This window comes from Flavobacterium anhuiense (assembly GCF_050990855.1).
GTDB classification, from domain to species: Bacteria; Bacteroidota; Bacteroidia; order Flavobacteriales; family Flavobacteriaceae; genus Flavobacterium; species Flavobacterium anhuiense_C.
The window spans coordinates 288,358-346,028 of sequence record NZ_CP158861.1; the positions used below are offsets into that span (position 1 = coordinate 288,358).

Genomic DNA, 57,671 nt, shown 5'->3' on the forward strand with positions numbered 1-57,671 from the left:
GTTTTGATGCGTAAAACGGTAAAACTTTCTTGCATTGCTCACAACGAAGTGATGAAAGCAGTTGGTCCAGATATGAGCGAAAATGAAGCAGACGGAATTCATGCTTATGTACACAGACATTATGGCGCAGAAGGCGAAGGTTATCCGCCAATTGTTGGCGCTGGGGCAAACGGATGCATCTTGCATTATAACGATAACAATGCTACAAAAATGGACAATCAATTATTGCTAATGGATGTTGGTTCTGAATATCATGGTTATTCTGCAGACGTTACAAGAACAGTTCCTGCAAACGGAAAATTTACAGAAGAACAGAAAGCAATTTATCAAATCGTTTACGATGCGCAGGAAGAAGTTTTTAAAATCTGTAAAGAAGGGACTCCAATTCAGGATTTAAATAAAAAAGCAAAAGAAGTTATTACTGCTGGATTACTTAAATTAGGAATTATTACAGATCCAAAAGATGCTCGCATTTATTATCCACATGGATGTTCGCACTTCCTTGGATTGGATGTTCATGACAAAGGGAACTACATGGGAACTCTTAAAGAAAACATGATTCTTACTGTAGAACCAGGAATTTATATTCCGCCAAATAGTAAATGTGATAAAAAATGGTGGAATATCGGTGTTCGCATTGAAGATGATATTTTAATGCTGAAAGATTCTTATGAAAATCTGTCTGCAGATTCTCCTAGAAAATGGCAAGACATTGAAGCTTTAGCGAAGCAAAAAAGCACTTTCAACGAAATGAAATTCCCTAAAATATAGTTTTTCTTTTGCCACAGATTAAATGGATTAGAAAGGATTTTTTTTTTTTAAAATAATCTGTGTTAATCCTTTTAATCTGTGGCCATAAAAAATATTTCAAAAGCCTCTATTAAAATTTAATAGAGGCTTTTAATTTTTACCGAACTTTACATTCCTAAATTACTTAAAAATGAAAGCACTTACATTTTCTTCTTTTGGAGATTCAGATGTTTTAGAATATATAGAAATCCCTAATCCAGAATTAAAAAGCGACGAAATTCTTATCGAAATGAAAGCCATCGGATTAAATTTTGCCGATGTTTACCGACGCAAAGGCAATTATCACTTAAAAGGAAATCCGCCTTTTATTGCTGGTTATGAAGGCGCAGGAATTGTTGTTGATGCCAATAATCATCCAGAATTTAAAGTGGGCGACCGTGTGGCTTTTGCCGATGCTCCGTTTGCTAATGCAGAATTGGTGGCAGTAAATGTAAATCACATTATTCCATTGTCTGAAAGCATTTCTTTTGAAACTGCAGCTTCTGTTTTATTGCAAGGTTTAACGGCGCATTATTTGGCTACAGACAGTCATAAAACCGCAAAAGGAGAAACTGTTTTAATACACGCAGTTGCTGGCGGGGTTGGGCAAATACTTACTCAGATTAGTAAACTTTTGGGCGCAACCGTTATCGGATTAACCTCATCTCCCGAAAAAGCAAAAATCGGATTTGAACAAGGTGCAGATCATGTTTTTCTTTATAATGACGATTGGAAATCGCAAGTTTTTAAAACTGTTCCAAACGGAGTCGACGTTGTTTACGATAGTATTGGAAGCACTTTAAAAGATAGTTTTGAAGTGACCAAAGAATGCGGTCAAGTAGTTTTCTTCGGAATGGCGGGAGGCGACCCCGAACCTGTAGATCCGAGAATGCTCATGGACGGCTCTAAAACTTTAACTGGCGGTGATTTATGGAGTTATTTAAATTCTAAAGAAGAAAGAATTAAAAGAGCAACCCAATTATTTAGCTGGATTACTGAAGGCAAAATTAAACTTTCTGAACCGACTTCTTTTAAATTATCAGAAGGAAAATTGGCGCATGATTTCTTAGAAAGCAGAAAAAGCACAGGGAAAATTATATTGATTCCGTAAACATCTGAACTTACCAGCGGTCAGTTTTAAGTCTCGGTTTTCACCGTAAAATTGTCATTTCGACGAAGGAGAAATCACCGCAAGTAGCTCCGTTCCAATAAGCCAATCTTTGCCGTGTTACTTACGAAGATTTCTCCTTCGTCGAAATGACAAACTATATCTTAAACTTACAATTGATCGATTTCAATTTTAGTAATTTCAGACAACTCTAAAATCCTTTCAACATCATTTTTATTGGCAACAAAAAACAAATAATTATCGCCATTTGTATTGTAAGTCATTAATTCAAAACCGCGTTTTTCTAATTCTGATTGAATATACGGGAACAAATCATGGCTATAGGTTTCTTCTGGATATTCGAAAGTGAAATCTTCCTCACCAAGCATTTCGCCTATAAAATATTCAGCATCTTCTGGATCGAATTTCCAATCGCTGTTCCAAGCATCAATACTTTCAAAAAAATCAAAATGACCATCGACAATGTCGTGATATTCACTGCTCTCTTTTTTGTAATTTTCAAAAAGCATTGTCGATTGCTTTTTGAGTTCTTGCTCTTCAATATTTCCTCGAGAAACCAGTTTTACAAATTCTTCAAAAGTTTCTTCTGTTACTTCTTCGTTTTCTACTAAATTTTCATTTGAAGGAAGTTCGACAGTTTCAGGAATTTCAATGTTTAAATATTGGCAGATTCCCTGCAAAACCAATTTAAAATCTTTAATTCCGATTTCCTCACTTTCGTTCTTCGGATTATTTATATCTAATAATTCGCTTTCCAACAATCCTTTTGTATAATCAAAGAAATGTCTTCCTGAATATAATATTTTAAAGTCGTTTATTTCTAAACTATTCGTACAGCAGAAAAAGATCACGAAGTTTTTTATAGAACGCTTAAAGAACTTTTTTTCCTCTAAAGTCGGTTCCGAATAAAACTGAATGTGTATAAAATCGTATTCTAAACCTTCTTGAATCTGCTCGTCTGAAAGGGTAGAAATATTCATTTTTTTATAAAGCTCATTCAAAACTTCATAAGCATTATTAAAACCTGCTTTTTTAATTTCTTCATTTCCTTCTTCATGATCAAATGAACCCGGAACGAAAAACAAATTTACCATGACATCTTCCTGAATTCCTTTCACTTTAAATTCAAGACTTGACTGCTCATTATATAAATACGAATAAATAGGATCAATAACATCAAAAGAAATGATCGATTTTGGATCGTTATTGCGCCCAAATAGGTTAGAGAAAAAGCTCATTGCAACTATTTTGTATTAAAACTAATCGTTAGAATATTTAAAACTTTGATTCATTTTATCGAAAGGAATGACTTCGTTTACAATCGACTCCAATTCGAAATCTGTCAACAATCCTCTTGCCGATTCTACAATTTTCGGAGAAACATTAATTTCATAATCAATAAGTTCTCGTTTTAGAATTTCTTCGATAATCGCATTTTGGTGATCGGTTAAGTATTTTTTATGTGATTTAAACACCGATTCTATATCGTCTCTAAATTCTTCATCGCTTAGTTCGTTGTAAGTATCTTGCTTCGACATATCAATCAATAAAACTTTGAAGATAAAATCCTGTAGATTTTTTGCCAGATAACTTACTTCATTCATGTCGTGCCAAACGTACACAATTGGCACATCATCATTATTTTTTTCGTTTAAGAAAAAACAATAATGATCGCCGCCGCCGCTTTTGGCAAACGGAATAAACTTTAATTCTGGATTAATATTTCGGTAATCTTCTGGATTTTGAAGTTCTTCTATTTCTTCGGCTACAGATTTTAAATTCAGCGATTCAAAATCATAAGAATGCAAAAGTAAAGGCGGATTGTCTTTTAAAGTAGGATAAACATCTGTATACCAATTTGGCCCATATTCTCCAACATCCAGCATGCCATCAGCATCTAACTGTTTGTATAAGAATGGGTATTCAAATCCGTATTTTTTTTCGATTTCTTGTATGGTCATCTTTGGGGGAATATTCTATTAAAATCAGAATACTAAGATAACAATCTTTACTGGACCAAAAAACCTGAAGCCAATTATTTCAAGGATTCCGCAATCATTAAGGCACATTTTTCGCCATCGATTGCTGCAGAAATAATTCCACCCGCATAACCTGCACCTTCTCCGCAAGGGTACAAACCTTTGATTTGCAAATGCTCTAAAGTCATTGCATCTCTTGGAATTCTAACTGGCGATGAAGTTCTACTTTCTGGCGCATGTAAAATTGCTTCATTGGTTAAATAACCGCGCATTGATTTTCCAAAATCCTGAAAGCCCTGACGCATAATTTGAGTTAAAAATCCTGGAAAAACCTGTCCCAATTCAACCGAAGTCGTTCCAGGAACATAAGAAGTTTTCGGAATATCTGCTGAAACTTTACTTTTCGTAAAATCAATCATTCTTTGCGCGGGAACTTTCTGCGTTTCTCCAGCCAAATGCCACGCTTTTTGTTCGATGCTTTTTTGAAATTCCATTCCAGCCAAAGCTCCAAATTTTGCAAAAGGTTTAAAATCTTCCAATTTCAATTCGACTACAATTCCAGAATTTGCCGTTGACTGATCACGTTTAGATGGCGACCAACCGTTTGTAACCACTTCTCCTGGACTTGTCGCGCACGGCGCAATTACACCTCCCGGACACATACAGAACGAATACATTCCGCGGCCGTTAACTTGTTTTACAATTGAATATGGCGCTGGTGGCAAATGCTCTCCACGAAAATCACAGCTATATTGAATACTGTCAATTAATTCCTGAGAATGTTCTGCACGAACTCCTAAAGCAAAAGGTTTTGCTTCTATTAAGATTTTCTTTTTGTCTAATAATTCAAAAATATCACGCGCTGAATGTCCTGTCGCTAAGATCAATTTATTGGCGTGAATTTTATCTCCGTTCTGCGTTACGATTCCTTCAACTTCATTATTCTTTACTAGAATATCGTCTACGCGAGTTTCGAATAAAACTTGACCGCCAAATTCTCTGATTTTATTTCGGATATCTTCAATAATTTTAGGCAATTTATTGGTTCCAATGTGAGGATGCGCTTCGACCAAAATATCTTCAGAAGCACCAAAAGCGACTAAAAGCTCTAAAATTCTAGTTACATCGCCACGTTTTTTAGAACGTGTATATAACTTTCCGTCAGAATAAGTTCCTGCTCCACCTTCCCCAAAACAATAATTTGAATCTTCGTTTACAATATGTTCACGATTGATTGCTTTTAAATCACGTCGACGTCCTCGAACATCTTTTCCGCGTTCTAGAACAATTGGCTTTAAACCTAATTCAATTAATTGCAAAGCAGCAAAAAGTCCAGCTGGACCAGCGCCAACTACAATAACTTCTTGCGCGTTTGAAACATCTTTATATATAGGAAGCTCTAATTTAGTTTCCTGAAAAGGTTCGCCTTTTAAATAAATAACAACTTTCAAATTGATTTTAATCGCTTTCTGGCGCGCGTCGATAGAGCGTTTTAAAATCGAAACATGCTGAATTTCTTGAGCAGAAACTTTTATTTGCTTAGACAAATGGTCTTTTAGCAATGATTCGTTTGCAGCAATTTCTGGTGTAACTTGAAGTAAAAGTTCTTTAGGCATTTTTGTGTATTTATTCTATTAGCTTTTCTTTCTATGAAAAGAACATGCAAAAGTACTATTTTGAAATGAGATTTTATATTTACTGTAAAATTTGCACGCAGATTAACACAAAGTATATGGTAGAGACGCACTGCAGTGCGTCTACACAACGAATTTCCACAATACCTTAGACGCACTGCTGTACACCTCTACAGGAAAAAACTTTGTGCCCTAGCGACTTTGCGAGCAAATTGGATTATTCTTTTCTCTCGCAGATATCGCAGATTTTTTTAACACAAATAATATTATAGAGACGCACTGCAGTGCGTCTAACACATTAAGGATATACGTTGCGTAGACGCACTGCGGTGCGTCTCTACATAGAACCTTTAAGAAAGACTTTGTATCTTTGTTCCTAACAACCTTTGCACCTTAAAAAAAATGTCTAGAAAAATAAAATTAATTTGGGATTTCCGCGGACCAGCTTCAGCAAAAACAGCTGAACACCACGAAATTCATTTGAAAGAATATATCGCAATCGAAAAACTACCTTTAAATATTACAGGATTTAAAATCATAGACGAAATGTACGCAATCGCTTTTATGGTAGTAACCGACGAAAATATGATTCAAGTAAGAGATGCTTTAAAACCGCATCGAGGGGAAATTTATGTTGAATAAAATTCCAATATTTTAAATTCCAAATTCCAACCTTTGGAAAACTCAATAAAAAAATCCAAATTCCAAGTGATGAAGCAATTGGAATTTGGATTTTATATTTTAAACTTTTTTGTTTTGGAATTTAACTTTAGTTCGCTACCTCGCTAATAAACTTAATACGCATTAAACGCAATTCGTCAATATCGTAATCGCCATCAAATTCTTTAAGAGCGTCTTCTATTTTATCTGATTCTGATTCCATGAAGTAATCGTGAATTTCTTCCTGCTGATCGTCATCTAAAATATCGTCTAACCAATATTTGATATTTAGTTTTGTGCCAGAATATACAATCTGTTCCATTTCTTTGATCAATGCATCCATAGAAAGTCCTTTCGCGGAAGCGATATCACTTAAAGGCAATTTTCTATCAATATTCTGAATAATGTATAATTTGTTGGCAGAATTTACTCCTGTAGATTTTACAACTAAATCGTCTGGACGAATAATATCGTTATCCTCCACATAACGGCTTATTAAAGCAACAAACTCGCTTCCGTATTTTTTTGCTTTTCCTTCCCCCACACCATGAATATTGTATAATTCTTGTATAGTTATCGGATATTTCAAAGCCATATCTTCGATTGAAGGATCTTGAAAAACTACGAATGGAGGCACTCCTAGTTTTTTAGCTACTTTTTTGCGAAGTTCACGAAGCATACCTGTCAGCACTTCATCTGCAGTTCCAGATGATTTTCCGCCGGTTACAATAGTTTCGTCATCTGCTTCAGTATATTCATGGTCTTCTGACATCATGAATGAAACTGGACTTTTGATATAATCTAAACCTTCTTGCGTAATTTTTATAACGCCGTATGTTTCAATATCTTTCGACAAATATCCTGTAACCAGAACTTGTCTCAATAATGCCATCCAATATTTTTCGTCGTGGTCCGAACCAGCACCAAAATAAGGCTGCGTATCTGTTTTGTGTGCTTTAATTACGGCATTAATACGTCCGATTAAAGTGAAAACAATTTCTTTCGATTTGTAGATATGTTTGGTATCGCGAACAATTTCAAGCAATTTAACCACTTGTTCTTTGGCTTCGACTTTATGCTTCGGATTACGAACGTTATCGTCCATATCTGCGCCTTCTCCTGTTTCGCTGTCAAATTCTTCACCAAAATAATGCAACAAAAATTTTCTGCGCGACATTGACGTTTCGGCATAAGCCACAACTTCTTGCAAAAGCGCAAAACCAATCTCTTGTTCGGCAACCGGTTTTCCAGACATAAATTTCTCTAGCTTTTCTACATCTTTATAAGAGTAGTAAGCCAAGCAATGACCTTCTCCACCGTCACGTCCTGCACGACCCGTTTCTTGGTAATAACTTTCAAGAGATTTTGGAATATCGTGGTGAATTACAAAACGAACGTCTGGTTTGTCAATTCCCATTCCGAATGCGATTGTTGCTACCACCACATCAACGTCTTCCATCAAGAACATATCTTGATGTTTGGCCCGGGTTTTAGCATCCAAACCTGCATGATAAGGAACAGCGCTAATACCGTTTACTTGTAAAACTTCTGCAATAGATTCTACTTTTTTACGGCTTAAGCAATAAATAATTCCAGATTTTCCTTTATGCTGTTTGATAAATCGAATAATATCCGACTCAATATTTTTCGTTTTTGTACGAACTTCATAATACAAGTTCGGTCTGTTGAATGATGCTTTAAAAGTATTTGCATCAGCCATATCAAGGTTTTTCAGAATGTCTTCCTGAACTTTTGGGGTTGCTGTTGCGGTAAGACCAATAATTGGCACTTTACCCAATTGCTTGATTATGTTTCTCAGATTTCTATACTCTGGCCTAAAATCATGTCCCCATTCTGAGATACAGTGCGCTTCATCAATAGCTACAAAAGAGATTGGAACACTTTGTAAAAAAGCCACATATTCTTCTTTTGTTAATGATTCTGGGGCGACATACAAAAGTTTGGTCAATCCAGAAGTAATATCTTTCTTGACCTGAGCAATTTCTGTTTTAGTTAAAGAGGAGTTTAATACATGTGCAATTCCATTTTCAGACGAAAGACTTCGAATTGCATCAACCTGATTTTTCATCAAAGCAATTAAAGGAGAAACAACTATTGCTGTTCCTTCTTGAATTAAAGCCGGTAATTGGTAACACAGAGATTTCCCTCCACCGGTCGGCATAATTACGAATGTATTTTTTCCGTCTAAAATACTCGTAATGACTTGCTCCTGCAAGCCTTTAAATTGGCTAAAGCCGAAATACTTCTTTAATTCTTTATGTATTTCAATTTCATTTGAATTCATTCTCTATATTAACTGTATTTTGTATAAATTTGCAACACATAAAGATACAACTTTCTTTTATACATACAAATTTTAAATATTCTGTTTTGATCACAAAAGAAAATATATTGGCGATCGCCAAGAAAACAATACTCTCTGAAAGTGAAGCAATTACAAAACTAATTGATTTTTTGGACGAAAATTTTTACGAAGCTGTCCAACACATATACAAAACCAAAGGCCGTTTAATCGTGACAGGAATTGGAAAAAGTGCCATCATTGCGCAAAAATTGGTTGCTACTTTTAACTCTACTGGAACTCCATCTATGTTTTTGCATGCTGCAGAAGCAATTCACGGCGATTTAGGAATGATACAAAACGATGATGTCATTATCTGCATTTCTAAAAGCGGCAATAGTCCAGAAATTAAAGTTTTGGTTCCTTTATTAAAAAGATTCGGAAACACGCTAATTGCCATTACAGGAAACACAACTTCTTTTTTAGCAAAAGGCTCAGATTGCGTTTTAAATACAACAGTAAATATCGAAGCGTGCCCGATCAACTTAGCTCCAACAAACAGCACCACAGCACAACTTGTTATGGGAGATGCTCTTGCGGTTTGCTTAATGGAAATGCGTGATTTTAAACCAGAAGATTTTGCAGTTTATCATCCAGGCGGCGCATTAGGAAAAAAACTCTTACTTCGTGTAAAAGACATGATAGAAAACTCATTAAAACCAACTGTAGCTCCAGATACCTCTGTCAAAAAAGTGATTTTTGAAATTTCTGAAAAAAGATTGGGTGTAACTGCAGTTATTGAAGACAATAAAATTATCGGCATTATTACAGATGGAGACATCCGAAGAATGCTAAATGACGTAGATACTATTGCGGACTTAACTGCAAGGGATATTATGTCTAAAAATCCTAAAATGGTTTCTTCGGAAACCATGGCGGTTGATGCATTGAATATTTTGGAAGATTTCTCTATTACGCAACTTATTGTTGCCGACGAAGGAGAATACAAAGGCGTTTTACACTTACATGACATTTTAAAAGAAGGAATCGTATAATGGCAAAGAAAAACCTTGGCGAGATGTCATTTTTGGATCATCTTGAAGAACTAAGATGGTTATTGGTTAGAAGTACAATTGCAACATGCGTAATGGCATTTGTTACTTATTTTATTAGTGATTATTTATTTGATCAAATAATTTTAGGCCCGATTAGACCCACATTCTTTACGTATGTTTGGTTTTGCGACTTATCCCATTCATTAGGATTTGCAGATAGCATCTGCATTACCGAACTGAATTTTATTATTCAGAATACCGAAATGGAGGGTCAAGTCAACATCTTTGTATGGATGTGTCTTTTGGCTGGTTTTATTTTGAGTTTCCCTTATATTTTATGGGAAATCTGGAAATTTATCAGTCCTGCTCTTTATGAAAAAGAAAGAAAAAATGCGAAATTATTCATTTTCGTTTCTTCTTTGCTTTTCTTCTTAGGAGTATTGTTTGGGTACTTTGTAGTAATACCGATGTCTGTAAACTTTGTGGCAACTTTCTCTGTCAGCGACGTGGTAAAAAACCAGTTTACGCTAGAATCGTACATGGGAATGGTAAAAACAAGTATTCTGGGAAGCGCGATCTTTTTTGAACTTCCAATTGCAATTTATTTCTTAACGAAACTTGGCTTAGTAACTCCTGAGTTCTTAAGAAAATACTGGAAATATGCTGTTGTACTTATTTTGGTTATCGCCGCGATTGTGACTCCACCAGACGTTGTGAGTCAAACGATTGTTGCAATTCCAATGTTAATTATATACGAAGTCAGCATTCTTATTTCAAAAATTGTTTATAAAAATAAATTAAAAGAAAATGTCTGATATCATACAAGAATTTAATGACTATCGTTCTAAAATGAACGAAAAATTATTAGCTGACAATAACAAAATTGTAAAGCGAATTTTCAATCTTGACACCAATGCTTATGCAGAAGGTGCTCTTGATGTAAAAACAAAAGAGCTTTTAGGTCTAGTTGCATCCACTGTTTTAAGATGTGACGACTGCGTAAAATACCATTTAGAAACCAGCTATAAAGAAGGCGTTTCTAAAGAAGAGATGATGGAAGCAATGGGAATTGCAACTTTGGTTGGAGGAACAATTGTTATTCCTCATTTAAGAAGAGCTTACGAATTCTGGGAAGCTCTTGAAGAACAGGGAAAATAATTGGAAAATGCGACAATTAGATAATTAGATAATTATCTTCAAAACGTAAATATCTAATTTTGAAAATGCAATAATTTGTTAATTCATTTATCTGATTGATTATTTTACTTTTAATTTGCCTCTTCAAATAAATTTTAAAATTACAAATTGAGGTAGTTTTCAATTATCTCATTTTCAAATTATCTAATTATCTAATTAAAAAATGAAGCTAAGAGCCGATAATTTAATCAAAACTTATAAAGGACGTAGTGTTGTAAAAGGGATTTCTGTAGAAGTAAATCAGGGAGAAATCGTAGGACTTTTGGGACCAAATGGAGCTGGAAAAACAACGTCTTTTTACATGATTGTGGGATTGGTAAAACCAAATCAAGGAAATATTTTCCTAGACGATTTGAATATTACTGATTATCCAATGTACAAACGTGCTCAGCAAGGAATTGGTTATTTGGCACAAGAAGCTTCTGTATTTAGAAAATTAAGCATTGAAGATAATATTCTAAGCGTTTTACAATTGACAAAACTTTCTAAAGAAGCCCAAATTGCCAAGATGGAAAGTTTGATTGAAGAATTCAGTTTAGAGCACATTCGCACCAACAGAGGAGATTTACTTTCTGGAGGTGAGCGTCGTCGTACAGAGATTGCAAGAGCATTAGCAACTGATCCAAAATTTATTTTATTGGATGAGCCTTTTGCGGGAGTCGATCCTGTTGCGGTTGAGGATATTCAGCGAATTGTAGCGCAATTAAAAAACAAAAACATCGGAATTTTAATTACCGACCACAACGTTCAGGAAACATTAGCGATTACCGATAAAACATACTTAATGTTTGAAGGAGGGATTCTAAAAGCAGGAGTTCCAGAAGAATTGGTAGAAGACGAAATGGTTCGCCGCGTTTACCTCGGACAAAACTTCGAGCTTCGTAAAAAGAAATTGGAATTTTAATTAAAGTATATGTGAATGGTAAAAAGTGAAATGCAGAATTAGCTTTTTACCATTTTTTTTAATCAAAAAGATTCGAAATGAAATCAGAAAAACCAACTCAGGAAGATTACGACAATTGGCACAAAGATCCTAAGAACTGGTATTTTTTTAATTCATTTTACTACAATCCGAAAGACAAAAGACTTCTCCCTCCCAAAAAAATCCAATGGATGGGTTATACTATAAATTTTGCCAATCCATATTCTGTAGCACTTTTATTGCCTTTTATAATAATTGTTATTTTAGTTTTATCAAAATAGATCAGAGACTGAACGGTAAAAAACTGAAAACTGATTACTTTATTCTACTGTAATAAAATGCAATTGCTCTAAATCGCCATTGTAAATATTGACATCGACACGATGTTTGATTCCTGGTAAAGAAGCTTTTTCTGTAAACTGCCAAAACAACCAATCATCTTCAATTTTTTCTCTATAGAAATTATAATTGGCAATCCAAAAAAGATATTCGCTAAACTCTTCTTTCAAAAAATCTGAATAATATCTTTCTCCAGAATAAATTATCGGACGTACTTGATAATGTTTTTCTACTTTATTTAACCAACGTTTCAAACCTTTTTTCAAACTGTCTAAAGGCTGATTTTTAGATAATTTTTCGATATCTAAAACTGGCGGAAGATCTCCTTTTTGCAGTTTTACAGTTTTGATAAAAAGATCGGCCTGCTCGATAGAATTTTCATTTGGACGATAATAATGATATGCCCCACGCATGATTTTATTCTCTTTTGCACCTTCCCAGTTTCTTTTAAATTGTCTATCGACACGATCGTTTCCTGCTGTTGCACGAATAAAAACAAATTGAACAGGATATTTTTCATCCAAAATTTCAACTTCTTCCCAATCGACTTTTCCTTGAAATTCAGAAACGTCAATTCCAACTACTTTTCCTTTATGTTTTTCGAGAACACGAATATTCCGAACATCAGAAAGATGTTTGTCAACCTCATCTTCATCTAAAACTTTTTCTGTTTTAAAACCTAAATAATAAGCAAGCCCTTTGCGATAATGATAAATTATACCAATGAATACAAGTCCGAAAAAAATCAATAAAAATGAACGAAAAAGCCTGCTTAGAAACGATCTTCCAGCGGGCTTTCTTGAATATGTTTTACGATAAGTGGTTTTTCTTGCCATTAAACAGAATTACTTTTTCAGGAAAAGATTATTGATAATAGACAACAATACATAAAAAGCAATAATCAGGGGAATTGCGATATACTGAAGCAAAACAATCATTACTACCGAAATAATTAGAAACACGATTTGAAGTGCATTTTCTTTAAAACTGAATTTTTTAATTTTTAAAGCAAACAACGGAATTTCAGCATTCAAAATATAAGCACTGCATAATGTTATTACCAATAAAACCCATTGATTGGTTAAAATTTCTAAAACCATCAAAGAGTCTGAAAAAGAAATAACCAACGGAAGACTTAAAATAAATAATGCATTTGCAGGTGTTGGCAAACCAATGAAAGAATCGGTTTGACGAGTATCAATATTAAAATTAGCCAGACGATAGCAAGATCCTAAAGTGATAATAAAGCCTAAAAATGGAATAGCTGGATGTGTTCCAAACTCGTGTGCACTGTTTGTAAACATACTATACATAACATATCCTGGCGTTACTCCACTAGTTACCATATCTGCCAAAGAATCTAACTGCAATCCAAGCGGACTTGAAACTTTAAATAATCTGGCGAAAAAACCATCAAAGAAATCAAAAAAGATTCCCAAGCAAACCATATAAAAAGCCATTAAATAATTGTTTTCGGAAACAAAGACAATTGCGACACAACCGCAGAAAAGATTAATTAATGTGATTAGGTTTGGGATGTGTTTTTTAATATTCATAGGTTAAAGTTTTGATAATCGCAGAGAACAAATTTAGCATAATAACTCGATGCAAAACGAGTTTTTTAGAGAGTTTTTTATTTCTCAGTTCGTCTTTCACAATATTTATGCCTAGTAACTTATTAGATGAGTAAAATATTATATTTTTGGTAAAAATTTAAAAATAGGCCTCGATCTGCAAAAACATATACGTTGAAGAAATATTTAATGTTTTTATTATTCTGGAGTTGTACTTTTCAGTATGCGCAAACCGTTCGAAAATATTCGAATGAATTTATGAATATTGGGGTCGATGCCGCCGCTCTTGGAATGGCAAGTGCCGTAACTGCCTCTACAAATGATGTAAATGCAGGATATTGGAATCCGGCAGGTTTGACTCATCTTGAAGATCATCAAATAGCCTTAATGCATGCCAGTTATTTTGCCAATATCGCTCAATACGATTACATCGGTTACGCAAGCCCGATTGATGACAGAAGTGCATGGGGAATTTCGATGATTCGTTTTGGTGTGGACGATATTATGGACACCACGCAGTTGATCGATAATCAAGGAAATATAGACTATAATAGAATTAGACTTTTCTCGACCGCAGATTATGGTTTTACATTTTCGTACGCAAGAAAACTGCCGGTTGACGGGTTTCAATATGGAGTAAATGCAAAAGTGATTCGAAGAATAATTGGAAAATTTGCCAACTCTTGGGGATTTGGATTTGATATTGGACTCCAGTTTGAAAGAAACGACTGGAAATTTGGTTTAATGCTCCGCGACATTACCACAACTTACAATGTTTGGAATATTGACGAAGAAGAATATGCTAAAATTGCGAATGCAATTCCGGGAGAAAATAACGAATTGCCAGAAAGCACAGAAATAACATTGCCAAAAGCACAATTAGGAGTTTCAAAAAGATTTGATTTTCATAACGAATGCAGCCTTGTGACTTCAGCTAATTTAAATATGCGATTCGAACAAACAAACGATATTATTTCTTCAAAAGCCATAAGTATAGACCCAGCTCTAGGGTTTGAGTTTGGTTACACCGATTTGGTTTTTGTACGTGCTGGAGCAGGAAATTTTCAGAATGTAATGCAATTGGACAATACCGAAAAAGTAAATTTTCAACCTAACATTGGTTTAGGTTTTAGATATAAAGGCATACAGATTGATTATGCTCTGACCGATTTAGGAAATCAAAGCACCGCATTGTATTCTAATATTTTTTCGTTAAAAGTAGATTTGGGTATCTTTAGATAATAATTAAAACCATAGAACATTTAAAATTTTAAATCATGAAAACTGTCCTATTCAAAAAAGCACTTTTTATTGTATTATTCTTATCCAGTTTTATTGGTTTTAGTCAAAGTCTGGCATTATCAAAAGATGCCAAAATAAGTATTCTAACATGTGGGCTTGGAAACGAAACGTATTCTTATTTTGGACATACGGGAATTCGAGTTTCAGATCCTGGAAACAATTTTGATGTTGTTTATAATTATGGAACTTTTGATTTTAGAACTCCAAATTTTGTTTTAAAGTTTGCAAAAGGAGATTTACAATATTTTGCGACAGTTCATTCTTATCCAGAATTTTTTGAAGAATACACATACGAGAAAAGAAGTATTTACGAACAGGAATTACTGATTTCTCAAGATTTGAAACAAAAACTTTTTGATCAATTAAATGCCGTTTTAGCTTCTGACGAGCGTTATTACACTTATAAATTCATTGATAAAAACTGCACTTCGATGGTTGTTGATGTTGTAAATAAAACTTTAGGAGGAGATGTAATTGTAAAAACAGAAGATACGGACAAAACGTATCGTTCTATCCTATTTCCTTATTTTGATGGCCACTTCTACGATCAATTAGGAACAAGTATTATTTTCGGCACGAAAGTAGATCAAATGGGAACAAGAATTTTTCTTCCTTTCGAACTGAAAAACAGTTTAGACAAAACTAATTTTCAAAACAAACCTCTAGCGGCGAAAAGCAAAACATTACTTGAGTTTACAAAAGAAACTCCATCATCTTGGTGGAATAACATCTTTACGTACCTCTTTATCTTACTTTTTGTAATTTTTGCTAGAGACAAAACAGTAGACAAAATTTACTTTACGATTTTATCTTTAATTGGAATATTCTTCGTTGTAATGGGATTTTATTCTTTTCACCAAGAATTGGCAATGAATTATAATGTTCTATTATTTAGTCCGCTTTTATTGGTTTTAGTTTTGCTTTCAATTTTTAAAAATAAATTGTGGACATACCGATTTTCGCTAATCAACTTTGTCCTTTTAATAATTTACTTTTTATTTTTAATTAATAAAGCGCATTTCTTTATCACTTTACCATTAATTATTACAAGCGGAATAGTTTTAGTGCGAACAGCAATTCGCAATAAAAAACCAATCCCTATTATAATCTAAAAAAATTATTGCCCTCTGTAGAATAAAACCGTTGTAATGGTTTTAAAAGTAATACTCAAATCCAGAAAAACGCTTCTGTGTTTGATATAATACAAATCGTATTGAAGTTTTATCAAACTTTCGTCGATTGATTCTCCATAGGAATAATTTACCTGTGCCCAGCCCGTAAGTCCAGGCTTGATTACGTGACGAGTTTCGTAAAAAGGCATTACTGCAGCAATTTCTTCAACAAAAAAAGGACGCTCCGGTCTTGGACCAATTACGCCCATATCTCCTTTTAAAATATTAATAAATTGAGGCAATTCGTCGATTCTTGACTTTCGCATAAACTTGCCAAATGGCGTAACTCTTTTGTCATTATGAGTGGCAAAAACAGCACCATCGCTTTCTGAATTCTCGGTCATAGTTCTAAACTTATAAATCTCGAAAACTACTCCATTTCTACCTACTCTTTCCTGAGTGTAAAAAAGACTTCCTTTATTAGCGAAGATATTACAAAGAAAAATTATTGGAATGAAAACCAGAGATATTAAAAGACCGAACACGGAAAATATGACTTCTATAAGTCGCACAAAAGACAAATAAAGTTTATTGCTATTGCTTCTGCTGAAAGGGAAAAACCTATAAAAATCTTTTTCTATATGATGAACCGGAATTCGTTGTGTTTTATTTTCGTAAACCTGAGTATATTCTCGAATGATGCTCCCTTTTTCTAATAAATGAAGTAACTGCTGGTACAAATCTGGAGTGATCCCATCTGTTTTTTGTGAAGCAATAACAATTTCTGAAACATAATTTGTTGACACAAAATTTTCCAAATCATCCTTTTTTATTTCTTTTACGTAATGAAAATCTAAATTTTCATCTGCAATAGAATCCGAATTCACGAAACCAATAATTTTGTAATGCGGATCGACATTTTCTAATTCTAAAACCAATTTTTCTACTTCGTTTTGGTCACAAATTAAAACTGCATTTTGCCAAAATCTATGAGAAGCTAAAAAATAACAGTAAAATAATCGCCACAACAACAATGTAAATAAAATCGTAAAATAAAATATTACAATAACAAGCCTCTGTTTGGGCAAAACTGGAGATAGGATTGGTGTAAATAGATAAGCCAAGACAGTGGCAGTTGCAGTAAAAATGACATTCTGTAAAATATGAAGCTGATTGCTTGCCACCTGCAAATTGTAGATTTCGAATATTACACCGAAAATGAAAAGATACGCGATCAATAAAACAATACTCAATGAGTTATGCATATCAAAATCGAAATAATGATAATCGAATATTGCGCTTAATACATATAAAGCGGATAAAATAGAAATCGCATCGAAAGAAAGAAGTAAAATTCTCCTCTCCGAAATTTCGAAATACATTTTAGAGTTTGACAACATTATTTTCAGTTTGTTAGGGGCTTAAACTTGAGGCAAATGTATTATAAAAAATGAATTTAGCTAATTTGCTTCTTCTGTTTTTTCAGGAATTTTGATTTGTACAGAAAGAAGACATAATGCATATACAAAAGCTGGAGCGGCTATTCTCATTGCTGCGTGATTAATGGTTAGGAGCCAAAATGCAAAAAAAGAAAGCGCTAGTATGTTCTGTTTATTATTTATAAACAAAATTAGTGGTGTAAAAAACAAAATCAATAACCCAATAATTCCAAGACTGCCATGTTCTGCCAACATTCTGCTAATTTCGTTATGAGTTACCAGATCAATTCCTGTTTGTTGCTTTCTTATTTCTTTGTTTTTTCCAACCCCTACACCTAAATAGGGATTATTCCAAAACATCTCAAGCTCTGTTTCTATAAGAACCTCCCTGCCACTTAATTGAGTTTGTTTCTTTCTACCTAATGCATCTTCATTTGCATATCGTTTATCAATAAGTCCGTGTGTCTGTACAGAGCTATAGGCCCAAACACCAATACCAGCAACGAAAGACAGTAAAATAATACTAGCTATTTTAGGTTTAGCATTTGAATTTGCCTTATAAAACAAAATCATTAAAAGTATAAATATCATTACAATTCCTGTAATCACTCCTCCTCTAGAAAAAGTGACAAGACCTCTAAAAGCAAAAACCAAAATGAATCCAATACTAATTATCTTCATCCATTTACTTTTGGAATCAAAAAGAAATCGAGTAAAAAATATAAAAATCCCGAAGCCTAATAAAGTCGAAACTTGATTTGGCCCAAATCCTCCAGATGTTGCAAAATTAGATTGTGTTCCTGTAATTACATCTTTTACGCTTGGAGTATACAAAAAAAGATAAACAACCATAGTCGTTAAAGGAAAAGAAAAAGATTCAAGTATTTCTCTCAATCTATTAAATGATATTTTTCGTTCGCAGCAATATATTGAAGAAACTCCCAAACAAATAGGTCCTGAAATATTAAATGCAATTGCTTTTCTAATATCTGTATCAAAATCTAACGTAAAAGTAGAAATAATAAGTCCGGGAACTAGCAATAATAGAAAGAGTACATACCAAAAAGCATTTTTAGAAAAACCTGAATACACAAGACCTAAAAATAAAAAAATTAATACTGAATATTTTCCAAACTCATTTAGGAGACTTCCTTCTGTCATTCTTAAAAGAACCTCCATCCCAACAACATAAGCTGAAGCAATAAGAACCTCATTATTTCTGTTTTTTTCTTTTACAATAGAATAAATACCAACAAGAAAGGCTGAAACAGCATATACCTTTGAAATAAATGGCAATGCATAAATCAATACTCCAAGAAAAACATGAAATAAAAGTATGTAAGCGTATGATAATTCTTCCTTTTTCATGTTAAGTAGTTACGAGCCAATTTAAATATTTTTTTATTACCATGTCTTTAGAAAAATTTTCAGTAATAGTTTCATGCAATTTATTACCTAAAAACAAACGCAATTCTTTACTTTCTATACATTCAACAAGTAATGCATGATATTGTTTCGTTTCAAAGTTTGAAACTATCATTCCATTAACTAAATGCTCCATGAAAAAAGGAATTTCTCCCACATTAGTAACTACTGTTGCTTTTTTACTTTGTCCATATTCTAAAAGTGCAACTGGTAATCCTTCCGATTCCGAAGTTAAAATAGCTATTTCTGCCTGCTCTAATATATTAGAAATATCTTCTCTAGAACCATAGAGGAAGACATTATTTTCTAAATTATAATTTTTAACAATCTCTTTAATCTCTTTGGAATAGCCGTCTTCAAAATCTTTACCTACCAAATGAAAACTCCATTCTGAATGAGATCTTTTTAATTCTTTAGCAACTTCCAACAGCAGAAAATGATTTTTTTGTGGTCTTAAATTAGCTAGACAAATAATTCTTTTACCTTCAGAGCCTTTCAAAATAGTAGTTGCTTTTATTTCAAAACTATTACAAGCAAAATTAGGAAGATAAATTACATTTTTCGAATTTAATATTCTTTCGGACCAGTCTTTAAGGTTTCTATTTACTGCAATAACTCCGTCAAATAAAAAAGAAGTTAATTTCAATATTGCATGAGGTCTTTCTTCTAAAAATTTATTATTACCATAATGATCATGTCTGATAATTTTTAAAGATGGTAAACTTAATTTTAAAAGAAAAGCAAGAAAAAAAGAAGTACTATGAGAATGAATATGAGTTATTTTATTTTTTACAACATAAGAGCGCAATCTTAAAATTGCATTAACATCTATTTTTCTCTTCTTTTTAAGAAAAAAATACGAAACAGATGAATGAATTTGATCTAATAATAACCCCTCTTTGCGCGTAGCAACAAGTCCAGAAAATTCAATTTTTTCCGCTAATGCATTAGCATAATTAACTGACATTCTTTCTGCTCCTCCTGCATCAAGCGAATCTATAATTTGAAGGATTCTCATCTATTTAAAATCCAATTTTTAAGATCTACATAAGTCCATTTTAATGGTCCATAAATATTTAGCTTCTTAGAATCACTATTCAATCTATTACCATCGTAGACATAATAATATTTGTTGTTGTCTATTCTCTGAACATCCAATTGATGCATTCCGGCACTAAATTCTTTAATATCTTTATTTCCTTTTAAGAAAAATGGTGCAATTCTCGCGGTAGAATAAGATCCATCTTTAAAAGAAAAACGATACAATGACAATCCACACCCATATCCATTAGTACAATTTTGCACGGGTAAAATTAATCCCTTTTTATCTGCGAAAAAACGGCCACCTGGTCTCGCTTCAGTTCCTCTTAAAGCAATAGTTTTTTTATGCAATTTCCATTTCCCGAACAAAGAATCTGCTTGATAAATATACAAGTTTAATTTATCGTCTGATGTTGCTAAAATATTTAAAGAATCAGATAAATAAATCGATGGATCTTTCAATCTTACATTCTTTAATAATGTATCGCATACCTTCCAATCAAAAGGAAAATGATGCGCTTTATATAATAAAATAGCATTAGCTTGCTTGCTTTCAGGAATCATATAAAAATTATTTTTATATTTAAATACCTGAGGATATGATAAATGAAATTTCTGAGTTAGTACTGTTCCTCTATATTGATATTTTTTTCCATCGACTGAAGTCATTAGACCAATATCACCATTGTTTTTTGTTTTTTTATGCTCAAAAAACAGATAAAAAGTATCTTTTTCTTTGACAAAAAAAGGATCTGCAAGAAAAACAGTACTATCATTCTGTTTCTTTAAGCTCTCAATACTATAAACTTGATTTTCTTTCACGTTTATGTTTTCAGGATATGTATTTGATTCTCCATATCCAACTGACCAGCCACCGCCGTCTTGCTGAAAGAAAGGTGTTCTGTAATTTATTATCAAAAGGACGATAATCCCAAAAAGTATAATTAAGCTTGCTATGTATTTCTTCATTTTTCTAGTATTCTTTTTATTTCAGATTCGAAAAGATCCAAAGTATATTTTCTTGACCACTCTGACGATTTTTTCCTAAAACTATCAAATCGTTGTTCATGATTTAATATGTTTTCTAATTGCTGAACGTCTTTTTCTAATTCTCTTTGCAACAAAATACCTCTATTTCCGTAATCGAGCATATCTGATACGCAAGAAATATTTGTTGCCACAGGAACACATCCCCAAAACATTCCTTCGGCAATTGCTTTTGGCCAGCCTTCACTTTTAGAAGGTAAAACTATAAAATGACTATTTTCATAAGCATTTGTTATAATTTTTCGGTTTTGATTTCCTTTTAATGTTACATAGTTTGCCAATTTATTGGTAAAAATATATTCTTCTAGAGCATTTCGCTCTTGACCTTCCCCATACAACTGCAAAGACACTTTATAGCCTTTTTTAATTAGGTCTTCAATTAACTTCACAGCATAAAGCGGATTTTTACCCGACGACAAAGTTCCAACAAAAATAAATTTTATTGTTTCATTTAAATCCAATATTTTTAATGGTGACTTCTCTTTTTCGTAATAAGAGGCTGTAAAAAAAGGTTGAATATTATGGCTGATTTCTTTCCAATCTCCATAAACTAAAACCTTCATGTTTCGTGTTAAAAATGTATTATTAAGAATCCATTTTTGCATTCTGTAAGTGATAGGCTGCTTGCTTTTAGGATCCCAATTGCCGGCATATTTCGCTGTTTTTATTTTGTTTGGAAAAAGCATCTGAACTATGCAGCCTATTAGTCCAACATTCCCAGGACATCTTAAATGTATATGATCGGCTTTTTTCATCGCCCAAAAAATCTTCCAAAAAATTATAGGCAGTTTAAATGTTAAGCTTAATACATTTAGCAAACTTGTAATATTAAAAGCTGGAATCTGTTTAAAATCGATGTTTTTATTTTTATAAGAATCATCAATTTCGGTTAATTCTCTTGAAGTTAAAGGAGCGACAACAATTAATTCATCAATATATTTTTCCCAAATATTCATTTCTCGAATGTATGGTGAATAGCCAAAGTATTTACCGTTCTTTTTTACATGAACAACATGGGTTATAATTACGAACTTCATTAATTTTACTTTACCTATTTAGATTATCGTTGACAGAAAAACGACTATTTTTTCTTCATCAACATTGTTAAATGCATACAGCTAAATAAAACTGAATCTGAAGTCTTAGAATTATTCCAATCTTCACTGTTCCATTTTAATCCAATTTTATTTTTCTTATCATTAGAGATAGGTAATATATTTATAAGAGCAATCCATTTAGATTTGCCTAACAAACCTCTTCTTTCTACAATATTAAAAGCATTTTTATATTGATAAAATGTTTTTTTTGTAAAAGGCCATTCCCAAGCGGCATCCGACTGAAATGGTCTATACAATGTTCTCACAACTTTAATTGGGAAACTTGTTTCAAGCGGATCGTAACTAATTATTTCTCCATCTTTTTTAAGTTTTTCATTTAAACGTGCTATTAAAATATTCGTGTCTTGAAAATGATGAAGTACTCCATACGCATAAATTAAATCAAAATCATCCGAAAGAAAATCATCCGAAAGAAAATCAATTGCTTGGGCTTCTGCATTAGGTATATGTTTTATACGCTCGTTCAATTTTGCAATTGCCATATCGCTCAAATCAATACCCAAATATTCTTTTGCATTTTCTGCCAAATATATTGACCAATAATTTCCAGAATAACACCCTAAATCTAATACTTTCTTATTCGACAAATCACCAAACCATTGTTTATGCAAAATATATGTTTGATCTTGAATTCCAATATTTTTTTTAATTCGAGTAAAAATTCCATTTCTTATTTTAGACCAAAGAGCTGTTGCAAAGTTTTTCTTTTTGTTATTGTAAAACTCTTTTTGTTTTTTATTCGTTTCTAAAATTGTTTCTTTTGTTTTCATTTTTTTTCGCAATTAGCCATTTATCGCAATGCCTTTTTATTATTTTTTGCTTTCTAAATCTCTTTAATCTCTAAGATTTATTGAAGTATTTGATTAGAAAAATCAACACAATAACTCATTAACCCAAATTTGTTTAAAAAAGTTTCCCTAGCAAATTTGCTCATCTGTGACTGCTGGATAAAATTGTTTTCAACCCTATGCAAAAGCAAATCTATAGATTCTACGTTTGGTGTAAATTTAAAGCAATCTTTTCCATCTTCTAAATATTCTGATAATCCTGTAGTATTTGAAATCAATAATGGTGTTTTATTCATAAGAGATTCCAGCCCAACCGTTGGTAGATTATCAATTTTTGATGGTATAATTACAAAATGACTTTTTGACAAATATTCATCCACTTTATCATAAGAAATACCGCCTAAAAAATTTATCGTCTCTTCAACGTCTGCCTTTTCTTTTACTTTTTGGTCTAAGCTTCCTCCTCCAGCAATATTCAAGATTATTTTTGATGCCTCATTTTTTTTCTTATAAAGTAAAAATGCTTCCAATAATTCTAATATTCCTTTTGATGGATCAAGTCTTCCTAAATAAGAAATAACAATCTTATTTTCTTCTTGAATATTTTTATTTTCAAATCTGTCTTTTAATGGATTCAACAACACAAAACCTTTATTAGAATTGTAAACATTCTTTAAATCTTCTTTTGCTAATTTTGAAGGACAGATAATTACATTGCAAAAGAATTTATAAAAAATTTTCTTTCTGTAAACAAATATTTTTTGTCTGAAGAAATTTCCTTTACTATCTAAAGCAATCTGTTTCGATAATGTGTGGTAATAACAAAATGTTTTTACTTTATTAAACGAAAGAATTTTCGATATTCCAATCGTTATATTTGCACCTCCAAAATGACCGATAATTGAATCGGGCTGATATTTAAAATATAATTTAGAAAACCATAAAACGTCTTTTAGTGATGTTGGCCTCTGCTGGCCAGGCCACGAACAAATAATTATTTCTCCTTTTTCTTTTTTAATTATTTCAGGCTCGCTAAAAAATGGTTTATGAGAAATAAAAACAATTCTATTGCCCAAATCTGCAAGATAATGAGCTAATTCATAACTCATTATTGAAAATGAGTTTTTTGTATAATTATGAGCTATTAAAATTGTTTTCATCAATGTTTTGGCTTATTCAAAATCAAACTCCACCAGCCTAAGGTTCTTCCTATTGCTTCTTTAAAAGCCCCTTTTTTATCTGTCTCTGTCAAAATATTGCTAAAGCGAATTAAAGTCAATAGAAGAGTAATAGAATGCCATTTGAAAAAATCAATAAAATTAGGTTTTCTATTTTTGATTCTCCAAACATACCATCCATTTCTCACCACCATTTTCCCATATTTAAAATGATTTGGTCTTCCAGCAGCATCATGAAAATGCTTTAATCTCGCATTTGTATTAATTACGTTTTTTCCAAATTGTAAAGCTCTTAAACTAAAATCAGCATCTTCATATAAACCATAGCCTTCAAAGAATTTTGAGAACTGAATTTTCTCAAGAATATCTTTTCTAAAAGCCATTGACATTCCAATTAGCAAATCAACCTCATACGTTTTTCCCGTGAGAGGAAATCCACTAGTTCGCCCATGAGAATATGTAGGCATTTTTCCTGGTTCCAAATTAGAAGCAAGTCCTAAATAATTTCTAACAATATTTCTTAGACCTTCTGGGTAATAATATTCTTCAAAGAGATAATATTTTTTTCTATTGTAGAAAACTCCAGTTTCTTGATGTTTCCATTTATTCTCATTTACAGCTACGCCTCCAACACCAATTACATCGGTTCTATTTTTAAATGTTTTAATTATTTCAGAAAAATATCTCAGTTCCAAAACTGTGTCATCATCCAAAAAACAAACAACATCTGTTTCGCAATTTATTTTAGAAATCCCGAAATTACGTTGCCTTGTTAATCCTCTATCCTGATCAGAAACTTTGAAATATTTTAAATTATCGAATACATTTTCATCTAAAGCTAATTTTGTTTCATCGTTGAGCGATCCATCAATAATTAAAATTTCATTTGGGTACAACTCTTGATTTTTAACAGACTCAAGTAACTTTAATAATGATTCCGAACGCATGTAAGTACATACTATTAATGATAAGTGCATAATATAACTGCTGTACTTTATATAATTTATTAATAATTAATGCTAAAACCTTACTCCTTTAATCTTTCTGCCCACAACAAGCTTGATTTCCATTGAAGTTGAAAATTCAAAAAATATTTTATCGGATTTTTAATAGGCTGCACTTTATAAAACTTAAAAAACAATACTGTTTTATATCCCATTAATTGCTTGAAAGTAGAATTATTTAGTTTAAAAAACATTATCGTTGGAGAAGGTTTTGGCTGAATGAGATCATTATGCCAAGCTAAAGTAGGTTTCGTTCGAAAGCCCCCACTAGGAGCTCTCAAATGATTAATGAGAAGATTTGGAAAATAAACCACATCAAAACCTATATTCCTAAGCTGAATTCCAAATTCAGCATCTTCTCCATAACCAAATTCTAAACTTTTATTAAACTTAACTTTCTTTAATGCTGTTGCCTTTACAAAACTATTTCCAGATCCAAAAATTGGTGCTTGACAAATTTTTCTTTCAATTAATTTTTGCCCTTTAACGGGATAAAATGTTAAAACCGATAAGCAACCATATTGGTAAATAGCATCAAATGTTTTTTCTATCAAATTAGATTCAAATCTATTATCATCGTCATTTAAGAAAACCCACTCACTTGTAACTTCAGCTAAAGCTAGATTTCTTGCATTACATGCACCTGCTTGATGTGTAAAAGTATGTTTTACAGTAAAAGGCCAACTTTCGCTATTTAAATAATCGAGTTCTGAAACACTATCAGGTTCGGGATTTTGTTCAATTATAATAACATTTTCAGGCAAATGAGTCTGCTTAGACAAATCTTTTAGAACATCATACAAATATTTTTTTCTACCAATTGTTGGAATAATAACATCAATTGTCTTATTTTCTATCACTTTTCTACTAGATTGGACAGTAATATCATCCAATAAATCTTTATCCAGACTTCTTTTTCTGAATCCAAAACTTGCGAACAATGGAAGAATAGCAAATTTCTTTTCATACAATAATAAATCTAAAAACAATAAAAAGACCCATCGAGTTCTATAATGCTGCTTTACAAAACGGAATGCTAAAAAGTATCTTTCTCTTGCTCTTTCTCTTGCTTTGATGCTAGAATAAGAATTAACGATTAACAATGGTTCTGAATATCCCAAAAGTCCCGCAACTGATGCTAATTTTGTTATTGAACACAAAAAATAGTCAAAATTTGAGTCTTTAATAACTTGATCGCTTAAAGCATTTAAAACTTCTGCATGAATTCCGCCAACATCACTGCTCATCATCCAAGTTGGGTAGCTAACATCTTTTTTAATATTTAGAAAAAGAGATTCATCGACATATTCTACTACTTCTGGCAAAAATGAATTAGCTGATAAATTATAAGAAGCTACTATTTTTTTATGATGAAAAATTTCTTCAATTTTTTCGATATTCAAATTTGATTTTAAATCTAAATGGCACCAAATTATAAGCTGTTTGGGATACTTTTCGGCAATTTCAAATAAGTTAGATGCTATGCTTTTTTTTGAAAAAAGAATATTTCGCTCTTCAAAACAAGCTTCTATAATTTTATTATTTTGATGATAAACAATTATCATTTTTTTTGATTTAAAATATTTTGATAAAAGTTTATATTTTCCAGCACAAGCTTATCGATATCAAATTTTTCTTCAACATGTTTTCGTGCAGATTTACCAATTTTTTCAGCTAATAGATTATTGGCTAAAATCTCTTTAATTCTTTCTGCGTATAAATCATGATCTGAAGGATGAACTAAAAAACCATCCTCTTTATCTACAATAAGCTCTTGCGACCATCCGATATTACTATTTACAACTGCTTTCTGCATCGCCATAGATTCTATCGTGACCATTCCTAATGTTTCTGCAAAAGTTGGAAATACACACACATTTGCTTTCTTCATGTGATTTTGAATTTCACTGTAAGGAATTTTTCCTAAATAATTTACGTTCTTCAAATCATCATTCGAAAATAAAGTCTTCATTACTTCCCAAGTTGATTTCGATTTTGTTTTTAAATCTGGAGCATCGCCACCAATTAAAACTAATTTAGCATTCGGGAAATCCTGACGAACCTTCTTGAAAATTTCTGGAAGTTCTACAACCCCTTTTTTTCTAATTAAAGTTCCCGCATATAGAATCAAATCTTTTTCAAATATTTCTGGCGTTTCGTTCTCAAAGTTCTGAAGATCTAAACCATAATGAATCGTCTTTATTTCCTTTCCTGTTATATTAAAAAGATTTTTCGAAACTTCTCCTGCAAATTTGGTTGGAGCTATAAAAGCCTTTGCTCCGTTAATGGCAAGCTTTTCAAACCAGAAATTTTTACGCTTCTGCTTTCTATTATCCAAATGACAAAAATAGGCATCGCTTCCGTGAAAACGTATTATTAAAGGAATTTCAAAATGCATGAAAGCTGTAATTCCAGTCCAATCGGGAGCTTCAATGATGTCAATTTTTTTCTCTACGATAGTTTTATTTATAAATTTTTCTATTTTTTTTCTATTCCAGTAAAAATTAAAATATTTCCCTTTATTATTGCTTAAACTGTAAATTGTAGCATTTTCTTCTTCAATAACAAATTCTTCTTTTTGTCCATATACAAAAACAGAAACTTGCACATTAGATTTTCTTAGTTTTTCGACCAAAGTAAAAACACTAGTTCCAATTCCTCCGTCATGCCCAAAAGCTTTATGAGGATAATGCGATACAATATAGGCAACGTGCAACTTTGGTTTCATTTTTCTATTTTCTTCAATTGTTTCTTTACACTTCTTTTCAACAGGATTTCTTTTCTTTTAAGAAATCTTTTAAAACTAAATTGATAACCTCCAATATTCAGAAATCTACCTGCTCGAAAGTGTATTAAAAGCTCACTTTCATTTGATTCTAATGCAATGCCTCGTTTTAAATAAATCTCCTTATTATAATTTTCTTTTTTATTGTTTTCCTTCGCGAACGAAAAAATTTTGGAGAAAAAACCAAAATCTTTCTGTATTAAAAATTCCTGAAAATTGAATATTTTTGACACTTTAAATATTTCATTAGCACTATTGCTGACCATATTTAAATTTGATTTTTCAAGTTTTAGCCAAGAAAAATAAACTAAAAGAGGAGGCATGAAATAATCTTTATTTACGGTATAAATATTTTTCTGAGACTGAAAATTATTCTCGTTTAGAACAAATTCTACATCAAAATAACTAGACAAATATATTTTTATCTCTTCTTGATTTTGACTAGAGTTTATCAAAAACACCAAATTCGTCAGTTTAATTTTTTTGTCCAAATGATTGTATTGAATCCATCTATCAGGATAATAATCTTTATCATCGAGTTCAATACTCTTTTGTCCATCAAAATTTTTTAATGGTCTTATAATTTTCGAATCCCTTTTTTCTCCCAACCAAGCAGTCCACCAAGAAAAAGTAGAATTACTAATTATAAAATCATTGCACATTGTACCCAAACAAAGTTGTTCTACCTCATTTAGTCCATCTCCAAAAAAAGCATTTTCTAAAAATGAAAAATGATATTTGCAATATTTTATATCATCACTTAAAATAATCAGGTTACAAGAATCCCAATCTGGAAAAAATTCGGCTAAACTATTTAAATAGTAATTAATTGGAAGCTGAAAATAATCTTTGTGATCTACAAAATCACCTCTTCTTATAGAAATTAAAATGGTACGTTTTTGAAAAGCTCTATGGTATAAATTACTTATTTTTTCTTTCAAAGAATCTGAAAACTCAAAATAGTGTTTGGTTAACTCTGCATCAAAATATTTTTCTGTTTGAAGCCAACCATCAATATCATATTTTTTATCTTCAAAATTCCACTGGTAATGATGATATTCTTCTTCTACAACATTAACAAAATTGGATAAATCTGATGATAAAAGAGGTAATTGATTATTAAAACCATTTTGATATTTCCAAGGTAAAAAAGAGAATTCACGACCATTTTTAGTCGCTAATCCTATTGTAGCTGCTATCTGAAAAAGTTGGTTTCCTAGATTTCCTTTCTTTCCTATTTTACTAAATGTTATCATTTATTAAAGATTTAAAACCACTTTTACTTCTTAAAAAAAATCGTTTAAAATCTTTGCTGTAAACAGTTTTGCTCCTTGATCGGTCATATGCCCGCAAGAGGAAAAGTATTTATCTTCTACGACAACATTTTCATAATTATAAATTTCAGGATATGCTTTCTTTACTTTATCGAAATAATTCATTCCAACAACATTCTCACACATTGGTGTCATTACAGCAATGAAATTGATGTTATTCTTTTTACAAATGTTTTTAATTTCTTCGTAGTACTTATTATGTGGTAGCGGATTTAAATTGACAATATTATTCTTCATATTACCATTTTTATGCTTTTCTAAAGGATAATATCCTAAATTGTCTAATGCATTCGTTTTTTCATTTATTGCTATTTTGTAGACTTCTCTAAAACCAATTTTAGAATCAAATTTTACATACCTATAAAACGGAATATAATATAATTCATTAAAATATTCCTCTTTAGAGAAATGATCTTTTATAACTTTCGAACAATGAATATACGGTAAAAACTTAGTTGCAACTCCTTCTGATTCTTGATCGTTGGAAAGATTTAAATCGGCTTCAAGAATCACGTTTTTGATTTCATATTTTCGTTCTATCATTAATTTCAACATTAAAGAAGCTTCAAATAAATGTCCGCCACTCATGCCGTAGTTAAATGTTTTTAGTCCTTTGCCTTCAAACATTTGTGATACGAAATGATTATTAGCTCTTGATGACCCTAAAATTACTACGTCGTATTTCTTCGCTGTAGAATTGAAAACCGTTTCAATTTTTCCACGTTTTTTTGATTGCATAAAGACATAAGTATAAAGTCCGTCCAAAAGAACTGCTATCAGAACTGTTAAAAGAAAAATTCCAAATATGTATAATAAAAACTTCTTCATTAAAATTGAAAATAAATAAATTCTTTATAATCTGAATAAGTTCCAAATGCTATAATAGCCATAATAGCCAATGCTATTTTTAGAAAACTTCTTTTTCCAGAAATTGGTTCAACTTTAGTTTTATTGTTCCATTCTATTAAAACAAATAAACCAATCATAAGTAACAACTCATAATTATATCGTTCGTTATCTAAATATTGAAAACCAAACTCTCTATCCGTAAATATTCTTTTTAGATATAAAACTGCATCGGTAATCGTTTTTGCTCTAAAAAACACCCATGCAACACATGTCAGTAAAAAAGTAGTTAGAATGCTAAACAATACTTTTAAAGAATTCAAATTCCATTTTAAAACTATTGAATCCATATTGTTTCTATTGCTATTTGAAAGTAATAACGGAAGGAAATAAACGGCATTTATAAATCCCCAAACAATATACGTCCAATTGGCGCCATGCCAAAAACCGCTAACAATAAAAATGATAAATGTGTTTCTTATTTTCATCCAAAGCCCACCTTTACTTCCTCCTAATGGGATATACAAATAATCTCTAAACCAAGAAGAAAGCGAAATATGCCAACGACGCCAAAATTCGGCAATATCTCTTGAAAAATAGGGATAATTGAAGTTTCTTAATAACTCTAAACCAAACAATTTAGAAACCCCCAAAGCAATATCTGAATATCCTGAAAAATCTCCATAAATCTGAAAAGCAAAATAAATTGCCCCCAAAATCAATGAAAACGAATTCATCGAAGGATAATGGTCAAAAATGGCATTGGCATAAACGGCGCAAGTATCTGCAATAACTACTTTTTTAACTAATCCCCAAACAATTTGATAAACGCCTTCTTTTGCTTTTTCAAGATTAAATTTACGTTTTTCTTTTAGTTCAGGAAGCAAATGTGCTGCTCTTTCTATTGGTCCAGCAACTAATAGTGGAAAATAACTCACAAACAGCGAGTAATCAACAAAATTGTATTCTGCTTTAATTCTTTTATAATAAATATCAATTACATAAGATAATCCGTGGAAAGTATAGAATGAAATACCAACGGGCAGAATGACGTTCAATAACATTGGACTAACCTTAAACCCAAATGAAGTGAACATTTCAGCAAAAGAACTTGCAAAAAAGTTATAATATTTAAATACTCCTAAGAATCCTAAATTCACTAATACACTAAGCCAGAACCAAAATTTTCTTCCCTTATCAGAATTACTTTTTTCAATCTGTATTCCTGTAAAATAATCTAAGAATGTAGAGAAAACTAATAAGAACAGAAATCTCCAATCCCAACAGGAATAAAAATAATAGCTTGCAATAATCAATAATGCATTCTGTGTGCTTTTTGTTTTATTGAATACAAACCAATAGAGAAAAAAAACGATTGGCAAAAAAATGGCAAATGCCAGCGAGTTAAAGAACATAACGGGTTACTTTTTTAAAATGCTGTTTAAACTTTCCCATATTTTTTCAGATGCCTGAGTTGGATTTGGCCCGACAATAATCTCAAACCACTTTTTACTCTCTTTTACGCTTGAAATTTTTCCATCGAGAATATCTTTAACCATACTAGTTAAATCTTTTTTATCTCTTATCCACAAGGCCGCTTCTTCTGAGGGTTTTGATCTAAAATGTATGTATTTGTAGTTTTGCCCGATATCGCGAATTCCTTTTTTTAATTGTGGCTGTTCATAATTAAAAAACAAACATGATTTATCATGAGCTGAGAAATCAAACACCATTGAAGAAGCTATATTACCAACAAATTCTGTGTATTCACAAATATTTGTTTGTAATGCAAAATCCTCTTTTGTTGGCATAATTTCATTCCAGCTTTGTCCAACTGGGCTCCAAAGCGGGTCGATGCTTACAATGACATCTTGATATTTCTTCAAAACCTCATCATAACGATCTGTAAAGTCTACAGGACATTTTCTGTAAATTATACCTAATGAATATCCTCTTTGGTTTAATTCTCTAACTGATAGTGCTAAATCTTCTAAATAATATTGATCTAAGGGAGAGGTTACAATATCATCTCCGGAATAACAGATATATTTCTTGTTTAGATCCAGATTATGAGAATTATAAAACTCTTCTTTTGATTGTAAAAGCGATTTATCAAAATGACTTTCAAACTGAGGTGTTCCCGTTACAAAAATCTGATCTTCTTTTACATAAGGGCAATACATTAAAACCTCTTTTTTCATGTGTTCACTCCACACGAAATAGTAATCTGTTTCTACCAAAGTTGTAGCTTTAGGAAGATTATCCCAAGAAAAGATAAAAGTTCCTGTTGGAATTCCTAAATCCTGCGCTGCCAAGATAGATGAAATGGCTTGAGTAGGACGTTGATTTGTACAAAAAACAAAATCAGGTTTATGTTCTTCTAATTGTTTTTTGCTTTCTCTGTATTTACTTGTAGTGCGCTCACCTTTTTTTATTTGCTCTCGAACAAAGTTGATTCCTATTTCATTAGAACCAAAAGCTGTCAGAACATCAACCATTAAACTTTTAGCAAGATTAGTAACTCCCTTATAGGATTGAGGAAAATTATAAGTATTGTAAACGACTTCTTTAAACTTCTTATCAAAGAAGTTCAGCTCCATTCTTTTACGTGCACGGCTGTAAACCGTTGTTACAGGATGTAATGATTTTTCTTGAATTTTTAATTCTTTAAAACCTAATTTTTCCTTAATAGAAAATGGTGTGTTATTCCAATACGTAATATCGAAATCATTTTTTTCTCCAATTTCTTTAAAAGAGGTTAAAGCAAAATTGCGAAGTCCAACACCGTCAGGTAAAAAAATAAATATGTTTTTTTTCATCAAAGACAAAATCTATAATATGCTAGTAAAAGTTTTTATTTAAAAGGGCAAACACTCATCAGTCCTTCACACAATTGATCTATAACTTGTTTTTTAGGAAGATTTGGAAGTTTTTCGAATAAATCTTCCAATTCAGAAATCGAATATTTTTCTAGCCTTATTTCTTGTTTAAAAAAAGGTAGCTTGACAGATTCGTAATAATCTTGGTATTTTATATCATCGCCAAACACTTTATCTGAAAATTTCTGCCAAACAGCTGGAATATTATAAGCATGAGCAATAATAACTCCATGAAGTGAAGAAGAAACAATTTTTTCGCATTGAAGGAATTCTATTGTTTTTGCTTCAACATCATTTGTCATCATATCAATTAGAAATATTTCCGGATTGTCTTTAAACCAGTCTTTAACTAATTTAAAATCGTTGTAATGAGGCACAAAACCATATTTATATTTTTTTTCAATCTTCGGATTAAAATATCTCGGCAATAACAAAGCTGGATCGCCATAAACTTCTGGAACTTCGAAAGAAAGATCTAAAAGATATTTTCTCGTCTGTGGTCCGCGAACAGCAAGAAAATTTGCATTCTTTACTTTTGTTTTCTGATCAATTATACCACTTCCCCAAACAATGCATTTATGATTTATGTTTGCTAGTATACTTCCAACAGTTACATAAATTGGTGCAAACCAATCTAAAATAGAAAACTTTTTTGGCCAGGCAAAAACCACTTTTTTCGAAGATATTTTCTCTACAAGATATTTGCCAACAAGATCTCCGTAATTCTCCCTATCTTTATTTTGAATGATTTTTTCATTCCACCAAAAAAGCCTAATTGTGTTTGAGAAAAACATATAATTAAACCTTTTTATTTTTAAGTTTATCTCTCTGAATTTGTTCGATGGGCAAAATATCAGAAGACTTGAAAGTCAATGCCTGATAAACTGCATTTAAATCACGAGTAAGCTTTCGTAATCCCATAGGTTCTAATGAAGCGGCATGATCTGTTCCTTTCCATGTTCGATCTAGGGTATAATGTCTTTCTATTATATTAGCCCCTAAAGTATAAGCTGCAATATCTACAGCAATACCTAAATGATGACCTGAAAAACCAATGTGCTTAACCTTTTGACCATATTTTTGTTGCAAAATAGTAATATCCAAAAGGCAAACATCCTCAAAAGGAACAGGATATCCTGATGTACAATTATATAAAACTAAATCTTGGTTTCTATCTTTTTTCATAAAGAAATCTACCAATGTATCTGTCTCGTTTTTGGTTGTCATTCCTGTAGAAATATGAATTTCACCAGAGTAATTTTCACTCAGCCATGCAAGCATTTCGAAATTATTATTACAAGCTGACGGAATTTTAATAAAATCTGGATTTAACGAAGCAATTTCTTTTGCCGAGGTGGTGTCCCAAACAGAAGTAGAATATGTGATTCCGATTTCGTCACAATATGCTTTTAGTTCTCTATGTTGTTCAACATCAAACTCTAAAAACTCTCTATGCGCCCCATAAGTTTCTCCATAAGAATTAGAAGCATTTGGGTGTGGGGCATGATATTGTTCTTCCGTTAGAAGCTCTTTATTGTTACGTTTTTGGAATTTAACAGCATCTGCGTTTCCGAAGATTTTAGCTATTTTAATTAACTCTTTTGCTATTTCCATTTCACCTTTGTGATTACATCCAATTTCTGCAATCACGTAAGGTTTCTTAAATTCCTTCATAACGTTTATTATACTTTAATAAAATTTCACAAGTTTCTCTTATTGCACCAGCTCCAGACTTATGAGTCAATACATAATCAGCATTTGCTTTTACAACATCTATTGCGTCAGCGGGTGTAAAAGACCATCCGACACTACAAATATTTGCCAAGTCATTTACATCATCGCCCACATAGGAAACGGCGCCAAAACTACTATTTCTCTCCGAAAGAAAATGCGTTAAAAAAGAAAATTTATCTTTTATTCCTAAAAAAGTATATTTGATCTGCAATTTCTTCATTCTCTGTGCAACTAACTCAGAATTTTCTGAAGTCATGACAACGACCTCAACATTATTTTGTCTTAAAATTTCCAAGCCCATTCCGTCGCGCATGTCAAATTTTTTAGCCATTTCTCCTTCGGCATCATAATATACGCATCCGTCGGTAAAAACACCGTCGACGTCTAAAACTAGATAATCAATTCTTTGATGTACTTTTTTCTTTTTTTGGCGATCTGCCAATAACTTTTCAATAATATCCCAATCGGAAAGACTATCAATTTCTACCAGAGATTCTTCTTCCATTTTTACCAACCCAATTGAACCACTTATTCTGTTTTTTGAACTTAGAAAAGATTCTTTTGTAGTAACATAAATAGCTCCGTTTTCAATCAATAATCCATCGAAATCTTGACGCCTTGGTCTTTTAAAAATATCATAATTACTTGGAGTTCCATCTGAATTCCAGATAAAACGGTGGGTATTGACAACAGTCAAGGCCGATTTTTTTTTATTGATAAGAATTTCGTTTAAAGCTAAATTTATATCTTTCGCCCTTGTCATTGGAGAAGTTGCCTGCAATAAACACAACAAATCAAAGTCATATTTTACAATTTCGGCAAATTCTAACATTGCACTTTCAGTTGATGCTGTATCAGAAGCATTTTCATCGTTTCTTAAAAGTGTTTTTACTTTTGAGCTCCATGAATATTCTTTCTTAATATAATCTATAATATCCTGATCGTCTGTGAAAACATAAACTTCATCCAATTTTGAAAAAACAGCCTCTGCTAAAACCCATGAGAAAAGCGGGCGCCCAAGCATCTTTTTTTTATTTTTCCCTGGAATTCCTTTAGAATTTTTACGTAATGGAATTATTGCTGTTTTTTTCATTTTATCTAGTTATTATTAGGAGTTGGTATAATTTTTAAAACAAAAAAAGCTAAACTTTTAACTTTTAAGAAGGAGTCCAATCGATATCTAAACTATAACAATTTTTGTCATCTCTCATTAATGCTACAAAGCGAGCTATGTTACTAGAATATGTGCCTACAAACATTTTTGAATTGATAAGTAAGTTCGCATCTTTTAGAACGTTTATTACTTCAGCTCTTTTTTTGACCTCGCTTTCTATTTTGTTATACTCTTTTTGAAAATACCCTATTCTATTGGGTTCACAAAGGCTTAAATAACTAAATTCAGGGTATTTTTCTTTAAAATCCTTTATGACTCCATAATCATCTGTGCAAATGGTAATTTTTTTTATATCTGAATTAACCTCTAAAATTTTATTTACATAAGATTCAATTTCGAATAAATCTGCTTCTTTACTTTTCCCTCTAATCTTATCGCCTCTTCTAACATGAATTCCGCAACTGGTTTTCACAAAATCAAGATCTATATTATTTATTGAAAAAACTTCTTGGGCGGTTTTCTTATTATAATCTAAAATTAGATTTAATATTTGCTTTTTTGCTTCAAAAATACCTCCTTTTATACCTAATTCTGGATAGTCAAAATGCTTTTCGAAAAATGGTTTGCTACTCATTTGATTCCAAATTTCACCTTGAATCATTTTTCTATTCATTAAATATTTATGATAAAATATATAAAAAGAATCCTTTCTCCTTTTTACAAATAAATCAGCAGGCAATGGGACAATACCATTGTATTCTGTAAATAATGGGTTAAAATATTCATTCCATCTTCCTCCAACCCAATTTTTACTATAAATTTTTAAACAAATTTTATTTTCAATACAATATAAAACAGCGAGAGCAAGATTATTAATTTCAGAAAAAAAACCCCTATTTGTTAAGGGATATATAAGTTCATCTTTTCTGTAGGAAGAATTTAATTTTTTATATGCTTCTCTATATTGATTTATCATTTTTTTTCTTTGCCTGGTATTAATTTAAAAAACATAAAAAAGTGTTTTCCCTTAAACTGAAATATACTCTAATTTTTCAACTATTTTTGTTAACATTTTTGCCCTTTCTTTTTTTGCAATTTCTTTTTTATTAGAACTTATAGTATTATATGTATCAATACATTTATTTAATCTGATGACATATTCGCTTTCTGTCATTTCTTGAACAAAATTAAATAATTCTTTAGGCTCTTTAAAATTAGAATAATCTATAAAACTATTTTTTGGAAAAATTTCATAAACATTTGTCCCTTTCCCATAATAGATTGGCAAACAATAACTTTCAATACTATTCCAAATTTTCTCTGTCATATAGTTGTATGCAATTGTATTTTCAAAGCACAAATTATATTGATAAGAATCTAAGATCTTTTTTTTTTCTTCTGTCCAGTTACCTGCTCTTGAATCTTTTTTGGAAATTCCATCAGGCCATCCTTTTCCATAAACATCAATTATTGAGCATTTGCTTCCTGCAATAGCAATTTGAGATCTTAAGGAAATTAAATCAATGTTAGTTCCGTTCTTGATTAACTTTGGTGCCTTTAATCCATTATAAAAAGACATAACAGCAACGATTTTTTTATTTTTTTTAAAATCTATAACTGATATTGGTTCAATTTTTTTATCTATCACTTCTGCAATGAAAGATAAATTTGATACAAAGACATCACGAGTATAAACATTCATAAAGTGAATATTTATTAGTCCAAAACATTTTTTTTTTAGTTTTTTAAAAGAAGTATCAAACCTTGGTTCATGAGTCCAAACTAAAAATTTTTTCTTCTGCAAAAACCTCCAAAAGTATTTTTTTAAATGCTTATAGTTCTGCGAAATTATAATGTCAGCGTCATTAACATTGTCTACAATAACTATGTTATTTGTTAATAGAAAATCTAAATCTCCTTCGACAAAATTATTAAAGGGTGTATATGCAAATGAAGAAGCTTTAAAAATTTTAATAGATTTCATTATTTTTTAATTATGGCTTTTTTATAAGATTAAAAATAGACTGTTGCCTCCATTCTTTATAATCTTCAATTTTGTAATTATATTTTTCGAATATTTGTACTAATTGTGCATATGTGTAATCACTTAACCAGCCATTTTTTTCTCTTGTCAATTTTACAATATCTGAACAACAATAAGACATTACAATTTGTTTTATCTCAGTATTAAATTGTGCAAAAACTTTATCAACATCATAAACATATTCTAGAACACCGCTAAATACAACAGTATTGTAATCTAATAAATTTATTGTTAATGTTTCATTGAGATCGCATACAACCGTTTCTTCAAATCTCTTTACAACATCTGAAGGTGTATATATTTCATAATTTTTTAAATAATCTTTCAAAAACATATTTCCAGCACCGAATTCAATTATCCGACTATGCGAATGAATATAATCTCCTAAAATTTTTGTTCTTTCATTCCAGTCTTCAAAAAGCTGCTCATTACACTCCCACCTCTCCACATCTGATTTTTTCTGTTCTCTTAATTGTGAAATTTTTTGCGATCTATTTTGAAAAATCTTGTTTTGTTTCGTGAAGGATTTTTTAATTTTTTTTATTATTCTAACAAGCAATTTCTTCATATAAATTTAAAATCTGTTTTTTAACTTTTTGCCTATTATATTTATCTCTAACATTTTCTTTATTGTACTTTAAGGCATCTTTAATCATTTTTTCATTCTTTAAAACAGCAATAATTGATTTTTTGATTTCATACAAATTTTCTGGATCATCAATCAAAAATCCGTTTCTTCCATGTTCAATAATCTCTTCTGTTACTTTTCCGGGATTAGACTGAATAGGAAAAGCTCCCATTCCCATTGCTTCGATTAATGAATTGGGAATTCCATCAGAAAGACTGTTCGCAACATAAATTAAAGATTTACCCATTAAACTTATTAAATCAGCGTTAGGAATAAAGTCTTTTTTCAGATATATGGTAAATTTTAATTTTTTAAAATTGCTATTTTCTTCAATATATTTTTTAATAAGTTCGTCTGCACCAAAAATAATTACTTCATATTCTTTTAACAATGCTATCAGTTCTTGATCTAATGCTTTTACAATATTTAATCCTCTTCCAATTTTATCGTTGTATCCTTTAATTAAAATAATCTTTCTTTCTTCAACAGGCGATATTTTGGCTGTAAAAAAATCAACCCCTCCATTTCCAGGAAAAACGCCCAAAAAAATCTTTCTAAAACCTTTTTCGGTTGCAATATTAAAATCTCGTGTACAATCTGTAATTAAATAATCTATTCTTTTAAAACATTTTCTTAAATCATTATCATTAATGCCAATCTGTTTAGAATAAAAAATATCGCTGCCCCATGAAGAGAACGCCCACTTTATTTTAGGATTCTCGTTCATTACATTTAATATAGGAAGACAAGATAATTGTAATGCAAAGCTATGTACAATATCTGGCTGAACTTGAAATAAATATTTTTCAAACTCCTTTGCAACGTCCTTTTCATTTATTTTCTGAATACTCTTATATACCACAGGAAATTTAACTTTTAGAAATGTTCTTCCTAAAAAATCCCATTTCATTTTCCAATTTGTTTGCTGCGATACCCAGTTTATTCTATCAGAATGTTTGCTCATTCCTGTAATATCAAACCAATAAACTTCATAGCCTGAATCCTGAAGTTGACTTACCCACCTAAAAAAGTGGATAGAAGGAATAGAAACCATTAAAATTCTCATTACGGAAAATAAATTTTAAGCTGAATTTCCTTTTTTTTCTGGTCAAAAAAATATTTGTACGGTAAATTTCTATAGTGAATAACAATTTCTTGCAAAATCATATCATTTACTTTTTCAAGTGATAAAAATTCCAAAGATTTCTTCCCAAAAACTTTTTTTACTTCTTGTTTAATTTTATTTGAGGGAATGGGATCTTTAATGACAAAAGAAATAATTTTATTTTTAAAATTACTCATCTGAGAAATAAATCCATCGATTTTGGCCTTTTCTGGCAAAATTTCTATAATAAAATCGGGATCTTGAAGCAGTTTCAAGTAGTGACTTTCGTCGGGCATTACTCCCCAATCAATATTTACATTGACTAAAGTTCTTTTGGTAATTTGAGAAAATGAGATATAAGAGTGATTTACTTTCTCTAAATTAAAGTGAAATGGTTGTGCACTATTTTTAGATCTATAATTTTTAGGATGCCACTGATGTTTCAAAAGAGTCTCATGGTTGTAAAATTCCACTTCAATTCCAGAATTCTGCAATCTAATATGTACATCTGTATCTTCGGCTCCCCATCCATGATAGAACTCATCATATCCATTAATTTCTCTTAATAATTTTGCTGGATACAATGTCATTCCTGTAGCCTCTTTCTGTGAAACAAAACTAACATTAGAATTAAAAAAGTCTTTATCTAGTTTTGTTTCTTCTTCATTTAAAAAACCAACTTGAAAATAGATGACACTTTTTTCTTTTTTAAGCTTATAAAGCTTCCTAACAAAATCGGTATGAAAAAGCATATCAATATCTCCAACAAAGAAAAAGTCTGTTGTGCATTTTTTCAAAGCAATGTTGATTGCTCGGGATTTGTTCCATAACTGACCCGAAACACTACATTTGATAAATAGGATTTTAGAATATTCAAATATTAATTTTTCTAATTCTAAAAAATATTCTTCGTCCGAACCATAATCCACAAAAAATAATTTAAAATCCTTTTCAGTTTGTTGTTCTAAAGAATCTAAGCACTTTTTTACTATGTGCAGATTGCGATTGCGGTTGGTTAAAACTAGTGTAATCATAATCTAATTATTCTTTAACGGTTTCATACATACAAAACCTTTCGATAAAGAAAATGCATAAATAATATATTCCTATAATAACACTTATAAAATCTAGAATAAGAATATTTTTCATTAAATATTTTTGCAGGTTCATATTAAATGAATATTATTTCAGGTGTCTAACTATAAAATATTTCATTCTTTAATATTTTTTCTATCTTATTATATGCTATAGTATTTTAAAATTTCTTAGGCTTCTTTATCACAAATTTTATTAAATAAATAAAACGATAAATTATATAATAAAAATCTACAAAAAAACTTTTTATTAAATTGTAAATGCTAACCATTAATCCTCTAAATGCATTTTCAAACGTGAAGTCTGTATGCCATAATTGATAATTCCCAACCATATCATTTTTAAATCTAAAAAGCTGTTGCTTGCGCGTTCGCTTTATTTCGTAATGAAAAATTGACGGAGAAAATTCGATATCATAATCTTTTTCCAAAACTCTTTTAGTCCATTCCTTATCCTCAAAAGTAGCTACATCTTCTCTAAATGGATATTTTTCCCAAACTCTTTTACTAAATGCAGAACCTGAAAAAATCAACCCAGATTTATTAGGGTCCATTTTTGCTGGAATTTTATTGATGAAATTTTTATAATCATTACTACTATGAAGACACCTTAGACCTGCTAGATTAGGATTACTTTCAAATCTCAATTTAATCTGCTTAAAAAAATCATGGCTAATTGGATAAGAATGTGCACTAAAAATAACAACAATTGGATATTGAGCTTCTCTGGCACATACATTGGCACTCCCGCCATAGCTAAACTTTTCTATAGTAACAAAACGAGCTTTAAAATTTTCGGCTATTTCTCTACTATTATCTAAAGACATATTATCAACAACGATAATTTCTCCAATATCTTCAGAATATCTTTCAGTTAAGTTTTTCAATAAAAAAGCTAATGCTTCTGATTGATTTTTAGTTCGAATAACAACCGAAATCATCTTACGTTTACTTTTGAGACCATAATTTTTGAAATATCCTGTAAGGTTTACAAATTATCTTTGCAATTTTATATTCTAAAGAATTTTTAATTTTTCTCTGGCTCGTACTAATTGTATTTTGACCATAAAAAAGAACTGTCATACAATTTTCAAAATCTGCAATGTAACACTCTTTATGTTTTTTAAAAATATATTCTTTAATAGTAATATCATAATTTGAAACGGTATCAACAAGCATTGATTTTTTTGCCTTTCGATAATAAAACAGAAACTCAGGGATTATTTTATATTTCCAACCCTTCTTAGTTATTGCAATCCAAAATTCCCAATCTTCAAATCCCTTTTTCATGCTTTCATCATACCCGCCTACTTCTTCCCAAAATTGCTTGCGATATAAAGAAGAGGCTATTAACTGATTTGCATATAACAAATATTCACAACTATCCCCTATTGGTTTCAGTTGAAAAATTACGTTTTCTTTTTTCTTTATAAAAAACTCGCTATAGCACGAAACAATAGCTAGAGATTTATCATTTTCTAATTCTGAAACTGCTCTAGTTATGTAATCATTATGAAAAATATCGTCTGCATCTAAAGGCAAAATATAACTGCCTTTTGAATGTTCTATTCCAAAATTTCTTGCGCTACTTAATCCACCATTTTTCTTTTCTAAATATTTAAATCTAAGATCCTTATTTCTCCACAGCTCAACAACTTCTGAAACATTATCAGGACTACCGTCGTTTACTACAATACATTCCCAATTTGAATACGTTTGATCTAAAACAGATTGTAATGAATCTTTTAAGAAATGAGCTTGATTATAGCATGGAACAATTATAGAAACTAATGCATTCATTTTTTTATTATTCGTTTTAGAAATCTTATGGGGCGTAAAATTAAATTTCCGATTCTATAATCTATTGTTTCTTTTGCTTTATTTTGATTTCTACTAAAAATCGAATTTTTTCTTAATAATTCTAGAGAATAATATTCAAAATGCTCTTTATACAATTCTTTATGTTTTACAAAAATATATTTTCTTAAATCATAATCATATTTGTTTAAAGCACTTTTGTTCCTCGATTGCATCTTTTGTCTATACGTATATAAAGGCTCTTGAAGAATTACCATTTCATAATTATGCTTTAAAATTGAAATCCAAAACTCCCAATCTTCATAACCATTCTGCATTTCAGCATCATAACCGGAAACCATTTCCCAACATTTTCTTCTAAACATAGAACTTGCTATTCCATTGTTTATAATAATAAAATCCTTTACAGATCCTCCATATGGTTTTTTTATTTCTTTCTCTAGAACATTATTTTTTAGAATTTTTACCCAAGAGCCAACAGCGGCGACTTTAGTATTATTATTTAGTACTTCAACAGCTTTTTCAATAAACGTAGCTTCAAAATAATCATCAGCATCAAGGTTCAATATATAATCGGTTTCTGCTAACTGAATGGCATTATTTCTCGTTTTACAAACCCCTTGATTCTCTTGATAAATAATTGTTACATTCTCATGGTCAATACTCTCAAGCACCTTTCTTGTTTCTCGCTCTGAACCATCGTCAACAATTATAATTTTATCTGCTTTTAAAGTTTGATTTAGTATAGAATCTAAAGCTTCCATAACATATAACCCATCATTATAACACGGAATTATGACTGTTACATTACTTTTAGCAACCATTGTTTGTAATTTAAGTTATTTAGAAAAAAAATCAGTTAAAAATAGTTTATGACGAATCTTCTAATCAGTTTTAAAAAGGAGAAAACTAAAAAATTAGTGATATATATTTTTGACAATTTTACCCATTCTGTAAAGGTCATTTTGCGATATTCTCTTAGAGCTATTTCTGTTTGCAAAACAATTTTACCGAGTTGAAAACTATTAAAATCTTTTTGATGATGATTAATTAAATCATTATAAAACATAATCTCAGCATTATTTTTCTCAATTAAATTATTGACATTACCTGTCAAACTTTCTGTAGAAACATTTATGAAAACTAAAGCTTCATTTATTGAATAGATTGGAAAAATTTCTGCAAACTCTAACCAAGCATAATCATCACTAAACCATGCTAGCGGATAATTTTTAAATTTATATTTTTTATAAATTTTTGTTCTAAAAATATGCTCTGATAAAGAGCTTCTTGATTCACGTGAAAATTTACGATAATAAGAATCAGATGCTTTTTCTAATTTTGGGTGAGTAAAAACTTTAGAAACTCTACCTCTTATATTATCTACAATTTGTGTAGAAAATCTTACTACATTACTTTTATTTCTATCAATTGCATCTAAATTTTGATAAAAAGCCGCAACAGTTCCTTCACTTAATTCATCATCATCGCCTAAAATCATCAACCATTTTTCATCATTCATAAGTTCGATGCATCTATCCCACTGACGAACCAAAGAAATGGACCCTAAATTATTATTGAACTTATGATAGACAAAATCAAATTTTCCTTTGTACTTTTCTAATAACTCTTCAGGATTTTCAGGACTTGCATCATTTCCAATGTAGACATTAAAACGTTTATCCGTTTGATTAGCTAATGATTTTAGAACTTTTTCAAAAAAAGTAATCTTGTAATATGGAATTACTATTGCGAGCACGATACTTATTTCTTTATGTCAATTTTTTAAAACTCAAACTATATTGTCGATTACCCCCCACTCTTTACATTCACTGAGAAGTAAATCTATACTTTTACTATTCAACTACACTTCGTATTTATTAAATACAAATAATATTTTTACCGTTGAAAATACTATTTTCACTTAAATAGGCCATTTTACACGAAGTGCATATAGTGGCAAAGTTTTTATTATGTCTTAATAATAAAACCAAATCAGAAAAAAAAATCGAAAACAAACAATTTTCGCTTGATTTTATTTACAATTAATGTTGGTTTTCTATAATTTTTCTTAAAAAAATCAAAAGCATTATGCAATTTAAATGATAGAATAAAAAACTTACTATTTAGTATTTTGAATTCTTTAGACCGTGCTAAGGTGATTTTCATATATTCATTGTAATATAATCTACTATGTTTTTTTACTATGTAATCACGATTTAAATAAAACATCGCATTAGTAAATGAATGAATCATTGAATTTTTAGAAACAAAATATTTGAAAGTAACCTCATGAAGATTATAAAAAACTGTTCCTTCGCCACTTAAGGAAATCCAAAACTCCCAATCTTCATGACCTTGATACGGCATATTTTGATCATAGCCTCCTACTTTTGCCCATAATTCCTTTTTGAAAATAGCACACGCATCAATATAATTATCAATTAATATTTTCGCTAAATCAAAATCATCTATTTTCCATAAGCCTTCTTTCTCTCCAAAATATTCTGCATATCCATGAACCACACCAATAGTAGAATCTTTTTCAAAAACAGCAATAGCTCGTCTCACAAAATTTTCATCAACAAGATTATCAGAATCCAACGGGAGAATATAAAATCCCTGTGCTTTTTCAATTCCAAAATTTCTTGTCTTACCTAAACCTTCATTTTTTTTTGCAAAATATTTAAAACGTTGATCTTTTAAAGTCCATTTTATTGCGATTTCTTCTGTTCTATCAGTTGAACCATCGTTCACAATTATCGCTTCCCATTCTTCAAAATTCTGATTCAGTACCGAATTTAAAGTTAATTCTAGAGTAGCTTCCGAATTGTAACAAGGAATTATTACGCTTAATTTTGGAGACATTTTATTTTTTAAAATTTGAGGTGTTTTTTATTTATACCAATGGTTGTTTCACCAGATTCTATTAATATAAATTGTTTTTGTTCTAGTATACTATAAATATTCGCTCTAATATTAAACTCATCGTGAATTTCAATGACAATCACTTTTGTGATATCTAAAAATGATAAATCCGAAGAACTTTCGAAGACAAATCTTTCAGCACCTTCGATATCTATTTTTAATAAAGTTATTTCTTGTAAGTTATTTTTCTTTACTATTTCATTGAGTGTAATTCCTTTAATATCTCCAGAATCACTTTCCTTTGTAGTAATTGACCAATCTTTTCCATCTCTAAAATCGTTCTCTATAGTAAAACACACATTTTCAGAACCAGAAAGAGCTTTATTTATTAAAAATAATATGTGTTTTGAATTTAAAGCTGCTGTATTTTTTTTTAAAATTTTAAAATTTTCTTTAGATGGTTCAATACAAAAAATTTTATTAAAAGATAAATTTTGATTTAAATAAATAGTTGCAAATCCTACATTTGCCCCTGCATCAATTAAAACACTTTCTTTTGAATTAAATTCGATATTAAGCTTTAGAATTGAGGAAACTGTTTTGTACTCTTCTAAAATAAACATTTGATTAAAAACAGCATAATCACTATGGCTTTGGTCTCTAAGATAAATAAGTTCATCATTATAGAACTTCAGCACAAATAAAGAATTAAATTGTTTAAACTCTTTTATTAAACTGCTTGCTTTTAATTTATTAATAAATTTTTGTTCCTCTGAAAATTTTACAGGAAATAAAGTACGGTATATTCTTCGTAGTTTTTTAAATTTCATCTTAGTACTACGTTCTAATTTTAATTAATTTGGCTGGTACTCCACCAACTATTGTATTTTCCAATACATTTTTTGTAACAACGGAACCTGCGGCAATTATAGCTCCTTCCCCGATAATTACTCCATCTAGAATTCGACAACCAGCACCAATCCAAACATTATTATTAATTACGATTCCTTTTCTGTTTTCTCCTTGCTTATTTATAGGGATGTTTAAATCATCAAATCGATGATTTGCAGGAATTATCATGACATGTCCTGCAATTAATACATTGTCCCCTATGGTTAAATTACCGTGTCCATATAGGATTGAATAAGGATTTATAGAACAAAAATTACCAACTTTTATGTTTCCTCCATACGTCATTAAAATTACACCATAAAGTAATTCACTATGTTTACCAATTACAATTGATCCGCCATAATTTGTTTCCAAAATAACGTTGGGATAAACTTTGACAGTCTTGTCTAATGATATTGAATCATTTTTTTTATATAACTTATTAATTAATTTCCGTACCATTTACAATCAATTTTTATGTCACCAATACTTCCATTATATATTTTATAATCGTTATCTAAGTCTTCTATTTGAAAATTACAGATATCAGTTACGTATTCAAAAACTCTTGAATCTTCAAATACTGCAACATCTAAACTGAACATTCCTTTTAATAGTGTTTTGGCAGGAATTTCACAAAAAACAATATCAGATTTGGAAGACATTAAATAAATCGTAGTAAATATTTTAACTTTATCGGAGTTTAGCACCGCAATCCCCACATTAATATTTTGAATATGATTATTAAGCAGTATTTCAATTTTGATAATTTCACTATGATGTAAATATTCGTTAGCTCCGAGAATCCTAACACTTTTGATACTATTTTCTTTAGGCTCTCTTTTGTTAAGATAAAATTTCTCCAGTACTAAGTTATTATTTAAATAATAATCTACCGACTCATTAATATTTCCTTGAAATACAGTTTTTCCATTCTCTAGAATCAGACCTCTAGTACAAAGACTTCTAACCGCCGGCATATTATGACTCACAAATAAAACAGTTCTCCCTTCACCCTTCGAAATATCCTGCATCTTACCAATAGCTTTTTTCTGAAATTCTGCGTCTCCAACGGCCAAAACCTCATCTACAACTAAAATTTCAGGCTCCAAAAAAGCAGCAACTGCAAATGCTAATCGAACTGTCATTCCAGAACTATATCTTTTTACAGGCGTGTCTATATAACGTTCGCATCCTGAGAATTCGATAATTTCATCCAATTTAGAAGTGATTTCTTTTTTGGTCATTCCAAGAATAGCTCCATTTAGAAATATATTTTCTCGTCCAGTCATTTCACCATTAAAACCGGTTCCCACTTCTAATAATGAGGCAATACGTCCTTTAGATTTGATACTTCCTGTCGTGGGAGCTGTAACTTTTGAAAGGATTTTCAAAAGTGTTGATTTTCCCGCTCCATTCTTCCCTATAATTCCTAAAACCTCTCCTCTTTCGACTTCAAAATTGATATCCTTTAATGCCCATACATAATCTGAAGTTCCTTTAGTCGAACGATCATTTGTATCTCCAATTTTTAAATACGGATCCTGTTTTCCCCGAATTTTATGCCACCATCTGTTTATATCATGACTTAAGGTTCCCGTTCCAACTTGTCCTAGACGGTACTGCTTAGAAATATTTTCAGCTCTTAATATAATATCTTTCATTATACAGTATCTATGAAACTTTTCTCTGTTCTATTAAAAACTAGCAATCCAGTGAAGAAAACAGCAATTGTCACTACTATTGTATATGCTAAGCCTAAAGCTGATAAACTGCCAATATTTAAAAGCATATAACGTGAAGTTTCTATCACATAAGCCAATGGATTGTATTGTACTAGCCAACCAAATTTTGGGAGTTTCTCTTTTATCAATTCCATTGGATACATTACTGCTGATATATACATTAATAATTGTACACCAAAGCCCACTAAATTGTTTAAATCCCTATATTTTGTAACCATCGATGAAATCATCATTCCTAGTCCAAGTCCTAAAATCCCCATAAATGCAATTAGAACTGGAAAAAATAATATTGATAGATTTAGGCTCAAATCTGCCCCTTGCCAATAAAAGAAAATGTAAAAAACGATAAAGATGCAAAACTGAATTCCAAATTTGACCAAATTTGAAATGACAATAGATAATGGGGTTATGATTCTCGGAAAATAGACTTTTCCGAATATATTGGCATTTGATTTAAAAGTATCAGAAGTTCCATTTAAACAAGCTGTAAAATAATTCCACACCATAATTCCTGCTAGATTAAATAAGAACGGCGGAATTGTTCCTGTCTTAATACCTGCAACGTTATTAAATATAATAGTAAAAGTAATTGATGTAAATAAAGGTTGAATTAAATACCACAAAGGACCTAAAACAGTTTGCTTATAAACTGTGATGATATCTCTTTTTACAAAAAGCATTAATAAATCCCTATACTGCCAAATTTCTTTAAAATTCAGCGAGAAAAATTTATTCTTTGGTGTTATTTCAAACAACCAATCGTTCGTATTTTTAGAATCCATTTAAAAAAAACTTTAAAAATCTTGCATTCGTAAAAATTAACAAGATTTTTAACATTTTAGAATTTATTTAAAAATAGCAAAAGGTGTTTTTAAAAAACACCTTTTGCTTATACTTGATTTGTATATTTAAGTATATTACTTGTCTAAGACTTCAAAAGTAGAATTCATGCTTTTGAATTCAGGAACAATCTTTTTCATCTTGGCAACAATATCATCGTTTTCGTAAAAATCAGCTATTCCAATTAGTTCATCAACATCATTATGAAGAGTTTCATATTCATCTTGAATTTCTTGCGCTATCATAATCTTATTATGATACGTCGGTAGCGTTTTAGAAGTATCATTTAATAATTCTTCATAAAGCTTTTCTCCAGGTCTTAAACCTACAATTTTAATCTTGATTTCTTTATCAGGTATGAAACCCGCTAGTTTAATCATTTTTCGTGCTAAATCAATAATTCTAACTGGTTTACCCATATCAAAGATATAAATCTCACCACCATTACCCATAGCTCCAGCTTCTAACACTAACTGACAAGCTTCTGGAATTGTCATAAAGTAACGTATAATGTCTTGATGCGTGATAGTAACTGGACCTCCTTCAGCAATTTGCTTAGTAAACAAAGGAACCACAGATCCGTTTGATCCTAAAACATTTCCAAAACGAGTAGTAATGAATTTGGTGCCACCTTCAACATTTTCTCTTTGATTTTTTAAGAATAAAGACTGTACATATTTTTCTGCAATACGTTTACTTGCTCCCATTACATTACTTGGGTTCACAGCTTTATCAGTAGAAACCATTACAAATTTCTTAACACGATATTTACAAGCTAAATCCGCAAGATTTTTTGTTCCCTTAATGTTGGTTTGAATCGCCTGAGAAGGGTTTTCTTCCATCAAAGGGACGTGTTTATAAGCAGCCGCATGAAAAACAACATGAGGAGTATAGCTTTTAAAAACTTTCTCTAATGCTTTTTTGCTTCTTACATCGGCAATCACAGCTACAATTTTAGTATCGACATTCATCCCTTGCGTTTCTAAACATAAATTATGTAAAGGTGTTTCGGCATGATCCACAACGATAACTCTTTTTGGATTAAAATTTAAGACCTGTCTTACTATTTCACTTCCAATTGATCCCGCTGCTCCACTTATAAGGATTGTTTTATCTTTTAATTGTTTTGAAATTGACTTACTGTCTAGAACTATAGGTTTTCTTTCCAATAAATCTTCAATCTGAATATTTTTTACTTTCTGAGAAATCTCTTTTTGATTTTCCCAATCAGAAATCAACGGAACCGTGTATACTCGATAATTAAATTCTAAACATTGATCAACAATAATAAGTTGCTCGTCTTTCGTTAAACTTTTATCTGCGATAATAACCCCCTCAGCAGCAACAGATCTCATTAATGCTGGAAGCTTTTTTCTTAAAATTAAGATAGGTAGATCCAGCATACGCTTAGACGCATTCTGATTGTTTTTATCTACAAATCCAACAATTTTAAATCGAGAAGGCGTTTCAAATTTTAAAGCATTGGCTACTGAAATTGCGTTTGCATCTGTCCCATAAATAACTGTTCGCACCAATTTAGTTGTTGCTTTTTCTGAAAAGTACATTTCAAAAGTTTGTTTTACGATAACGCGATATAAAAACAATCCACAAAACGACAAAACTAAGTTGATAAAAAGAGCCGTATTTAAAAAGGCTTTATGTCCTGTATATAATTCAAATACTAAATTAACAAACAGAAAGAATACCAAAACTGACATTTGAGAAAATAGCAGTTTTATTGCATCAATATAAGATGAATGCCTAATAATTCCTGAATAGGTTCTAAAAAGCCAAAAGAAAAATATATTAACCGTTATCAAACTAGCTACAAAATAAAAATCGTGCGATGTTATTATGTATCCTATTGCCGTTCCATCAAAAAGCAAATAAGTGAAAGAAAACGAAAAAAACAGAACCATTACATCAATAGCAACAATTATCCATCTAGGCAAATAGCTAAGATTATTGATATTTGCCCTAAGATTTCTTGGAGAAATGGATTTATACAACAAAGAAGTTATATTATTTGGTTTTTCTGTATTCAATTTAGGTTTTTTTAAGTCAGTAAAATTTGAACTTTCTACAAAAATACAAATTAAAGGTTTTAAATAGTTACTTGGAATAACAAATTAAATTTTAACACCTCTTTTCTTTTGTTTTAAAAATTCTAGCAAATAAGTCCCATAACCGGATTTAAGTAATGGCTGAGCCAACTCCTCAAGTCTAGCATCATCAATAAAACCTTGTCTCCAAGCAATTTCTTCAATACACCCTACTTTTAAACCTTGTCTTTCTTCTAAAACTTGTACAAATTGCCCTGCTTGCATTAAGCTATTAAAAGTTCCTGTATCCAACCAAGCAGTTCCTCTACTTAACATTCCAACTTTTAAATTACCTTTTTCTAGATAAACTTTATTGACATCTGTAATTTCATATTCTCCACGAGCACTTGGTTTTATATTTTTAGCAATTTCTACAACTGAATTATCATAAAAATAAAGACCTGGAACAGCATAATTAGATTTTGGTTCTAATGGTTTTTCCTCGATAGAAATAGCATTTTTATTTTCATCAAATTCTACCACCCCATATCTTTCTGGATCAGCAACGTGATAAGCAAAAACAACTCCTCCGTTTGGATCAGCATTATCTTTTAATAATTGTTGCATGTTTGTTCCAAAAAAAATATTATCTCCTAAAACGAGAGCCACCTTATCATTACCAATAAATTCTTCACCTATTACAAAAGCTTGTGCCAAACCATTTGGATTTGGTTGTTCTGCATAACTAAACTTGCAACCAATTGTACTTCCATCACCTAAAAGTTTTCTAAAATGTGGCAGATCGTGGGGCGTTGATATGATTAAGATCTCGTTTATTCCAGTCATCATTAAAGTTGATAACGGATAATAAATCATTGGTTTATCATAGACCGGCATTAACTGTTTACTTACAGCTAATGTCAATGGATGTAATCTCGTGCCGGAACCTCCAGCTAATATAATTCCTTTCATAAAAGTTTATTTTTAATTTAGAGATCTAAAACCTTCGCTTTATATAAATAACTTCTTTAAACTTTCTTTATAATAAGGGACTTTTACATTATAAACAGATTTTATTTTAGATTTATCCAGCAATGAAAAACTTGGTCGTTTTGCTGGAGTTGGATAAGATGACGACGGAATTCCCCCCACTTTACAGTTATAAACTCCAAATTCTTTAATACTCAGAGCAAACTCATACCAACTGATCTCTCCTTCGTTTGAATAATTATAAATTCCAGGAATCCATTTTGAAGATTCAACAATATCAATCATTGCCTGTCCTAAATCTGCTGCATAGGTTGGTGAACCCACTTGGTCATTCACCACGTTAATTTCATCTCTTTCTTGCATCAATCGTTGCATCGTTTTGACAAAATTATTCCCAAACTTACTATAAACCCAAGAAGTTCTAATAATAATCGACTCAGGATTTTCCTTTAAACATGCTATTTCACCAGCCAGCTTGCTTTCACCATACACATTTATCGGATTAGTCTCTGCTTCTTCATTCAAAGCAATTGAAGATTTACCATCGAAAACATAATCTGTTGAAACATGAATTAACTTTACATTTTTTTTTGCAGAATATTTCGCTATTAATTCTACTGCTAAGTGATTCACTTCAAAAGCCAATTTTTGTTCTGATTCTGCCTTATCTACAGCAGTATAAGCTCCACAATTAAATATTATATCAGGATTATTTTTTTCTAATTGAGACTGTAGCAATTCTAAGTTATCTAATGTAATTTCGGCACGATCAGCAAACGTCCATTCATAATGGGTATAAGTAGATGCCAAAACTAAAAATTCAGATCCTAGCTGTCCTGTTGCACCTGTTACTAGAATTTTCTTCATTAAAATAAGCTATTACAGTTTTTAATAAAAGGTAAAATTTGATCTTTTTCCGAAACAATTGCCTCATCTAGGTTCATTCCCCAATCAATGTTTAAAGATGGATCATCATATTTAATCCCTCCTTCTGAAGTTTTGTTGTAAAATTGATCGCACTTATATATTACCGAAGCTGTTTCACTAATAACAGAAAATCCGTGCGCAAATCCTTGTGGCACTAATAATTGTTTTTTATTCTCAGCTGATAATAAAATACTAAATGCCTTCCCATAAGTAGGAGAATCTTTTCTCAAATCTACGGCAACATCAATAATTTCTCCTTCTAATACACGGATTAATTTTGTCTGCGCAAAAGGAGGGTTTTGATAATGCAAACCTCTTAAAGTCCCTTTCTTCGAAAATGACTGATTATCCTGAACAAATTCAATATTAATTCCTAAATCTTCAAATTTTACCTTACTGTATGACTCAAAAAAATAACCTCTTTCGTCTCCAAAAACGGTTGGTTCTACAATCAGTAAGTCTTTGATATATGTTTTCTCGATTTTCACTTTAAAAAATAAATCTTATAATAATTTATTAAAGAAATCAATAACAACCTCTTTAATTCTGCTTTTATCTTGATTTCTTAGATTCGAGCCTGACGGCAAACACAACCCATTTTCAAATAATTTTTCTGCTGTTCCGTTTCCATAATAAGGATAATTTTGAAAAACTGGCTGTAAATGCATTGGTTTCCACAATGGACGGCTTTCTATGTTTACTTCATCAAAAGCATGTCTCAGACTTTCCCTTTCTTGTTTTGTTTTTAACAATACCGTATTTAACCAATAATTAGATGCGAAATCTGCATTTGGATTATCAAAGAGTTCTGCATTTTTAATTTCCTTAAAAATCTCTTTGTAAAACAAGTGATTGTCTCTTCTTATGTTAATGTTATGTTCTAAAATTTTCATCTGTCCGAGACCAATACCAGCACAAATGTTGCTCATTCTATAATTATACCCCACTTCACTATGCTGATAATGAACCGCTTTATCCTTAGATTGGGTCGCATAAAAAATAGCTTTCTCTTTTTTTTCTTTTGAATTTACTACTAATGCTCCTCCACTTGAAGAGGTAATAATTTTATTTCCATTAAACGACAAAACTCCAAAAGAGCCAAAACTGCCACATTTTTTTCCTTTGTAAGTACTTCCTAAGGCCTCTGCGCTGTCTTCAATAATTGGTATTTCATACTCATCTGCAATTGCATGTATTTCATCAACTTTATAGGGCATTCCATATAAGTGAACTGCTACAATTGCTTTTGGCTTTTTACCGTTTTTAATTCGGTCTTTTATTGCAATTTCCAGATTTTTGGGACAAATATTCCAAGTATCTAGCTCACTATCAACAAATATCGGAGTTGCATTTTGATACAAAATTGGATTTGCAGATGCAGAAAAAGTCATACTTTGACAAATCACTTCATCACCAGCTCTAACACCTGATAAAATTAATGCCAAATGTATGGCTGACGTTCCAGAATTTAATGCTGTAACAAAATTTTCATTTTTAAACCAATCTTGAAGTTTGTTTTCAAAATCATCTACATTTGGACCTCCAGAAGTAATCCAATTTGATTTTAGGGCTCTCTGAATATATTCTTGCTCATAACCACTTTCTTGAGACAATGACAAATGAATCCTCTTATCTTTCATTATTTGAAAAGCCAATAATCTGATGGATAACGAACATCATCATTACTTACATTTGCTAATGGCAATGTAGAAAAGGATATTAGTTTTGAACTTTCTTCAAGAGATTCTATTGCATTTGCATACCCCGCAGGTATATGAACAATTTTACTTTCATGTTCAGAAACGAAAACAGTCTCAATAATTAAATCTTTCGAAGGATTCTCCCAATTATCAATTTTTATAAAATGAATATTAAAAGAACCCGAAAGACAATAAAAATTTTTAGCGTCTAATTTATGGCCTTGCCAGGCTCTAATTGGATTTTCCAGAGAATTGCTAATAATGTAAAACCTTTCAATATCCGCAAAACTAAAATCATTCACATATGAAATAGTACCTCTTTTATCTAAAAATTTTCCTCCCTGAATTAATTTAGGCTCCATGATCCAATCTTAAATTACTCTTGTTTAATAAATAAAATTTAGATGAATAAAGGAATAATAATGGTAGAATTACACCTAAGAATATAATTCCATCTTGAACCTGCTGATAAAGAGAAATCACTAATAACGAAATTCCAGCCTGTGATAAAGCATAAAAAAGCGACACTAATCGATGCTGAATTTTATATTCATTACTTAATACTTGATATAGGTGTAGTCTATGCGCTTCGAAAATATTTTGCTTAAGATAAAGTCTATGCAAAATTGTGCAAACTGCATCAACTCCATATACTGCTAAAAATAATAACCAAATTAGCGATTCTGTCACTAGAATAAGTTTTAACACTAAATAAATTATCCAAAAAGCTATAGCAATACTTCCAACATCCCCAGCAAAACATTTTGCTCTCTTTCTATAATTAAAAAATAGAAAAACCAAACTTGCAAGCATTGCATATTTTATAAACATACCATCTGTAAAAAGTTGGATTTTTGTATTAACATACAACAATGAGCCCATAACAACTAAAGTGTAAAGACCAGTAATCCCATTGATTCCGTCCATGAAATTATAGGCATTTATAAGACCAATGGCTAATACATATGTAATTGCAACACTCCAAATTGGCATTAACTGAAATAAATGCAAGTCATAAAAAATCAAAGTAATTGCAAGAAAATGAATAGAAATCCTAATCTTGTTTGATAAACTTTGAATGTCATCCCAAAAACTTACTAGACTAACTAATGTTATTCCTGTGAAGAAAAAGTAATTATTCTGAAAATGCTGTACAAAATAAAGCAAAGAAGAAAACCAAAAAATTATTCCCCCTCCTCTTAATGTAATTTCTTTATGCGAGCTTCTTTGATTGGGCTTATCAATTATATTGAAATGATCTGCAACTTTAAAATAAAGTAGCATAATGATCATTAAAATAATCCCTAAAATCGTATATTCCATTACATGAAATTATTCCCAATTATTATCTTTTATTTCGTCGTAAACTTTTTGAATGCCTTCTTCTAAACTCGTTTTAGCTTTCCATCCAAAGCTGTTTAATTTTGAAACATCCATAAGTTTGCGCGGAGTTCCATCAGGTTTAGAAGTATCCGTTAGAATTTCTCCTTCAAAGCCAACTATTTTTTTTACTAAAATAGCTAAATCTAAAATTGAAATGTCTTCTCCAACTCCAATATTTACTAATCCTTGTTCATTATAATTTTCCATTAAATATAAACAAGCCTCAGCAAGATCATCGGCATGTAAAAACTCTCTTTTCGGACTTCCTGTTCCCCAAATAGTAACTGAAATATCATTATTACGCTTTGCAGTAATAAATTTCCTTAACATTGCTGGAAGAACATGAGAGTTTTTCAAATCGTAGTTATCATTAGGCCCATACAAATTAGTTGGCATTACCGAAATAAAATTACACCCAAATTGATCTCTATATGCATCACACATTTTAATTCCTGCAATTTTTGCAATTGCATAAGGCTCATTTGTAGGCTCTAATTCTCCTGTAAGCATGTATTCTTCCTTTAATGGCTGAGGAGCCATCTTAGGATAAATACATGAAGAACCTAAAAACATTAATTTCTTTACATTATTTAGATAAGACTGATGTATGATATTATTTTGTATCATCAAATTTTCATAAATAAAATCTCCTCTATACGTATTATTTGCTATAATTCCACCAACTTTTGCTGCCGCTAAAAAAACAAAATCAGGTTTCTCTTGAGCAAAAAAATCTGACACTGCTTGTTGATTTCTTAAATCTAGTTCTGAAGAAGTCTTCAATACAAAATTTGTATATCCTTTTTGTTTTAATTGACGTAAAATAGCCGAACCTACCATACCTCTATGTCCAGCTATATATATTTTATCTTGTAAATTCATTGTTTTTTTTCTTAATAAATTTAGATCTAAATTAATATCTAACAGCCGATCTAACTTCATTTAACATTTTCTCTCTTTGAACATATTCTAGATCAGACACCATCATTTCTTTTACTAATCCGGCCAAATCATATTTAGGCACCCATCCTAATTTTGTTTTTGATTTTGTTGGATCCCCAATTAACAGGTCTACTTCTGTTGGACGGAAGTATTGTGGATCTACAGCAATAACTTGTTTTCCAACTTCTAGTTGATAACTTGAATTACTACAAGAAACAACATATCCTTTTTCTTCAACACCTTCTCCTCTAAATTCAATATCTACTCCTACTTCTGCAAATGACATCTTAACAAAATCACGAACATAAGTAGTTTCTCCCATTGCAATAACGTAATCTTCTGCAACATCTTGCTGAAGAATTCTCCACATAGCTTCTACATAGTCTTTAGCATGTCCCCAATCACGTTGAGCATCTAAATTACCTAAGTACAAGCAATCCTGCTCTCCTAAAGCAATTGCAGCTGTAGCCATAGTAATTTTACGAGTCACAAAAGTTTCTCCTCTACGCGGAGATTCGTGGTTAAACAAAATTCCATTACAAGCAAATATGTCATAAGCTTCTCTATAATTTTTTGTAATCCAGAAACCATAAATTTTTGCCACGCCATAAGGAGAACGTGGATAAAATGGTGAATGCTCATCATAAAGTCCTTTCTCATTCTTATTCTCTGCTAAACCTCCGTATAACTCAGATGTCGATGCTTGATATATACGTGTTTTCTTTTCCAAACCTAAAATACGTACAGCTTCTAAAATTCGTAGTGTACCAATACCATCAACATTTGCAACATACTCTGGCGAATCGAAAGAAACCTTTACATGGCTCATTGCTCCTAAATTATATATTTCATCAGGCTGTACTTCTTGAATAATTCTAATAACATTTGTTGAATCTGTCAAGTCTCCGTAATGCAATTTAAAATTTAC

General features: G+C 30.9%; 56 protein-coding genes (2 of these 56 only partly in view). 10 read left to right on the forward strand and 46 right to left on the reverse strand.

Annotated features, from left to right (window positions below; all coding sequences use genetic code 11):
• Together ABTV69_RS01380 and ABTV69_RS01385 are read left to right on the forward strand one after the other, a co-directional pair.
• Positions 1-771, forward strand: partial view of an aminopeptidase P N-terminal domain-containing protein gene (locus tag ABTV69_RS01380; RefSeq protein WP_433833599.1) — the 3' portion only. 630 nt of this gene lie to the left of the window's left edge; the window shows 771 of its 1,401 coding nt (coding positions 631-1,401); the start codon falls outside the window, past its left edge; its stop codon occupies positions 769-771.
• Positions 772-940: 169 nt separating this feature from the next.
• Positions 941-1,900: a quinone oxidoreductase family protein gene (locus ABTV69_RS01385; RefSeq protein WP_433833601.1), complete on the forward strand. Its 960-nt coding sequence runs from the start codon at positions 941-943 to the stop codon at positions 1,898-1,900.
• A 167-nt stretch (positions 1,901-2,067) separates the two neighbouring features.
• Here ABTV69_RS01385 and ABTV69_RS01390 read toward each other — a convergent pair whose 3' ends face one another.
• The 3 genes from ABTV69_RS01390 to ABTV69_RS01400 all read right to left on the reverse strand — a co-directional run bounded on the left by ABTV69_RS01390 (position 2,068) and on the right by ABTV69_RS01400 (position 5,513).
• On the reverse strand, positions 2,068-3,156 hold the full coding sequence (locus ABTV69_RS01390) for a DUF6630 family protein (RefSeq protein WP_433833603.1): 1,089 nt from the start codon (positions 3,154-3,156) through the stop codon (positions 2,068-2,070).
• Between the two features lie 21 nt (positions 3,157-3,177).
• Positions 3,178-3,879, reverse strand: a complete 702-nt coding sequence (locus tag ABTV69_RS01395; protein WP_433833605.1) for an SMI1/KNR4 family protein — start codon at positions 3,877-3,879, stop codon at positions 3,178-3,180.
• Between the two features lie 74 nt (positions 3,880-3,953).
• Entirely contained in the window at positions 3,954-5,513 is a 1,560-nt protein-coding gene (locus tag ABTV69_RS01400) for an NAD(P)/FAD-dependent oxidoreductase (RefSeq protein WP_433833607.1), read from the reverse strand.
• A 420-nt stretch (positions 5,514-5,933) separates the two neighbouring features.
• On the opposite strand from ABTV69_RS01400, the gene ABTV69_RS01405 reads away from it, so the two are divergent.
• Positions 5,934-6,173: a hypothetical protein gene (locus ABTV69_RS01405; protein WP_433833609.1), complete on the forward strand. Its 240-nt coding sequence runs from the start codon at positions 5,934-5,936 to the stop codon at positions 6,171-6,173.
• Positions 6,174-6,300: 127 nt separating this feature from the next.
• On the opposite strand, the gene recQ is transcribed toward ABTV69_RS01405, so the two are convergent.
• The gene (gene recQ / locus ABTV69_RS01410; RefSeq protein ID WP_433833611.1) at positions 6,301-8,496 is read right to left on the reverse strand and encodes a DNA helicase RecQ; all 2,196 of its coding nucleotides are present in this window, start codon (positions 8,494-8,496) and stop codon (positions 6,301-6,303) included.
• An 86-nt stretch (positions 8,497-8,582) separates the two neighbouring features.
• Between recQ and ABTV69_RS01415 the strand changes: the two genes are divergently transcribed.
• The 5 genes from ABTV69_RS01415 to ABTV69_RS01435 all read left to right on the forward strand — a co-directional run bounded on the left by ABTV69_RS01415 (position 8,583) and on the right by ABTV69_RS01435 (position 11,948).
• Complete coding sequence (locus ABTV69_RS01415; protein WP_433833613.1) at positions 8,583-9,548, forward strand: KpsF/GutQ family sugar-phosphate isomerase; 966 nt, start codon at positions 8,583-8,585, stop codon at positions 9,546-9,548.
• The gene (gene tatC / locus ABTV69_RS01420) at positions 9,548-10,363 is read left to right on the forward strand and encodes a twin-arginine translocase subunit TatC (RefSeq protein ID WP_433833615.1); all 816 of its coding nucleotides are present in this window, start codon (positions 9,548-9,550) and stop codon (positions 10,361-10,363) included. Before ABTV69_RS01415 ends, tatC begins: the two co-directional genes overlap by 1 nt.
• Entirely contained in the window at positions 10,356-10,706 is a 351-nt protein-coding gene (locus ABTV69_RS01425; RefSeq protein WP_223708414.1) for a carboxymuconolactone decarboxylase family protein, read from the forward strand. The genes tatC and ABTV69_RS01425 overlap by 8 nt, the downstream gene beginning before the upstream one ends.
• A gap of 202 nt (positions 10,707-10,908) precedes the next feature.
• Positions 10,909-11,649: an LPS export ABC transporter ATP-binding protein gene (gene lptB, locus ABTV69_RS01430; RefSeq protein ID WP_008464443.1), complete on the forward strand. Its 741-nt coding sequence runs from the start codon at positions 10,909-10,911 to the stop codon at positions 11,647-11,649.
• Positions 11,650-11,726: 77 nt separating this feature from the next.
• Entirely contained in the window at positions 11,727-11,948 is a 222-nt protein-coding gene (locus tag ABTV69_RS01435; RefSeq protein ID WP_433833617.1) for a DUF5808 domain-containing protein, read from the forward strand.
• A 39-nt stretch (positions 11,949-11,987) separates the two neighbouring features.
• Here the strand turns inward: ABTV69_RS01435 and ABTV69_RS01440 are convergent, their stop codons facing one another.
• Positions 11,988-12,842, reverse strand: a complete 855-nt coding sequence (locus ABTV69_RS01440; RefSeq protein ID WP_433833619.1) for a glycoside hydrolase family 25 protein — start codon at positions 12,840-12,842, stop codon at positions 11,988-11,990.
• Positions 12,843-12,851: 9 nt separating this feature from the next.
• A complete protein-coding gene (locus tag ABTV69_RS01445; RefSeq protein WP_433833621.1) occupies positions 12,852-13,562 on the reverse strand; it encodes a CDP-alcohol phosphatidyltransferase family protein in 711 nt (236 codons plus the stop codon).
• A 276-nt stretch (positions 13,563-13,838) separates the two neighbouring features.
• On the opposite strand from ABTV69_RS01445, the gene ABTV69_RS01450 reads away from it, so the two are divergent.
• Entirely contained in the window at positions 13,839-14,822 is a 984-nt protein-coding gene (locus ABTV69_RS01450) for a PorV/PorQ family protein (protein ID WP_433836656.1), read from the forward strand.
• A gap of 35 nt (positions 14,823-14,857) precedes the next feature.
• The gene (locus ABTV69_RS01455; protein WP_433833623.1) at positions 14,858-15,994 is read left to right on the forward strand and encodes a DUF4105 domain-containing protein; all 1,137 of its coding nucleotides are present in this window, start codon (positions 14,858-14,860) and stop codon (positions 15,992-15,994) included.
• Positions 15,995-15,999: 5 nt separating this feature from the next.
• Here the strand turns inward: ABTV69_RS01455 and ABTV69_RS01460 are convergent, their stop codons facing one another.
• From ABTV69_RS01460 to gmd, 40 genes are all read right to left on the reverse strand, one after another.
• Entirely contained in the window at positions 16,000-17,394 is a 1,395-nt protein-coding gene (locus ABTV69_RS01460) for an exopolysaccharide biosynthesis polyprenyl glycosylphosphotransferase (protein WP_433833625.1), read from the reverse strand.
• Positions 17,395-17,454: 60 nt separating this feature from the next.
• Positions 17,455-18,801 carry an O-antigen ligase family protein gene (locus tag ABTV69_RS01465; protein WP_433833627.1) on the reverse strand — a complete coding sequence of 449 codons (1,347 nt, stop codon included), beginning with the start codon at positions 18,799-18,801 and terminating at the stop codon, positions 17,455-17,457.
• Between the two features lies 1 nt (position 18,802).
• A complete protein-coding gene (locus tag ABTV69_RS01470) occupies positions 18,803-19,876 on the reverse strand; it encodes a glycosyltransferase family 4 protein (RefSeq protein ID WP_433833629.1) in 1,074 nt (357 codons plus the stop codon).
• Entirely contained in the window at positions 19,873-20,868 is a 996-nt protein-coding gene (locus tag ABTV69_RS01475) for a glucosamine inositolphosphorylceramide transferase family protein (RefSeq protein ID WP_433833631.1), read from the reverse strand. The genes ABTV69_RS01470 and ABTV69_RS01475 overlap by 4 nt, the downstream gene beginning before the upstream one ends.
• Positions 20,865-21,983 (reverse strand): glycosyltransferase, encoded by a 1,119-nt coding sequence (locus ABTV69_RS01480; protein ID WP_433833633.1) that lies wholly within the window; start codon positions 21,981-21,983, stop codon positions 20,865-20,867. The genes ABTV69_RS01475 and ABTV69_RS01480 overlap by 4 nt, the downstream gene beginning before the upstream one ends.
• A gap of 44 nt (positions 21,984-22,027) precedes the next feature.
• On the reverse strand, positions 22,028-22,834 hold the full coding sequence (locus tag ABTV69_RS01485) for a class I SAM-dependent methyltransferase (RefSeq protein WP_433833635.1): 807 nt from the start codon (positions 22,832-22,834) through the stop codon (positions 22,028-22,030).
• A gap of 77 nt (positions 22,835-22,911) precedes the next feature.
• Positions 22,912-24,012, reverse strand: a complete 1,101-nt coding sequence (locus ABTV69_RS01490) for a glycosyltransferase family 4 protein (RefSeq protein ID WP_433833637.1) — start codon at positions 24,010-24,012, stop codon at positions 22,912-22,914.
• Entirely contained in the window at positions 24,012-25,007 is a 996-nt protein-coding gene (locus tag ABTV69_RS01495; protein WP_433833639.1) for a glycosyltransferase family 2 protein, read from the reverse strand. Before ABTV69_RS01495 ends, ABTV69_RS01490 begins: the two co-directional genes overlap by 1 nt.
• Positions 25,008-25,057: 50 nt before the next feature.
• The gene (locus tag ABTV69_RS01500) at positions 25,058-26,599 is read right to left on the reverse strand and encodes a glycosyltransferase family 2 protein (RefSeq protein ID WP_433833641.1); all 1,542 of its coding nucleotides are present in this window, start codon (positions 26,597-26,599) and stop codon (positions 25,058-25,060) included.
• Positions 26,596-27,762 (reverse strand): glycosyltransferase family 4 protein, encoded by a 1,167-nt coding sequence (locus tag ABTV69_RS01505; protein WP_433833643.1) that lies wholly within the window; start codon positions 27,760-27,762, stop codon positions 26,596-26,598. The genes ABTV69_RS01500 and ABTV69_RS01505 overlap by 4 nt, the downstream gene beginning before the upstream one ends.
• Entirely contained in the window at positions 27,759-29,075 is a 1,317-nt protein-coding gene (locus ABTV69_RS01510) for an alpha-1,2-fucosyltransferase (protein WP_433833645.1), read from the reverse strand. Before ABTV69_RS01510 ends, ABTV69_RS01505 begins: the two co-directional genes overlap by 4 nt.
• 30 nt (positions 29,076-29,105) lie before the next feature.
• Entirely contained in the window at positions 29,106-29,981 is an 876-nt protein-coding gene (locus ABTV69_RS01515) for a hypothetical protein (protein ID WP_433833647.1), read from the reverse strand.
• Positions 29,981-31,414, reverse strand: coding sequence for an MBOAT family O-acyltransferase (locus ABTV69_RS01520; RefSeq protein WP_433833649.1), 1,434 nt, complete (start codon positions 31,412-31,414; stop codon positions 29,981-29,983). Before ABTV69_RS01520 ends, ABTV69_RS01515 begins: the two co-directional genes overlap by 1 nt.
• Positions 31,415-31,420: 6 nt before the next feature.
• Positions 31,421-32,818 (reverse strand): UDP-glycosyltransferase, encoded by a 1,398-nt coding sequence (locus ABTV69_RS01525; protein ID WP_433833651.1) that lies wholly within the window; start codon positions 32,816-32,818, stop codon positions 31,421-31,423.
• Positions 32,819-32,853: 35 nt separating this feature from the next.
• Complete coding sequence (locus ABTV69_RS01530; RefSeq protein WP_433833653.1) at positions 32,854-33,672, reverse strand: polysaccharide pyruvyl transferase family protein; 819 nt, start codon at positions 33,670-33,672, stop codon at positions 32,854-32,856.
• Between the two features lie 4 nt (positions 33,673-33,676).
• Entirely contained in the window at positions 33,677-34,552 is an 876-nt protein-coding gene (locus tag ABTV69_RS01535; protein ID WP_433833655.1) for an N-acetylneuraminate synthase family protein, read from the reverse strand.
• The gene (locus tag ABTV69_RS01540) at positions 34,539-35,705 is read right to left on the reverse strand and encodes a cytidylyltransferase domain-containing protein (protein ID WP_433833657.1); all 1,167 of its coding nucleotides are present in this window, start codon (positions 35,703-35,705) and stop codon (positions 34,539-34,541) included. The genes ABTV69_RS01535 and ABTV69_RS01540 overlap by 14 nt, the downstream gene beginning before the upstream one ends.
• 64 nt (positions 35,706-35,769) lie before the next feature.
• Positions 35,770-36,702, reverse strand: a complete 933-nt coding sequence (locus tag ABTV69_RS01545; protein WP_433833659.1) for a hypothetical protein — start codon at positions 36,700-36,702, stop codon at positions 35,770-35,772.
• Positions 36,703-36,753: 51 nt separating this feature from the next.
• On the reverse strand, positions 36,754-37,710 hold the full coding sequence (locus ABTV69_RS01550; protein ID WP_433833661.1) for a glycosyltransferase family 10 domain-containing protein: 957 nt from the start codon (positions 37,708-37,710) through the stop codon (positions 36,754-36,756).
• 10 nt (positions 37,711-37,720) lie between these two features.
• Positions 37,721-38,338, reverse strand: a complete 618-nt coding sequence (locus ABTV69_RS01555) for a hypothetical protein (RefSeq protein ID WP_433833663.1) — start codon at positions 38,336-38,338, stop codon at positions 37,721-37,723.
• On the reverse strand, positions 38,319-39,464 hold the full coding sequence (locus tag ABTV69_RS01560) for a glycosyltransferase family 4 protein (protein ID WP_433833665.1): 1,146 nt from the start codon (positions 39,462-39,464) through the stop codon (positions 38,319-38,321). Before ABTV69_RS01560 ends, ABTV69_RS01555 begins: the two co-directional genes overlap by 20 nt.
• On the reverse strand, positions 39,464-40,537 hold the full coding sequence (locus ABTV69_RS01565; RefSeq protein WP_433833667.1) for a glycosyltransferase family 2 protein: 1,074 nt from the start codon (positions 40,535-40,537) through the stop codon (positions 39,464-39,466). The genes ABTV69_RS01560 and ABTV69_RS01565 overlap by 1 nt, the downstream gene beginning before the upstream one ends.
• 221 nt (positions 40,538-40,758) lie before the next feature.
• Positions 40,759-41,538, reverse strand: coding sequence for a glycosyltransferase (locus ABTV69_RS01570; protein WP_433833669.1), 780 nt, complete (start codon positions 41,536-41,538; stop codon positions 40,759-40,761).
• Between the two features lie 7 nt (positions 41,539-41,545).
• Positions 41,546-42,397: a glycosyltransferase family 2 protein gene (locus ABTV69_RS01575; protein ID WP_433833671.1), complete on the reverse strand. Its 852-nt coding sequence runs from the start codon at positions 42,395-42,397 to the stop codon at positions 41,546-41,548.
• Entirely contained in the window at positions 42,394-43,239 is an 846-nt protein-coding gene (locus ABTV69_RS01580; RefSeq protein ID WP_433833673.1) for a glycosyltransferase family A protein, read from the reverse strand. Before ABTV69_RS01580 ends, ABTV69_RS01575 begins: the two co-directional genes overlap by 4 nt.
• A gap of 35 nt (positions 43,240-43,274) precedes the next feature.
• Entirely contained in the window at positions 43,275-44,174 is a 900-nt protein-coding gene (locus ABTV69_RS01585; protein ID WP_433833675.1) for a glycosyltransferase family 2 protein, read from the reverse strand.
• Positions 44,175-44,410: 236 nt separating this feature from the next.
• Positions 44,411-45,283, reverse strand: coding sequence for a glycosyltransferase family 2 protein (locus tag ABTV69_RS01590; protein WP_433833677.1), 873 nt, complete (start codon positions 45,281-45,283; stop codon positions 44,411-44,413).
• An 8-nt stretch (positions 45,284-45,291) separates the two neighbouring features.
• Positions 45,292-46,113 (reverse strand): FkbM family methyltransferase, encoded by an 822-nt coding sequence (locus ABTV69_RS01595; protein WP_433833679.1) that lies wholly within the window; start codon positions 46,111-46,113, stop codon positions 45,292-45,294.
• A 7-nt stretch (positions 46,114-46,120) separates the two neighbouring features.
• Entirely contained in the window at positions 46,121-46,636 is a 516-nt protein-coding gene (locus ABTV69_RS01600) for an acyltransferase (protein ID WP_433833681.1), read from the reverse strand.
• Positions 46,621-47,838: an ABC transporter ATP-binding protein gene (locus ABTV69_RS01605; protein WP_433833683.1), complete on the reverse strand. Its 1,218-nt coding sequence runs from the start codon at positions 47,836-47,838 to the stop codon at positions 46,621-46,623. The genes ABTV69_RS01600 and ABTV69_RS01605 overlap by 16 nt, the downstream gene beginning before the upstream one ends.
• A complete protein-coding gene (locus ABTV69_RS01610; protein WP_433833685.1) occupies positions 47,838-48,701 on the reverse strand; it encodes an ABC transporter permease in 864 nt (287 codons plus the stop codon). The genes ABTV69_RS01605 and ABTV69_RS01610 overlap by 1 nt, the downstream gene beginning before the upstream one ends.
• A 135-nt stretch (positions 48,702-48,836) precedes the next feature.
• Positions 48,837-50,804: a polysaccharide biosynthesis protein gene (locus tag ABTV69_RS01615; protein WP_433833687.1), complete on the reverse strand. Its 1,968-nt coding sequence runs from the start codon at positions 50,802-50,804 to the stop codon at positions 48,837-48,839.
• Positions 50,805-50,888: 84 nt separating this feature from the next.
• Positions 50,889-51,773 (reverse strand): glucose-1-phosphate thymidylyltransferase RfbA, encoded by an 885-nt coding sequence (gene rfbA, locus ABTV69_RS01620; protein ID WP_433833688.1) that lies wholly within the window; start codon positions 51,771-51,773, stop codon positions 50,889-50,891.
• Between the two features lie 39 nt (positions 51,774-51,812).
• A complete protein-coding gene (gene rfbD / locus ABTV69_RS01625) occupies positions 51,813-52,658 on the reverse strand; it encodes a dTDP-4-dehydrorhamnose reductase (protein WP_433833690.1) in 846 nt (281 codons plus the stop codon).
• Positions 52,658-53,206: a dTDP-4-dehydrorhamnose 3,5-epimerase gene (gene rfbC / locus ABTV69_RS01630; protein WP_433833692.1), complete on the reverse strand. Its 549-nt coding sequence runs from the start codon at positions 53,204-53,206 to the stop codon at positions 52,658-52,660. The genes rfbD and rfbC overlap by 1 nt, the downstream gene beginning before the upstream one ends.
• A gap of 15 nt (positions 53,207-53,221) precedes the next feature.
• Positions 53,222-54,358, reverse strand: a complete 1,137-nt coding sequence (locus ABTV69_RS01635; protein WP_433833694.1) for a DegT/DnrJ/EryC1/StrS family aminotransferase — start codon at positions 54,356-54,358, stop codon at positions 53,222-53,224.
• On the reverse strand, positions 54,358-54,780 hold the full coding sequence (locus ABTV69_RS01640) for a hypothetical protein (RefSeq protein WP_433833696.1): 423 nt from the start codon (positions 54,778-54,780) through the stop codon (positions 54,358-54,360). Before ABTV69_RS01640 ends, ABTV69_RS01635 begins: the two co-directional genes overlap by 1 nt.
• Positions 54,770-55,741 (reverse strand): MraY family glycosyltransferase, encoded by a 972-nt coding sequence (locus tag ABTV69_RS01645; RefSeq protein ID WP_433833698.1) that lies wholly within the window; start codon positions 55,739-55,741, stop codon positions 54,770-54,772. The genes ABTV69_RS01640 and ABTV69_RS01645 overlap by 11 nt, the downstream gene beginning before the upstream one ends.
• 9 nt (positions 55,742-55,750) lie before the next feature.
• Entirely contained in the window at positions 55,751-56,683 is a 933-nt protein-coding gene (locus tag ABTV69_RS01650) for a GDP-L-fucose synthase family protein (RefSeq protein ID WP_433833700.1), read from the reverse strand.
• A gap of 31 nt (positions 56,684-56,714) precedes the next feature.
• A protein-coding gene (gene gmd / locus ABTV69_RS01655) for a GDP-mannose 4,6-dehydratase (RefSeq protein WP_433833702.1) crosses the window boundary here: on the reverse strand, positions 56,715-57,671 show its 3' portion. It continues 162 nt past the right edge of the window; 957 of the gene's 1,119 nt are visible here — the last part of the coding sequence; its start codon lies off the right edge, out of view; it ends in the stop codon at positions 56,715-56,717.

Bases quoted from the DNA above. Each gene is read 5' to 3' on its own strand.
- ABTV69_RS01385 (WP_433833601.1), top strand. From the start codon at position 941: ATGAAAGCACTTACATTTTCTTCTTTTGGAGATTCAGATGTTTTAGAA.
- ABTV69_RS01390 (WP_433833603.1), bottom strand. From the start codon at position 3,156: ATGAGCTTTTTCTCTAACCTATTTGGGCGCAATAACGATCCAAAATCG.
- ABTV69_RS01395 (WP_433833605.1), bottom strand. From the start codon at position 3,879: ATGACCATACAAGAAATCGAAAAAAAATACGGATTTGAATACCCATTC.
- ABTV69_RS01400 (WP_433833607.1), bottom strand. From the start codon at position 5,513: ATGCCTAAAGAACTTTTACTTCAAGTTACACCAGAAATTGCTGCAAAC.
- ABTV69_RS01405 (WP_433833609.1), top strand. From the start codon at position 5,934: ATGTCTAGAAAAATAAAATTAATTTGGGATTTCCGCGGACCAGCTTCA.
- recQ (WP_433833611.1), bottom strand. From the start codon at position 8,496: ATGAATTCAAATGAAATTGAAATACATAAAGAATTAAAGAAGTATTTC.
- tatC (WP_433833615.1), top strand. From the start codon at position 9,548: ATGGCAAAGAAAAACCTTGGCGAGATGTCATTTTTGGATCATCTTGAA.
- ABTV69_RS01425 (WP_223708414.1), top strand. From the start codon at position 10,356: ATGTCTGATATCATACAAGAATTTAATGACTATCGTTCTAAAATGAAC.
- lptB (WP_008464443.1), top strand. From the start codon at position 10,909: ATGAAGCTAAGAGCCGATAATTTAATCAAAACTTATAAAGGACGTAGT.
- ABTV69_RS01435 (WP_433833617.1), top strand. From the start codon at position 11,727: ATGAAATCAGAAAAACCAACTCAGGAAGATTACGACAATTGGCACAAA.
- ABTV69_RS01440 (WP_433833619.1), bottom strand. From the start codon at position 12,842: ATGGCAAGAAAAACCACTTATCGTAAAACATATTCAAGAAAGCCCGCT.
- ABTV69_RS01445 (WP_433833621.1), bottom strand. From the start codon at position 13,562: ATGAATATTAAAAAACACATCCCAAACCTAATCACATTAATTAATCTT.
- ABTV69_RS01450 (WP_433836656.1), top strand. From the start codon at position 13,839: ATGAATATTGGGGTCGATGCCGCCGCTCTTGGAATGGCAAGTGCCGTA.
- ABTV69_RS01455 (WP_433833623.1), top strand. From the start codon at position 14,858: ATGAAAACTGTCCTATTCAAAAAAGCACTTTTTATTGTATTATTCTTA.
- ABTV69_RS01460 (WP_433833625.1), bottom strand. From the start codon at position 17,394: ATGTTGTCAAACTCTAAAATGTATTTCGAAATTTCGGAGAGGAGAATT.
- ABTV69_RS01465 (WP_433833627.1), bottom strand. From the start codon at position 18,801: ATGAAAAAGGAAGAATTATCATACGCTTACATACTTTTATTTCATGTT.
- ABTV69_RS01470 (WP_433833629.1), bottom strand. From the start codon at position 19,876: ATGAGAATCCTTCAAATTATAGATTCGCTTGATGCAGGAGGAGCAGAA.
- ABTV69_RS01475 (WP_433833631.1), bottom strand. From the start codon at position 20,868: ATGAAGAAATACATAGCAAGCTTAATTATACTTTTTGGGATTATCGTC.
- ABTV69_RS01480 (WP_433833633.1), bottom strand. From the start codon at position 21,983: ATGAAGTTCGTAATTATAACCCATGTTGTTCATGTAAAAAAGAACGGT.
- ABTV69_RS01485 (WP_433833635.1), bottom strand. From the start codon at position 22,834: ATGAAAACAAAAGAAACAATTTTAGAAACGAATAAAAAACAAAAAGAG.
- ABTV69_RS01490 (WP_433833637.1), bottom strand. From the start codon at position 24,012: ATGAAAACAATTTTAATAGCTCATAATTATACAAAAAACTCATTTTCA.
- ABTV69_RS01495 (WP_433833639.1), bottom strand. From the start codon at position 25,007: ATGCACTTATCATTAATAGTATGTACTTACATGCGTTCGGAATCATTA.
- ABTV69_RS01500 (WP_433833641.1), bottom strand. From the start codon at position 26,599: ATGATAATTGTTTATCATCAAAATAATAAAATTATAGAAGCTTGTTTT.
- ABTV69_RS01505 (WP_433833643.1), bottom strand. From the start codon at position 27,762: ATGAAACCAAAGTTGCACGTTGCCTATATTGTATCGCATTATCCTCAT.
- ABTV69_RS01510 (WP_433833645.1), bottom strand. From the start codon at position 29,075: ATGATAACATTTAGTAAAATAGGAAAGAAAGGAAATCTAGGAAACCAA.
- ABTV69_RS01515 (WP_433833647.1), bottom strand. From the start codon at position 29,981: ATGAAGAAGTTTTTATTATACATATTTGGAATTTTTCTTTTAACAGTT.
- ABTV69_RS01520 (WP_433833649.1), bottom strand. From the start codon at position 31,414: ATGTTCTTTAACTCGCTGGCATTTGCCATTTTTTTGCCAATCGTTTTT.
- ABTV69_RS01525 (WP_433833651.1), bottom strand. From the start codon at position 32,818: ATGAAAAAAAACATATTTATTTTTTTACCTGACGGTGTTGGACTTCGC.
- ABTV69_RS01530 (WP_433833653.1), bottom strand. From the start codon at position 33,672: ATGTTTTTCTCAAACACAATTAGGCTTTTTTGGTGGAATGAAAAAATC.
- ABTV69_RS01535 (WP_433833655.1), bottom strand. From the start codon at position 34,552: ATGAAGGAATTTAAGAAACCTTACGTGATTGCAGAAATTGGATGTAAT.
- ABTV69_RS01540 (WP_433833657.1), bottom strand. From the start codon at position 35,705: ATGAAAAAAACAGCAATAATTCCATTACGTAAAAATTCTAAAGGAATT.
- ABTV69_RS01545 (WP_433833659.1), bottom strand. From the start codon at position 36,702: ATGATAAATCAATATAGAGAAGCATATAAAAAATTAAATTCTTCCTAC.
- ABTV69_RS01550 (WP_433833661.1), bottom strand. From the start codon at position 37,710: ATGAAATCTATTAAAATTTTTAAAGCTTCTTCATTTGCATATACACCC.
- ABTV69_RS01555 (WP_433833663.1), bottom strand. From the start codon at position 38,338: ATGAAGAAATTGCTTGTTAGAATAATAAAAAAAATTAAAAAATCCTTC.
- ABTV69_RS01560 (WP_433833665.1), bottom strand. From the start codon at position 39,464: ATGAGAATTTTAATGGTTTCTATTCCTTCTATCCACTTTTTTAGGTGG.
- ABTV69_RS01565 (WP_433833667.1), bottom strand. From the start codon at position 40,537: ATGATTACACTAGTTTTAACCAACCGCAATCGCAATCTGCACATAGTA.
- ABTV69_RS01570 (WP_433833669.1), bottom strand. From the start codon at position 41,538: ATGATTTCGGTTGTTATTCGAACTAAAAATCAATCAGAAGCATTAGCT.
- ABTV69_RS01575 (WP_433833671.1), bottom strand. From the start codon at position 42,397: ATGAATGCATTAGTTTCTATAATTGTTCCATGCTATAATCAAGCTCAT.
- ABTV69_RS01580 (WP_433833673.1), bottom strand. From the start codon at position 43,239: ATGGTTGCTAAAAGTAATGTAACAGTCATAATTCCGTGTTATAATGAT.
- ABTV69_RS01590 (WP_433833677.1), bottom strand. From the start codon at position 45,283: ATGTCTCCAAAATTAAGCGTAATAATTCCTTGTTACAATTCGGAAGCT.
- ABTV69_RS01595 (WP_433833679.1), bottom strand. From the start codon at position 46,113: ATGAAATTTAAAAAACTACGAAGAATATACCGTACTTTATTTCCTGTA.
- ABTV69_RS01600 (WP_433833681.1), bottom strand. From the start codon at position 46,636: ATGGTACGGAAATTAATTAATAAGTTATATAAAAAAAATGATTCAATA.
- ABTV69_RS01605 (WP_433833683.1), bottom strand. From the start codon at position 47,838: ATGAAAGATATTATATTAAGAGCTGAAAATATTTCTAAGCAGTACCGT.
- ABTV69_RS01610 (WP_433833685.1), bottom strand. From the start codon at position 48,701: ATGGATTCTAAAAATACGAACGATTGGTTGTTTGAAATAACACCAAAG.
- rfbA (WP_433833688.1), bottom strand. From the start codon at position 51,773: ATGAAAGGAATTATATTAGCTGGAGGTTCCGGCACGAGATTACATCCA.
- rfbD (WP_433833690.1), bottom strand. From the start codon at position 52,658: ATGAAGAAAATTCTAGTAACAGGTGCAACAGGACAGCTAGGATCTGAA.
- ABTV69_RS01635 (WP_433833694.1), bottom strand. From the start codon at position 54,358: ATGAAAGATAAGAGGATTCATTTGTCATTGTCTCAAGAAAGTGGTTAT.
- ABTV69_RS01640 (WP_433833696.1), bottom strand. From the start codon at position 54,780: ATGGAGCCTAAATTAATTCAGGGAGGAAAATTTTTAGATAAAAGAGGT.
- ABTV69_RS01645 (WP_433833698.1), bottom strand. From the start codon at position 55,741: ATGGAATATACGATTTTAGGGATTATTTTAATGATCATTATGCTACTT.
- ABTV69_RS01650 (WP_433833700.1), bottom strand. From the start codon at position 56,683: ATGAATTTACAAGATAAAATATATATAGCTGGACATAGAGGTATGGTA.